The sequence below is a fragment of the Agrobacterium sp. S7/73 genome, from assembly GCF_019355535.1.
GTDB lineage: Bacteria > Pseudomonadota > Alphaproteobacteria > Rhizobiales > Rhizobiaceae > Agrobacterium > Agrobacterium tumefaciens.
Map to the genome: position 1 here is coordinate 2,052,501 of NZ_CP072137.1, position 43,548 is coordinate 2,096,048.

The 43,548-nt window shown below is 55.3% G+C and carries 42 protein-coding genes, 1 tRNA gene, 2 rRNA genes and 4 pseudogenes (1 of these 49 cut by a window edge); 28 read left to right on the forward strand and 21 right to left on the reverse strand.

The window, feature by feature from the left end; all coding sequences use genetic code 11:
• From J5276_RS24255 to J5276_RS30470, 4 genes and pseudogenes are all read left to right on the forward strand, one after another.
• Positions 1-2,736: ribosomal RNA gene (locus tag J5276_RS24255) — 23S ribosomal RNA — on the forward strand; it begins 71 nt to the left of the window's first position.
• 221 nt (positions 2,737-2,957) lie between these two features.
• Positions 2,958-3,072, forward strand: a 5S ribosomal RNA gene (gene rrf, locus J5276_RS24260).
• A gap of 288 nt (positions 3,073-3,360) precedes the next feature.
• A tRNA-Met gene (locus J5276_RS24265) sits at positions 3,361-3,437 on the forward strand.
• Positions 3,438-3,814: 377 nt separating this feature from the next.
• Positions 3,815-3,937 (forward strand): annotated as a pseudogene (locus J5276_RS30470) (type II toxin-antitoxin system Phd/YefM family antitoxin); the annotation flags it as partial.
• Between the two features lie 161 nt (positions 3,938-4,098).
• On the opposite strand, the gene J5276_RS24270 reads toward J5276_RS30470, so the two are convergent.
• The gene (locus J5276_RS24270) at positions 4,099-5,163 is read right to left on the reverse strand and encodes a class I SAM-dependent methyltransferase (protein WP_174012481.1); all 1,065 of its coding nucleotides are present in this window, start codon (positions 5,161-5,163) and stop codon (positions 4,099-4,101) included.
• A gap of 238 nt (positions 5,164-5,401) precedes the next feature.
• On the opposite strand from J5276_RS24270, the gene J5276_RS24275 reads away from it, so the two are divergent.
• Together J5276_RS24275 and J5276_RS24280 are read left to right on the forward strand one after the other, a co-directional pair.
• A complete protein-coding gene (locus J5276_RS24275) occupies positions 5,402-6,214 on the forward strand; it encodes a nickel-binding protein (protein ID WP_076846200.1) in 813 nt (270 codons plus the stop codon).
• Positions 6,215-6,680: 466 nt separating this feature from the next.
• A complete protein-coding gene (locus tag J5276_RS24280) occupies positions 6,681-7,229 on the forward strand; it encodes a GNAT family N-acetyltransferase (RefSeq protein ID WP_013762451.1) in 549 nt (182 codons plus the stop codon).
• A 396-nt stretch (positions 7,230-7,625) separates the two neighbouring features.
• Here the strand turns inward: J5276_RS24280 and J5276_RS24285 are convergent, their stop codons facing one another.
• Both J5276_RS24285 and J5276_RS24290 read right to left on the reverse strand, forming a co-directional pair.
• Complete coding sequence (locus J5276_RS24285) at positions 7,626-8,792, reverse strand: serine hydrolase (RefSeq protein WP_174012483.1); 1,167 nt, start codon at positions 8,790-8,792, stop codon at positions 7,626-7,628.
• 16 nt (positions 8,793-8,808) lie between these two features.
• Complete coding sequence (locus J5276_RS24290; RefSeq protein WP_013762453.1) at positions 8,809-10,017, reverse strand: MFS transporter; 1,209 nt, start codon at positions 10,015-10,017, stop codon at positions 8,809-8,811.
• Positions 10,018-10,107: 90 nt separating this feature from the next.
• Between J5276_RS24290 and J5276_RS24295 the strand changes: the two genes are divergently transcribed.
• On the forward strand, positions 10,108-11,004 hold the full coding sequence (locus J5276_RS24295; protein ID WP_111810204.1) for a LysR family transcriptional regulator: 897 nt from the start codon (positions 10,108-10,110) through the stop codon (positions 11,002-11,004).
• A gap of 98 nt (positions 11,005-11,102) precedes the next feature.
• Positions 11,103-11,585, forward strand: a complete 483-nt coding sequence (locus tag J5276_RS24300) for an SDR family NAD(P)-dependent oxidoreductase (protein ID WP_174012485.1) — start codon at positions 11,103-11,105, stop codon at positions 11,583-11,585.
• 925 nt (positions 11,586-12,510) lie between these two features.
• Here J5276_RS24300 and J5276_RS30825 read toward each other — a convergent pair.
• Positions 12,511-12,660 carry a nucleotidyltransferase domain-containing protein gene (locus tag J5276_RS30825; protein WP_323131579.1) on the reverse strand — a complete coding sequence of 50 codons (150 nt, stop codon included), beginning with the start codon at positions 12,658-12,660 and terminating at the stop codon, positions 12,511-12,513.
• 866 nt (positions 12,661-13,526) lie between these two features.
• Between J5276_RS30825 and J5276_RS24310 the strand changes: the two genes are divergently transcribed.
• Genes J5276_RS24310 through J5276_RS24350 form a run of 9 tightly spaced genes read left to right on the forward strand, consistent with a single transcriptional unit; the run spans position 13,527 to position 23,196 of the window.
• Entirely contained in the window at positions 13,527-14,918 is a 1,392-nt protein-coding gene (locus J5276_RS24310; RefSeq protein WP_233284977.1) for an ABC transporter substrate-binding protein, read from the forward strand.
• 22 nt (positions 14,919-14,940) lie between these two features.
• Positions 14,941-15,885, forward strand: coding sequence for an ABC transporter permease (locus J5276_RS24315; protein WP_038495636.1), 945 nt, complete (start codon positions 14,941-14,943; stop codon positions 15,883-15,885).
• Complete coding sequence (locus tag J5276_RS24320; protein ID WP_038495639.1) at positions 15,882-16,697, forward strand: ABC transporter permease; 816 nt, start codon at positions 15,882-15,884, stop codon at positions 16,695-16,697. The genes J5276_RS24315 and J5276_RS24320 overlap by 4 nt, the downstream gene beginning before the upstream one ends.
• Before the next feature lie 3 nt (positions 16,698-16,700).
• A complete protein-coding gene (locus J5276_RS24325) occupies positions 16,701-18,365 on the forward strand; it encodes an ABC transporter ATP-binding protein (RefSeq protein WP_174012488.1) in 1,665 nt (554 codons plus the stop codon).
• The gene (locus J5276_RS24330) at positions 18,362-19,918 is read left to right on the forward strand and encodes a serine hydrolase (RefSeq protein WP_065659431.1); all 1,557 of its coding nucleotides are present in this window, start codon (positions 18,362-18,364) and stop codon (positions 19,916-19,918) included. The genes J5276_RS24325 and J5276_RS24330 overlap by 4 nt, the downstream gene beginning before the upstream one ends.
• A complete protein-coding gene (locus J5276_RS24335; protein ID WP_065659432.1) occupies positions 19,911-20,768 on the forward strand; it encodes a creatininase family protein in 858 nt (285 codons plus the stop codon). Before J5276_RS24330 ends, J5276_RS24335 begins: the two co-directional genes overlap by 8 nt.
• Positions 20,761-21,459: an RraA family protein gene (locus tag J5276_RS24340; RefSeq protein WP_065659433.1), complete on the forward strand. Its 699-nt coding sequence runs from the start codon at positions 20,761-20,763 to the stop codon at positions 21,457-21,459. The genes J5276_RS24335 and J5276_RS24340 overlap by 8 nt, the downstream gene beginning before the upstream one ends.
• Positions 21,456-22,349, forward strand: a complete 894-nt coding sequence (locus J5276_RS24345) for an N-formylglutamate amidohydrolase (RefSeq protein ID WP_065659434.1) — start codon at positions 21,456-21,458, stop codon at positions 22,347-22,349. Before J5276_RS24340 ends, J5276_RS24345 begins: the two co-directional genes overlap by 4 nt.
• A 13-nt stretch (positions 22,350-22,362) precedes the next feature.
• Complete coding sequence (locus J5276_RS24350; RefSeq protein WP_003518948.1) at positions 22,363-23,196, forward strand: hydrolase; 834 nt, start codon at positions 22,363-22,365, stop codon at positions 23,194-23,196.
• 35 nt (positions 23,197-23,231) lie between these two features.
• Here the strand turns inward: J5276_RS24350 and J5276_RS24355 are convergent, their stop codons facing one another.
• The 3 genes from J5276_RS24355 to J5276_RS24365 all read right to left on the reverse strand — a co-directional run bounded on the left by J5276_RS24355 (position 23,232) and on the right by J5276_RS24365 (position 25,699).
• A complete protein-coding gene (locus tag J5276_RS24355; protein ID WP_212509469.1) occupies positions 23,232-24,110 on the reverse strand; it encodes a sucrase ferredoxin in 879 nt (292 codons plus the stop codon).
• A gap of 6 nt (positions 24,111-24,116) precedes the next feature.
• Positions 24,117-25,055, reverse strand: a complete 939-nt coding sequence (locus tag J5276_RS24360) for a GntR family transcriptional regulator (protein ID WP_065659436.1) — start codon at positions 25,053-25,055, stop codon at positions 24,117-24,119.
• 428 nt (positions 25,056-25,483) lie between these two features.
• Positions 25,484-25,699: a hypothetical protein gene (locus J5276_RS24365; RefSeq protein ID WP_065659437.1), complete on the reverse strand. Its 216-nt coding sequence runs from the start codon at positions 25,697-25,699 to the stop codon at positions 25,484-25,486.
• 340 nt (positions 25,700-26,039) lie between these two features.
• Here J5276_RS24365 and J5276_RS30480 point away from each other — a divergent pair, with 340 nt between their 5' ends.
• A complete protein-coding gene (locus J5276_RS30480; protein ID WP_255610344.1) occupies positions 26,040-26,162 on the forward strand; it encodes a hypothetical protein in 123 nt (40 codons plus the stop codon).
• Positions 26,163-26,368: 206 nt separating this feature from the next.
• On the opposite strand, the gene J5276_RS24370 is transcribed toward J5276_RS30480, so the two are convergent.
• The 6 genes from J5276_RS24370 to J5276_RS24390 form a co-directional block, all read right to left on the reverse strand.
• Complete coding sequence (locus J5276_RS24370) at positions 26,369-27,028, reverse strand: outer membrane protein (RefSeq protein WP_112154998.1); 660 nt, start codon at positions 27,026-27,028, stop codon at positions 26,369-26,371.
• A gap of 207 nt (positions 27,029-27,235) precedes the next feature.
• On the reverse strand, positions 27,236-27,619 hold the full coding sequence (locus J5276_RS24375; protein WP_112401889.1) for an ester cyclase: 384 nt from the start codon (positions 27,617-27,619) through the stop codon (positions 27,236-27,238).
• A gap of 70 nt (positions 27,620-27,689) precedes the next feature.
• The gene (locus tag J5276_RS24380; protein ID WP_112401890.1) at positions 27,690-28,310 is read right to left on the reverse strand and encodes a histidine phosphatase family protein; all 621 of its coding nucleotides are present in this window, start codon (positions 28,308-28,310) and stop codon (positions 27,690-27,692) included.
• Positions 28,288-28,857, reverse strand: a complete 570-nt coding sequence (locus J5276_RS24385) for an AAA family ATPase (RefSeq protein ID WP_174012490.1) — start codon at positions 28,855-28,857, stop codon at positions 28,288-28,290. The genes J5276_RS24380 and J5276_RS24385 overlap by 23 nt, the downstream gene beginning before the upstream one ends.
• A gap of 112 nt (positions 28,858-28,969) precedes the next feature.
• Positions 28,970-29,098 carry a hypothetical protein gene (locus J5276_RS30485; protein WP_003518932.1) on the reverse strand — a complete coding sequence of 43 codons (129 nt, stop codon included), beginning with the start codon at positions 29,096-29,098 and terminating at the stop codon, positions 28,970-28,972.
• 123 nt (positions 29,099-29,221) lie between these two features.
• The gene (locus tag J5276_RS24390) at positions 29,222-29,542 is read right to left on the reverse strand and encodes a hypothetical protein (RefSeq protein ID WP_112154995.1); all 321 of its coding nucleotides are present in this window, start codon (positions 29,540-29,542) and stop codon (positions 29,222-29,224) included.
• A 421-nt stretch (positions 29,543-29,963) separates the two neighbouring features.
• On the opposite strand from J5276_RS24390, the gene J5276_RS24395 reads away from it, so the two are divergent.
• From J5276_RS24395 to J5276_RS30495, 5 genes and pseudogenes are all read left to right on the forward strand, one after another.
• Positions 29,964-30,236: a helix-turn-helix domain-containing protein gene (locus J5276_RS24395; protein WP_013762465.1), complete on the forward strand. Its 273-nt coding sequence runs from the start codon at positions 29,964-29,966 to the stop codon at positions 30,234-30,236.
• A pseudogene (locus J5276_RS30490) lies at positions 30,233-30,511 on the forward strand (HipA N-terminal domain-containing protein); the annotation flags it as partial. The gene J5276_RS24395 and the pseudogene J5276_RS30490, both read left to right, overlap by 4 nt.
• Before the next feature lie 187 nt (positions 30,512-30,698).
• A pseudogene (locus J5276_RS24405) lies at positions 30,699-31,559 on the forward strand (IS66 family transposase); the annotation flags it as partial.
• On the forward strand, positions 31,559-31,864 hold the full coding sequence (locus J5276_RS30830) for a hypothetical protein (protein ID WP_035209878.1): 306 nt from the start codon (positions 31,559-31,561) through the stop codon (positions 31,862-31,864). The pseudogene J5276_RS24405 and the gene J5276_RS30830, both read left to right, overlap by 1 nt.
• A gap of 100 nt (positions 31,865-31,964) precedes the next feature.
• Positions 31,965-32,617, forward strand: a pseudogene (locus tag J5276_RS30495) (transposase); the annotation flags it as partial.
• A 200-nt stretch (positions 32,618-32,817) separates the two neighbouring features.
• On the opposite strand, the gene J5276_RS24425 reads toward J5276_RS30495, so the two are convergent.
• From J5276_RS24425 to J5276_RS24445, 5 genes are all read right to left on the reverse strand, one after another.
• On the reverse strand, positions 32,818-34,053 hold the full coding sequence (locus J5276_RS24425) for an MFS transporter (RefSeq protein WP_162647878.1): 1,236 nt from the start codon (positions 34,051-34,053) through the stop codon (positions 32,818-32,820).
• An 87-nt stretch (positions 34,054-34,140) separates the two neighbouring features.
• On the reverse strand, positions 34,141-35,130 hold the full coding sequence (locus tag J5276_RS24430; protein WP_112651467.1) for a hypothetical protein: 990 nt from the start codon (positions 35,128-35,130) through the stop codon (positions 34,141-34,143).
• A 434-nt stretch (positions 35,131-35,564) separates the two neighbouring features.
• Positions 35,565-35,735, reverse strand: a complete 171-nt coding sequence (locus tag J5276_RS24435; RefSeq protein ID WP_174048405.1) for a hypothetical protein — start codon at positions 35,733-35,735, stop codon at positions 35,565-35,567.
• 15 nt (positions 35,736-35,750) lie between these two features.
• The gene (locus tag J5276_RS24440; protein ID WP_174012492.1) at positions 35,751-36,479 is read right to left on the reverse strand and encodes a hypothetical protein; all 729 of its coding nucleotides are present in this window, start codon (positions 36,477-36,479) and stop codon (positions 35,751-35,753) included.
• A 19-nt stretch (positions 36,480-36,498) separates the two neighbouring features.
• Positions 36,499-36,810 (reverse strand): hypothetical protein, encoded by a 312-nt coding sequence (locus tag J5276_RS24445; protein WP_174012494.1) that lies wholly within the window; start codon positions 36,808-36,810, stop codon positions 36,499-36,501.
• A 768-nt stretch (positions 36,811-37,578) separates the two neighbouring features.
• Between J5276_RS24445 and J5276_RS24450 the strand changes: the two genes are divergently transcribed.
• Complete coding sequence (locus J5276_RS24450; RefSeq protein WP_112154988.1) at positions 37,579-38,673, forward strand: helix-turn-helix transcriptional regulator; 1,095 nt, start codon at positions 37,579-37,581, stop codon at positions 38,671-38,673.
• A gap of 73 nt (positions 38,674-38,746) precedes the next feature.
• Here the strand turns inward: J5276_RS24450 and J5276_RS24455 are convergent, their stop codons facing one another.
• Positions 38,747-39,040: a hypothetical protein gene (locus J5276_RS24455; RefSeq protein WP_162706845.1), complete on the reverse strand. Its 294-nt coding sequence runs from the start codon at positions 39,038-39,040 to the stop codon at positions 38,747-38,749.
• Between the two features lie 266 nt (positions 39,041-39,306).
• Between J5276_RS24455 and J5276_RS30500 the strand changes: the two genes are divergently transcribed.
• The 4 genes from J5276_RS30500 (at position 39,307) to J5276_RS24470 (ending at position 42,356) form a co-directional block, all read left to right on the forward strand.
• Positions 39,307-39,432: a hypothetical protein gene (locus tag J5276_RS30500; RefSeq protein WP_255610345.1), complete on the forward strand. Its 126-nt coding sequence runs from the start codon at positions 39,307-39,309 to the stop codon at positions 39,430-39,432.
• Between the two features lie 612 nt (positions 39,433-40,044).
• A complete protein-coding gene (locus J5276_RS24460; protein ID WP_174012496.1) occupies positions 40,045-40,317 on the forward strand; it encodes a type II toxin-antitoxin system Phd/YefM family antitoxin in 273 nt (90 codons plus the stop codon).
• A 504-nt stretch (positions 40,318-40,821) separates the two neighbouring features.
• Positions 40,822-41,094 (forward strand): helix-turn-helix domain-containing protein, encoded by a 273-nt coding sequence (locus J5276_RS24465; RefSeq protein WP_236735824.1) that lies wholly within the window; start codon positions 40,822-40,824, stop codon positions 41,092-41,094.
• Entirely contained in the window at positions 41,091-42,356 is a 1,266-nt protein-coding gene (locus tag J5276_RS24470) for a type II toxin-antitoxin system HipA family toxin (protein WP_013762472.1), read from the forward strand. The genes J5276_RS24465 and J5276_RS24470 overlap by 4 nt, the downstream gene beginning before the upstream one ends.
• 47 nt (positions 42,357-42,403) lie before the next feature.
• On the opposite strand, the gene J5276_RS24475 is transcribed toward J5276_RS24470, so the two are convergent.
• Both J5276_RS24475 and J5276_RS24480 read right to left on the reverse strand, forming a co-directional pair.
• Entirely contained in the window at positions 42,404-42,808 is a 405-nt protein-coding gene (locus J5276_RS24475; RefSeq protein ID WP_003518904.1) for a hypothetical protein, read from the reverse strand.
• 46 nt (positions 42,809-42,854) lie between these two features.
• The gene (locus J5276_RS24480) at positions 42,855-43,073 is read right to left on the reverse strand and encodes a hypothetical protein (protein WP_038493340.1); all 219 of its coding nucleotides are present in this window, start codon (positions 43,071-43,073) and stop codon (positions 42,855-42,857) included.
• Between the last annotated feature and the right edge of the window lie 475 nt (positions 43,074-43,548).

Here is a 43,548-nt window from a genome sequence, read left to right on the forward strand (position 1 = left end):
AAAAGCCGTGGGGAGCTGCGAATAAGCTTTGATCCATGGATCTCCGAATGGGGCAACCCACCTTAAATGCTTGGAAAATCCAGTCTGTTTTATGAACGGCCTGGGTTTCCAAGCATTGTGATAAGGTATCTTACTTTCGAATACATAGGGGTAAGAAGCGAACGCAGGGAACTGAAACATCTAAGTACCTGCAGGAAAGGACATCAACCGAGACTCCGTAAGTAGTGGCGAGCGAACGCGGACCAGGCCAGTGGCAATGATGAATAAAGCGGAACGATTTGGAAAAGTCGGCCATAGAGGGTGATAGCCCCTTACGCGTAGAACAGTCATTGTCCTTGAGTAGGGCGGGGCACGTGAAATCCTGTCTGAACATGGGGAGACCACTCTCCAAGCCTAAGTACTCGTGCATGACCGATAGCGAACAAGTACCGTGAGGGAAAGGTGAAAAGCACCCCGACGAGGGGAGTGAAATAGAACCTGAAACCGGATGCCTACAAACAGTCGGAGCCCGCAAGGGTGACGGCGTACCTTTTGTATAATGGGTCAACGACTTAGTGTAACTAGCAAGCTTAAGCCGGTAGGTGTAGGCGCAGCGAAAGCGAGTCTGAATAGGGCGATTGAGTTAGTTGCATTAGACCCGAAACCGAGTGATCTAGCCATGAGCAGGCTGAAGGTTGGGTAACACCAACTGGAGGGCCGAACCCGTATCTGTTGCAATAGATTGGGATGACTTGTGGCTAGGGGTGAAAGGCCAATCAAACTCGGAAATAGCTGGTTCTCCGCGAAATCTATTTAGGTAGAGCGTCGACCGAATACCCTCGGGGGTAGAGCACTGGATGGGCTATGGGGACTCACCGTCTTACTGATCCTAACCAAACTCCGAATACCGAGGAGTACTAGTCGGCAGACACACGGCGGGTGCTAACGTCCGTCGTGAAAAGGGCAACAACCCTGACCTCCAGCTAAGGTCCCCAAGTCATGGCTAAGTGGGAAAGGATGTGAGGATCCCAAAACAACCAGGATGTTGGCTTAGAAGCAGCCATCATTTAAAGAAAGCGTAACAGCTCACTGGTCTAAATAAGGGTCTTTGCGCCGAAAATGTAACGGGGCTAAAGCCATGCACCGAAGCTGAGGATGTGACAGTTGTAGTGACTGTTGCGTGGTAGCGGAGCGTTCCGTAAGTCTGTGAAGGCGGACCCGTGAGGGCTGCTGGAGATATCGGAAGTGCGAATGTTGACATGAGTAACGATAAAGGGAGTGAGAGACTCCCTCGCCGAAAGACCAAGGGTTCCTGCTTAAAGTTAATCTGAGCAGGGTTAGCCGGCCCCTAAGACGAGGCGGACACGCGTAGTCGATGGGAACCACGTTAATATTCGTGGGCCTGGTGGTAGTGACGGATCTCGTGTGTTGTACATTCTTACTGGATTGAATGTGCGGCGAAGAGGTTCCAGGAAATAGCTCCACCGTATAGACCGTACCCGAAACCGACACAGGTGGTCAGGTAGAGTATACCAAGGCGCTTGAGAGAACTATGTTGAAGGAACTCGGCAAATTGCACGCGTAACTTCGGAAGAAGCGTGACCCCATTTTACGCAAGTATGATGGGGTGGCACAGACCAGGGGGTAGCGACTGTTTATCAAAAACACAGGGCTCTGCGAAGTAGCAATACGACGTATAGGGTCTGACGCCTGCCCGGTGCTGGAAGGTTAAAGGGAGGGGTGCAAGCTCTGAACTGAAGCCCCAGTAAACGGCGGCCGTAACTATAACGGTCCTAAGGTAGCGAAATTCCTTGTCGGGTAAGTTCCGACCTGCACGAATGGCGTAACGACTTCCCCGCTGTCTCCAACATAGACTCAGTGAAATTGAATTCCCCGTGAAGATGCGGGGTTCCTGCGGTCAGACGGAAAGACCCCGTGCACCTTTACTATAGCTTTACACTGGCATTCGCCAAGGCATGTGTAGGATAGGTGGTAGGCTTTGAAGCAGGGACGCCAGTTCTTGTGGAGCCATCCTTGAAATACCACCCTTATCTTCGTGGATGTCTAACCGCGGTCCGTTATCCGGATCCGGGACAGTGTATGGTGGGTAGTTTGACTGGGGCGGTCGCCTCCGAAAGAGTAACGGAGGCGCGCGATGGTGGGCTCAGACCGGTCGGAAATCGGTCGTCGAGTGCAATGGCATAAGCCCGCCTGACTGCGAGACTGACAAGTCGAGCAGAGACGAAAGTCGGTCATAGTGATCCGGTGGTCCCGTGTGGAAGGGCCATCGCTCAACGGATAAAAGGTACGCCGGGGATAACAGGCTGATGACCCCCAAGAGTCCATATCGACGGGGTTGTTTGGCACCTCGATGTCGACTCATCGCATCCTGGGGCTGGAGCAGGTCCCAAGGGTATGGCTGTTCGCCATTTAAAGCGGTACGTGAGTTGGGTTCAGAACGTCGTGAGACAGTTCGGTCCCTATCTGCCGTGGGTGTAGGAATATTGACAGGATCTGTCCCTAGTACGAGAGGACCGGGATGGACGTATCTCTGGTGGATCTGTTGTCCTGCCAAGGGCATAGCAGAGTAGCTATATACGGAATGGATAACCGCTGAAGGCATCTAAGCGGGAAACCAACCTGAAAACGAGTGTTCCCTATCAGAGCCGTGGAAGACGACCACGTTGATAGGACGGGTGTGGAAGCATGGCAACATGTGAAGCTTACCGTTACTAATAGCTCGATCGACTTCTTCGTTCCCATTGTTCATGCTCATCAAAGATGAGCATCATCTGTTCTGTCCTGACGCGCATAGCGCTCCGGACGGGCCGCGCCACAGGGCGCGACGACCTCTGGTCTGTATGGCAAACATACGGGAAGGGTCGCAGAAAGACGTGTTAAATTAAATGAAGCGCAAGCTTCCCAGCTTCTCGAAACAACACTCATGTGAAAACATGAACTGTGTTGCGTTTTGCCGACCTGGTGGTTATCGCGGGGCGGCTGCACCCGTTCCCATTCCGAACACGGCCGTGAAACGCCCCAGCGCCAATGGTACTCCGTCTCAAGACGCGGGAGAGTAGGTCGCTGCCAGGTCTGCAAAACGCAACAAATATCTTCTCAAGCAAACTCTTCGGCCCAGCCGATACAAAGGGCCGCTCAAAGCGGCCTTTTTGCATTGCGGAACATGAAAACATAAGGAAAACGCAACGTGCGTCCCTTAAAGGAGACAAATCGCCTTCGGCAATTTGATCCGGAACTATACATCACAGCGTCCCTGTGATGCAGTCGCGATAAATCCAATACGGATTTACGCTGGTCGCGATAAATCCCATAGGGATTTACGCTGGTCGCGATAAATCCCATAGGGATTTACGCTGGTAACGCGGGGTGGAGCAGCCCGGTAGCTCGTCAGGCTCATAACCTGAAGGCCGCAGGTTCAAATCCTGCCCCCGCAACCAATATCCCTGCGATCCCAATAAAGCCCCATCACGAGGCTTTTTGCGTTTTTGCCCTTCGATCGTCCTGGCTCGGCTCAACAGTTTGTCAAGTATTGCCCTCTCGTTGAGGAACTCTGTTTTCCTCTTGCCAGAAGCAAACGTCAGGATCGCGGCCAGATTGCCGCGCAGTACGATCACCGGTTCCGCACCATCTGGCACGAGATCAATGCGGTTTACCAGCGTGAGAAGCTTGTCGGCCGCCTGTGCCCTCGTCTCCTCGTTGCCAAGCTGGTCGGGAAGAGCAGCGATCTCCTCATGATGAAATTTTGCCAGATTGGGATGCCGCAGGGGAGGTGGCTTCTCCGCTTTGCGGATCTCGGATTACATAGAGGTTTCCGATGACTATGACACGTTTTTCCTGCAGTGAAGTCGATCTTGACGTTAGCAAGGCAAAGAAAGCCGCCCAAGCGGGACCTGTGATCATCACCGATCGCGGCCGGCCATCTCGTGTGTTGATGACGTAACGCGAGTTCGAGCGCCTCACCGGAAAGCGCAGCAACCTCGGCGAGGACGAAAGAGCACGAACGGCTGATCCCCACCAAATCTCGTCGCCATGTTCCGCACCATTAACTGGCAAATACTCTGGTCTACAATGCTGGTGCGCAACGCGCCCGAAACAATCCTAAACCCGCGCTTCCAGAACCATGTTGAAAGGCCCGGTGAAGGCTCGCCTGACGCTGGAAAAGCCACCCGAACGAATGACCTCTGAGAGCTTAGCTTCGCCGGCCTGAGCTCCCAATCCTTCACCAACCTCCTGGTCAAGTGACGTTGGCACGCAGATCATGGTTGAAGCATTGTAGTAAAGGCGGCCGACAGGATTCATATTGTCCGCCGGGCGGTCGCCCGCGATAGGTTCGACGATCATCCAGGTGCCGTCCTTTTTAAGGATACGAGACATGTGCCCCGCACACCCACGCGGATCACCCATATCATGCAAACAGTCGAAACTGGTGATGAGATCGAAATCCGTATCCTTGATGTCTTTGGCCGTCGCCGCCACGAATTTCACCCGGTCGTCCACCCCATGGCTTCGGGCATGCTTGTTGGCCTCTTCTATGGATGGCTCGTGGAAGTCATAGCCTGTGAAGCTGGCGTTGGGGTATGCCTCGGCCATAAGAATTGTCGAGAAGCCGACGCCACAGCCGACATCGGCGACCCGGGCGCCTTTCTCCAGTTTGTCCTCAACGCCATGAAGGGCGGGCAGCCACGATTGGACAATATTGTTCACATATCCCGGCCGAAAGAACGCGCCCGTTGCGCAGAATAGGCAACCTGCAGTGTCACCCCATCGCACCCCGCCGCCGGTCCGGAAGCTGTGCTCAACCTTGGGCTCTCCCTCGATCATCGCCGCGACCAGATCGAAAGCTCCTTCGAGATAGACGGGGCTGTCATTGTTGACGAACACCATGGCCTGCTCGGGTGAGAGACTGAACATCCCGGAACCGCTGTCGTAGTCGATGTAGCCGTTTGCCGCCTGTGCCAGCGCCCACTCCCTGACGTAGCGTTCCAACAGGTTACCGGAGGCTGCCGCAAGGCCTGTGGATGTTAGCGGTCCGGCGCGGTGCAACGTATCGAACAGGCCCAATCTCAAGCCAATCCTGACAGTTGGAACACTGAAGGCTCCCCCTAGATCGCCCAGCATTTTGCCAATAAAAGAATTCAGTTTTGTTTCGTCGAGCTGTGTCATTTCATTCCCCCCAATTAATTGAGTTGGCGGGCAAAGGCTGACCGAAAATTTACGCGTCAGTGAATGCTCGTAGGCGACGTAAGATAGCCGAATACCCTGAATTTGTCACGCAAACCAATATCGCTCTATCGGTGGTCCGCTCCTGACTAGCGTTACAGGTAAGAGTGATGGACGATGGCGCGGGGAAGTCGTAAACTGGCTTGAAGACCAGGCAACGATATACTCCCGGGAGGAAGCAATGCCTATCTTCATGGACCGGCACGAGCTTGCCGGAGTTTCAGCGGCGGATATCGCCGCGGCACACCTTAAAGATCTCAACATTCAGGATCAGTACGGCGTCAGGTTCCTGACCTACTGGTTTGATGAAAGGCGTGGTACGGCCTTCTGCCTTATCGATGCTCCAGACGCTGAAACTGCGCAGTGCGTACATCGGGAAGCCCACGGATTTGTCGCCAGTGAAGTTGTGGAAGTCGCTCTGTCCGCTGTGGAAGCGTTTCTCGGGCGAATACAGGATCCCTTGTCGCTTGCTACCATCTCGAAAGATATGGATGCCGGCCACCGTGCGATCCTGTTCACTGATATTGTCGGTTCAACCGAGATGACGGCCCGCCTTGGCGATCGTATGGCGGCGGAACTAGTCCGCGCACACGATGCCCTGGTTCGCGGTTGTCTCGGGCGACGGTCGGGGCGGGAGGTCAAGCACACCGGCGACGGCATAATGGCTGTATTCTCGTCCGTACCGTTTGCCGTGGATTGCGCCATTGATATCCAGCGCGAGTTCCATCGCTACAACAGCGGCAACGGTGAGCCCATTCACATCCGCATTGGACTGGATTGTGGTGAGCCGATCGAGGACAGCAATGATTTCTTCGGTGCGACAGTGCAACTGGCAGCCAGGCTCTGTGCCGCGGCCGAGAGCGACCAGATCCTGATATCGGACAAGACCTTCCAGGAATATGGCAGCGCCGATGTCCTCGTCCATGGCAATCAATACAGACTGAAAGGATTTGCCGAGCCGGTCATCGCCTATCGTTGCGAGTGGCTGCACTAGCGACGTGATTTGAAATCTGATGTGGAAATGACCATCAAATGGTGATCTGCGCGGAGCCACCGTGCGGTTTGTTCGGTCGGGCAACACCGCCCTGATGTCTGGCGAGGTGTGGACACCTGCCCCACCGCCGGGCGGCCGCTCTGCGAAGCCGGAAAACTCTAGCCTCAGCTGGTCCAGAAACCTGGGGCGGTTCAAAATGGGCCGGACTCTAATTTATTCTGGAGGAATTTCTCAGTGGCAGGTCACGGTCACTTTGCAATTCAATGTCGCCTTGGTTGGGAGCATATTGATGAAAAGTGCGGCACTAGATAGAAAAACCACAGAATTCCATTTCAGGCACTGATTTCCATGGCTAATTTGGGAAATCTATAAACGTTGCATGGCATCGGCCGCAAATAATGTACGTTGCGCCGCCAAGTGGTACGCTGCAATGGCGCTGGCAAGAGCGCGATCAAGGATCGATGGAATGGACTTGGCGTATCGCCTCCCGGAGGAATTCTTCACAGAGCGGTTTCTAGTCAGGCGGGTTCAACCATCTGATGGCGACGCAATCTTTGCTGGTTGGGCAACTGATCGTGAAGTTACGAAATATCTCACTTGGCGTCCGCACACAGACCTTTCCCAGACGCAGGAAGCTGCGGAACGCTCCTATCTGGAGTGGGAAGGTGGCTCCACGTTTCCAGCGGTCATTTGCCGACGCGAAGTGCCGAGCGAACTTGTTGGAAGGATTGACGCACGACTGGCGGGACCGCGAGTTTCCTACGGTTGGCTTGTCCGGAAGGATCACTGGGGACAGGGCGTTGCGACTGAAGTGGTAAAATGGGCAATCGAGCATGCCCTTACCCATCCGATGATCTATCGCACCGAGGCAGCTTGTGATGTCATGAACGTGGCCTCAGCACGTGTGATGGAAAAGGCTGGTATGACCCAGGAAGCGTTGCTTCGGCGGTATCTTTTCCATCCAAATTTGTCGAACGAACCAAGGGACGCTTTCCTGTATTCCAAAGTTCGCTGAGACCGTCCCGGGTTACCAATCCGGCTGTAGCTTCCCGCATAAACCAACTGGGTCTCTCACGAGCGACTCCTATGCGAAATCCAAGGTAAAACCTGGATCATGTTCAGGATGATACGCATACAGCTCTAATCTCCCCGCGGCCTTCAGTCGCCGGACGGTGTCAACATCAGGATGCGCCCGCCCTAATCGTGGCGATTCTTCACGAATGAATGGATCTCATGAAGCTGTTGGCTAATCGTGTGAACGAATGATATTTCGGTGAAGGGAGATTATCTGCGCGAGACGGATAAATCGTTGTTATAGCATGGTCGCAAAGAGGGGCGCCTGTTTGAACCCGCCTAAAGGCGTAGTCTTCGATTAGAATTGTTGGATAGCATCGCTAATTTCACTTCTCGCTCATGACGCCTCCGCCATCGCTGCATAGATGGCCCGACTGATATCGGTAGAAAACCGCCCGGCGCCGGACATGCCTTCAAATGCGGTATTGGTCAGGGCCACAACTGTCAGGCCGTTGCTTGGGTCAGTGAACCAGCTATGCCCGTAGGCCCCGCCCCAGCGCCAGGTGCCTGCCGGCTCGGCCACGCCTGCGGCCTGGCTGTCGCGCAGCACCGAAAAACCGAGACCATAGCCCCAGCCCGGCGATCCCTCGATGTCGATCCCGGCTATCTGGTCACGCGCCATCACGGAGGCATGATCGGCAGTCATCATCTCACCGCCGCCCTGCCGTAACGCTTCTATCAGCTGCAACACATCGAACGCTGTGCCGACCATACCGGCGCCGCCTGAAGGAAAAGCCTTGGTATCAAACACCCGTGATGGATCCATCATGACGCTTGCCATACCGGGGAGCAATGGCAAGCAGTCCGGTTCGTGCATCCGGCGGGGACGTGGCGTGGAGTCCGCGTATGCAGCCGTAACCCGGGATGGATCGGAAAGCGCAAAACCGGTATCCTTAAGACGGAGCGGCTCGGTGACGAGCTTGCGGATGGATTCCGGCAAGGCGAGCCCTGTTGCCGCCTCAATCACCGCACCCACAACATCTATCCCCAACGAATAGCGGAATGCCGACCCCGGAGCGAAGGAGAGGGGGACGCCGGCAAGGCGCCGGATGTTGTCGGCAAGCGTCAGGTCGGAGCGGTCCATACCGTCCGACACGCCTGCTTGGGCGAGAGGCCCGCCTTCCGGCTCAAAAAAGCCGTAGCTGAGCCCTGCGCTGTGACTGAGTAGATGACGCAAGGTGATAAGAGCCGGTCGTCCCTCGAAGGTGGGCGTGAACGCCGGTAGCCATTCCGTGATTGGTCGATCGAGATCCAGTATCCCGCGACTGACTAGCGCTAGGGCAGCCGCAGCGGAGAAGAGTTTCGAGACGGAGGCCAGTCGGAAGATAGCGTCAGTTCGCATCTCCGTGCCGGCATCCCGGTCGGCGAGCCCTGCTGCGCGGCAATATATTGTTTTGCCGTCGAGCGCGACAAGGACGACAGCACCGACGATGCGTTCGGCTGCAATCGCGCCGTCTATCACGGCGTCCAGGCGCGATACGATCGAAGAATTTGAGGATGTCATGAGAATTTCCTTTGGATCAGGGATTGGCAGCCGGTGGGAAGGCATGATGGTGTGCAAGAAGTGTTGTGATGAATGCCGGGACGAGGAGGATAAGAATGGCTGGGGCGAAGCCGCCAACGCCACTCTGCTGCAGGATCAACCCGCCGACGATACCGCCACCGGCGATTGCAAGGTTCCAGGCGGTTACCAGCATGGATTGAGCAACATCGGCAGCATCGCCTGCGGTGTTCGAAAGAGCGGTCTGAAACAGCGTGGCAGTTCCGCCAAAAGCGAGGCCCCAGACCGCGATTGCACCGTAGACAACCGCTGGGTTCTCACCCCATAGCCCAAGCGCCAGCGCTGCAAGCCCGAACAAAGCGATGCTGGCGAGCGACAGGCTTCGCAGTTGACGGTCAATCAGGACACCGACGATCCAGATGGCTGCCAGTGCTGTCGTGCCGAAGACCAGAAGCACAAGATCGGTCCGCGCTGCCATGCCGGCCTCGACCAAGAACGGGGCGATATAGGTGTACAGGATGTTGTGAGCGAGGACGAAGGCAATGGTGACGAACAGGACCGGGCGCACGCCGGGCAGAGTAAACACCGTGCCGAGCCCGCGGCGACGCTCCATAGGCTGGCCTCCGAAGTCTGGCACCTTCGCGATAACCCAAACAACCAGTACCAGAGTCAAGCCGCTGATGAGGCCAAAACACGCCCTCCACCCGAGGAGGGTGCCCAGAAAAGTACCGGCCGGAATGCCAAGCGACAGCGCGAGCGGCGTGCCCACCATGGCCACCGCGATAGCCCGTCCCTTTAGTGCCTCGGGCACCATGCGTGCCGCATAGCCTGCGAGCAACGCCCAGAGCAACCCGGCCGAAACGCCGGCGCAAAATCGTGCGACCATCGTCAGCAGATAGCTAGAGGAGACGGCTGTAACTGTATTGGCGATTGCGAAACCGGCGATGGCAGCGAGGAGTAACCGCCGCCGTCGTATGCCTTGCGTCGCCGCCGTCAGCGGGATCGCGGCGATGAGCGATCCAATCGCGTAGATCGTCACCATCTGGCCCACCAGTGCGTCCGACACGGCAAGGCCCGCGCCGATCTGCGGCAGCAAAGCTGCGGGCAACGCCTCGGTCAGAATGGTGATGAAGCCGGCCATGGCGAGTGCGAGCAGGCCCGAGAGCGGCAGACGACGGGGTTGGGGCGGGTCGACGGGGGACGCGGCGAATAAGTGCATGTTTGTCATGCCCTGACCATAAGCCGGTCGCCGCGATTGGAGAATTATGCTAGAGTTCTCATCATATCGGACATAGATGTCCGCAATAGGGACCGGTGGATGGAACATCTCGGCGCATTGAATGCCTTCGTTCAAACGGCAGATTGCGGTAGTTTTGCGGGTGCAGCCGCGAGGCTTGGCGTTTCTGGCTCGGCCATCGGCAAGGCGGTCGCGCGGCTGGAAGAGCGGCTTGCCGTTCGCCTCTTCCATCGCTCGACGCGCTCGTTGACGCTGACTGCGGAAGGAGCTCTGTTCCTCGATCGCTGCCGCCGCATATTCAGCGAGATCGAGGCCGCTGAACTGGAGTTGTCGCAAATCCGTCAGGCGCCGCGCGGACGTCTTCGTGTCAGCCTGCCACTAATCGGCATGCTGATGATGCCCGCAGTCATGGCCTTCATGCGTGCCTATCCCGAGATCGAGCTTGACCTCGACTTCACCGACCGGCTGGTGGATGTGATCGACGAAGGTTTCGATGCCGTGGTCCGCACCGGCGAAGCCCGGGACTCGCGATTGATGATGCGTCGGGCAGGGGCATTCTCGCACCGGATCGTCGGATCGCCCGATTATCTCGCGGCGCGTGGCGTGCCTTCGACGCCCGACGATCTGCTCGGTCACGCCTGCCATCATCACAAATATCCGTCCACCGGCAAGCTGGAGCGCTGGCCGATGGTGGCGGACGGCGCGGCCCTTGAACTTGTTCTTCCCGTGACATCGGTAGCAAGCACGCTCGAGCCGCAGATCTGCTTGGCCGAGGGAGGTTTCGGGCTTGCATGCCTGCCGCAATTCGCGATCCGGGAGCAGCTCCGGCGAGGTACGCTGGTCAGCGTGCTTGAGGACTATATGCAAGAGGTCGGTGCCTTCCATATCCTCTGGCCGGCAAACCGGCATCCCTCGCCGAAGGTGTCCGCCTTCGTCTCCTTTATGGCTGAAAACCTTCTGCGTGAGCAACATAGGTGATTTGTCATTCGCGCGTTCGCACCAAACCTCGTGGCCTTAGGCCTCACTGGCGGCAACTGACGTTCGCTTGAAAGGATCAGGAGATCGTCCGCGCCTACGTGGCCAGCGCAAAGGCCAAGGGGCGCGACGACATTTCCGCCCATTCCGAAAGCCGCTCGCCAGCACTCGTCCAGCCGCCTGAGGCATGGCGTTCAGCGGTCGATTCGAGGCGGGTTTCGATCTTTTCGATCACCGACGCGCTTGCATACGGCATGATCGAACGTCAATGGGGTCGCATCATCATCATCGGTTCATCGGGCATCGAGCGACCCATTGCCGGTTTCGCCCTGTCGAAAGCGGTTCGCGCCGCGGTCGCCGGGTGGTCGAAAACGCTGTCGACGCAGCGCGCGCCTCACTGGGTCACGGTCAACATGATCCTGCCTGGCCAAAGTGACACCGACCGCGTTCGCGTGCTGGATGACATCAGGGCTAGAAACATCGCCCTTGAGCTAGCTGCCGTGCAGGAAGCGTCGCGAACGGACATCCCCCGGGAGAGAACGAGTTCAATCATGGTCGGTCAAATATGCGTAGCTCGGGCTTGATCTCAAACTGGTAAGAACACCGATACCATGGTCAGCAACAAAAAATTCGAATCTTCCCGGTTCAAGACTAAGGGGGACATAACCGGTGTCGTTTCGTTGACTGCGGGTCGACCACTTTGGCCCAGAGTCCGTAAAGCGCTGCGACGAATTTACTACTGTGGTCGCTGGAAAAAAAACCGGCGCTGGTACTAGCCGCTTAAGTCGATTGACCATGTCTGTGCAAGCGTCGGGGTTTGAAACCAACATGGTGACGGGCATTAATCCGAACGGATGTAGTTCTTCGAAAAACCACGTACCTCCCCGATGAGTAATAAAGTGACCGAAATGCCGAGGGTCCAACCACCTCGACCCGTTGCGTCCCCGCAGGTGCGCGGGAAAGATATGAATCAGCTCAAGGAATGCGCCTAAGGACGGTACCCGATGGCAGGTCGGCCACGTCCACTGCGCCGTTCTGCAGGGCCAAGGAAACATCGTCGGTGAAATCGTTTGTGAGCGCTTCGATGAGTCACCTTTGGACTGATGCCGTATCTTGGTCATGGTAGCGACCGCGAATAAAGAGGACCTCTTCGTTAAGGTTGTGCTCCAGCAACTCGGCGCTAACACGAGCAATTCATCGGGAACGTGCCGTGATGCTTCGGAGACGATTTCCAGCCCACGGTTGACGGCAAGCTTGTTCAAAGTCCGCTAATGTCTTACCGGTCGTGTGGCTCTGAATGCCTTCAATTTCTTCCAGCATTTCCGCCAGAACAGGCTCTACTTTTCGCTTTACCATCATAAAGCTCGAACAGCCGATTGGTCGTTGTCGTGGCGAAGCATGGGATGGTGGCTATTGCGAGTGGTCACATCGACCTCTATGGCCAGCTTTTCTTCAAGAAACTGCTGAACCCCAAGTAGGTCCAGAAGCGAGAACTTTTTGGAAGGGTCTTTAATCAATGAAAACGTCTAAATCGCTGGAAGAGCCGGCTTCATCCCGCGCTGTTGATCCAAATAGATAAGGCCCGTCGCGCCCATGCCGTTTATGGCGCGATCGTGCTTCTTTAAGCGTCGGATGGCAATGGTTCGGTCCATGACCCAAATGTTATATCAACCTCCGAAAACCATCTACATGCTTTACCTATTACAGACCGGGCGACATGATCGGGCCAAAGAGAGCTGCTGCGCAGTCTGCCCGGTTTGATCCTGGAGTGAATTTAGTCCATCCCGTCTTTCTCAGCCCGGGTCACGATATGGGTAAAGCGGCGGTGGATACCGATTTCCATGGCCAGCATTCGGCCGACGATGCGTTGATAACTGTCGATGTCAGTGGTTTCCACCGTCAGGAAATAATAGACGCCACCGCCACTGACTAGCAGGACACAATTTCCGCTTTGGCGCTGACAGCGCTCTAGAAGCGTTTGAAATCCACCGGCGATGGCTGGCCAGTGTTACGTCCATCAGCACCCAAACGGGCAGTTGTTCAGCCCTTGATAAGCGGGCGTGAAAACCAGTGACCAAACCTTGTGCCTCAATCCGTTTCAATCGCGCCCAAGCCGGGGTGGTCGACAAACCAACGGCTACGCCGGCGTCTGTTTGGTCAGGCGTCCGTGGAGCTTCATTGCCTCGATAATGCGCAGGCCTATTACATCCAGTTTCAGTTTTTCCTCCATGGGCCGCCGCAGACAGTTGCAGCATGATGTAAGTGGGGTGGCTCGAACATGTTTCCATGATGCATATCGAAACATGCTTGACTATGATTTTTACATATGAAATGTTTTTTGCATCAACATAAAACAAGAGGGCGAACTTATGTCACTGTCGAAACCGGCCTTGCGTGCATTATTTGCATCTGTGGCCCTGACTCTTCCCGGATTGGCTGTAGCCAATACGCTGAACGTGCAAATTACCGCTGATATCAGAAGCTCCCAACCGGGCATAAACCGCGATGCTGGCACGGATTCCGTCATGCTCAACGTGGTTGAAGGGCTGGTTGCTGCAGGTGAAAAGGGTGAAGTTCGCCCGATGCTGGCTAAGGAATGGACGGTATCCGACGATGGAAAAACCTATACATTTACGCTGCGTGACGGCGTGAAATTCCACAATGGCGAGACGATGACCGCTTACGATGTGCAGTGGAGCCTCGAGAAGCTAATTCGTGACCCGGAATTCAGCTGCAAGACATTTTTTGATGGGAGTCGCGACGCACGGGTCCAGACAATCGTGGCGAAGGAAAACACGGTTATTGTTACGCTTGATCGTCCAGATGCGATGTTCCTGAACTACATGGCGCAGGCGCAGTGTGGATCCACCGGTATCGTGCACCGTGCCTCGTTCGGAGATGACGGCAAGTGGAAGGCGCCAGTCGCCACCGGTCCGTTTGAGTTCGGCGAATGGAAACGCGGGCAAGGACTGACACTGAAGAAATTCGCTGACTATTCTATCTCAGGAGAGCAGCCCGATGGTTACGGCGGACGCAAGGAAGTTCTTGTTGATGAGGTGAAATATGTTGTTGTGCCGGACACCGCAACGGCGGTGGCCGGTCTCAAAAGTGGCGCTCTTGATGTGCTGCCCTACCTGCCGCCGGGTGAGGCCGCAAAGTTGAAGGACGAAAAGGACTTCAACATTGTTGCGGCTCCTCACGGTGGCCTCGTGACCATGCTGTTCCAGACCGCCGATCCGTTGATGTCGAAGGTTGCAATGCGTCAGGCTGTCATTGCCGCGCTGGATACACCGCAGATCGTTGATTCCGTAACCTACGGGCTGGGTGTTCCCAACAATTCGCTCGTTGCGTCCGGCTCGCTTTATCATACGGCGGCACATGACAAGGGTTACAGTTATGACCCTGATGCCGTGAAGGCACTGCTGGCCAAGGCCGGTTACAAAGGCGAGAAGATCAACATTCTCACCAACCGTCGCTCGGCCATCAACTATGATACCGCAATCATCGCGCAGGCCATGTTGCAGTCTGCCGGTATCAATGCGGAAATCGAAGTACTTGAATGGGCAAGCCAACTCGACCGCTTCAATAGCGGTAAATACCAGATCATGGCATTCAATTATTCCAACCGTACCGAGCCGGCGCTCGCCTATCAGACGGTTGTCGGTTCGAAAGCCAAGAAGGCCAATGCTGTCTGGGATGATGCTGATGTTAGCAAACTCGTCAATCAGGTGCTGCAGGAAACCGATCAGGCAAAACGTCAGGCGATCTTTGATGACCTGCATACCCGTTTTCTGGAGCAGGCACCTTTGGTCATGCTCGCCAACGGTCTCGATGTCGGCGTGTCCGGCCCGAAGGTAAAGGGATATCGCACCTGGCAGGGCTTCGCCCGCTTCTGGGGTGTTGAGAAAACCCAGTGAGAATGACTGGCGGATACTGACCATGCTGAAATTTGCCCTGAGCCGATTATTGTCGGCAGTCCCCACCCTGTTCATCGTCTCGGTGGCGGTGTTTGGCCTCATCCGCCTGATACCCGGCGACCCGGCCAGTCTGATGCTCGGCGATCTCGCCGATGCGGATGCGCTGGCCGCCGCCCGCAGGTCGATGGGACTGGATAAACCCGTGCCACTGCAATTTGTCATCTGGCTTGGCAATGCCGTGCAAGGTGACCTCGGCCACTCTGTGCTGAATGGCCAGCCGGTGCTTGATCTTGTGTTGCAGCGTTTTTCGACCAGTGCGTGGATGGTGCTGATTGCAGTTGGTCTTTCCGTTCTTATTGCCGTGCCACTCGGCATGGCGGCGGCATGGAAACAGAATGGGGGACTTGATCTTGCTATTGTTGCTATGTCCACGTTGCTGCTTTCAATCCCGACCTTCTGGTTGGGATTGATGATCCTGCTCGGCTTCGGGCTCAAACTCGGCTGGTTACCGGTACTGGGTTATGTTTCGGTCACTGACGACCCGATTGCCGGATTGATCTACCTGATCATGCCAGTGGCAACTCTGGTGCTACATGAAGTAGGCATTATCGTTCGTATGGCCCGTGCCTCGACGCTTGATGTGCTGCGGCTGGATTACATTACCCATGCCCGCGCCAAAGGGTTGGATGAGGCGGCGGTGCTTCTGCGCCATGCGGCACGTAATGCTTTTGGCCCAACCTGGACGCTTATTGGCTTGGTTCTTGGCAACCTTCTTGGCGGTGTTGCCGTGGTGGAAACCGTGTTCACCATTCCAGGCCTCGGTAGACTGATAGTCGATTCCATTTACGCTCGTGATTACGCTGTCGTGCAGGGTTGCTTGCTGTTTGTGGCCGTCACTTACCTGCTCGTCAATCTGCTGGTTGACCTGCTCTATCCCCTGTTCGATCCGAGAGTGACTGCAGAATGAAACGCCATCAACGAAACCGTATCCTCGGCGGCGCCCTTCTCGCCTGTTTTCTCGGGGCGGCGCTTGCCGGACGCATCTGGACACCTTTCGATCCGATGCGCATCGATCTGCGCTCCAAGCTGCAGGCACCAAACGCTACTCATTGGCTTGGCACCGATGAATTCGGTCGCGACGTGTTGTCTCGGCTAATGACAGCAGCAGGAACCAGTGTCTCTATTAGCCTCGTGACGGTGTGCATTGCAGTTCTCGCCGGCGTGTCGTTTGGTGTTCTGGCGGGTTACGCCCGTGGCTGGACGGACCGCGTCATCATGGCATTGAACGATGCGCTACTGGCTTTTCCCAGCATGTTGCTGGCTCTGGCATTGCTGTCGATTACCGGTGCCAATATGTACGGCATCATTCTGGCGCTCGGCATTGCCTATACGCCCTCCATGGTGCGGGTGGTGCGCGGTTCGGTGCTGTCACTGCGTGAACGGGAGTTTATAGAAGCGTCCCGCATCATGGGCAATTCGGCTGTCTATACCATGTTCCGCCACATAGTGCCGAACTGCCTTGGTCCGGTAATCGTGCTGGCAACCTCCATGTTCGGATCGGTCCTGCTGACTGAGAGTGCACTCAGCTTCCTTGGTCTTGGTGTGCCTCCGCCAGCGCCGACTTGGGGCAACATGCTGGCCAGTGGCCGTCCCCACATCGCCGAAGCTGTCTGGCTCGGCATCTTCCCGGGTCTCTGCATCTCCCTGTCACTACTTGGCATAAATCTGTTCGGAGATGCGATCCGCGATCGTTTCGACCCCCGCATGCGAGGATTGTAAGCAATGAAACAGCCTCTTATTCAGGTCGAAAATCTTAGCCTTTCCGTAAACGGTATTGATGACCACCGTATCGTAAGCGATGTTTCGTTCAGCGTTGGTGCGGGTGAAATCGTCGGTATTGTCGGCGAAAGCGGTTCGGGAAAAACCATGGTGGCACGTAGTCTCATGGGTCTCCAGCCACCCGCTATCGCCATCTCGGGCGGCGATATCCGTTTTGAAGGCCGCTCTGTACCATCAATGAAAGGTAAGGAAATCCGCGCATTGCGTGGCTCCCGGCTGGGCATGGTGTTTCAGGAACCAATGACCTCGCTCAATCCGTCGATGACCATTGGCAAGCAGCTTGAAGAGCCACTGAAACTTCACACACGGCTGGACGCCGCTGCACGGCGCGCCAAAATTCTTGAGATTTTGCGGCGGGTCGGCATTCACGATCCCGAAGGTGCGTTGCTGGCATTCCCGCATCATTTTTCAGGCGGCATGCGCCAACGCATGATGCTGGCATCTGCCATGCTGCTGCGACCATCCCTGCTGATTGCGGACGAGCCGACGACAGCGCTTGACGCGCTGGTACAGCGCGAGGTGCTGGAACTGATGCTCGAGATGGTGCGGAGTGAAAACACGGCACTGTTGATGATCAGCCACGACCTGCCCATGGTGGCGCGCTACTGCGACCGCGTCATCGTCATGCGGCAGGGGGAAATTGTCGAGCAGGGTCCGGTTGCGGACATCATTTCCAATCCACGCCATTACTACACACGCGAATTGCTGCAATCCATGCCGATGCGTGGGCCGTTGAGAGACATTGATCCGCAATCAAAGCCCGTCATGGAAGTGCGCGGCATTGAGGTCACATACAGTGCCCGCGCAGGTTTTATGGCGCCGCGAAAGACCAAAAAGGCTTTGCATGGTGTCGACCTTGTCGTGCGGCCGGGTGAAATCGTGGCGCTGGTCGGTGCCTCCGGTTCCGGCAAGACAACGCTTGGCCGTTGTATTGCCGGGCTGGTGCCTGCCTCTGCCGGCCGCATTTTCTTTGCCGACGAAGAGGTGAAGCCGGATTCGCCCGTGTGGCGCAACTACCGTCTCAATTGCCAGATGATCTTCCAGGACCCGTTCGGCTCGCTCGATCCGCGCATGAAAACACGCGATATCGTGGCGGAAGCCTTGCGTCACGACACCACATCGACGCGGGAAGAAAAGCTGTACCGCACCCGCACCATTCTGGAAGAAGTGGGGCTCGACGGGCGTTATTCTGACCGGTTCCCGCACGAGCTTTCCGGCGGCCAGCGTCAGCGCGTGGCAATTGCGCGTGCCATTGTCGGACGGCCGCAGTTCGTGATCGCTGATGAGGCGGTGTCGGCGCTCGACGTTACTGTGCGTGCCAGAGTGCTGGAACTGCTGGCTGATCTTCAAAAACGATATGGTTTTTCGTGCCTGTTTATCAGCCATGACCTCGGTGTGGTCGAACAGCTCGCCGACCGGGTAGTGGTGATGCGTGATGGCGCTATCGTTGAGCAAGGCAATCGTGACGACATTTTTGATGCTCCGCAGTCGGAATATACGCGGGCCTTGCTGTCGGCCATTCCAACACTAACCCGCACCGAAACCGGCGTTTCGCTGAACTGGCGTTTCGCAGAAACGGGAAAACAGCAGGCGGACGCATTGCAATGAAATTGACAGCAGTAACTACGGATCTGCCAAGGGCAACACCCGCCTCGCGGGGCACAGACCCAGCGATAATCCTCGCCATGCTAGACGAGATCGAACGTCACGATCTCGAACTGCATAGCCTTCTCGTCTGGCAGGATGGTGCACTGATCACCAGCGCTTACTGGGCACCTTATTCACTTGCCCGCCCGCATATGATGCATTCCGTGACCAAAAGTTTTACCTCCATGGCTGCTGGTTTGGCCGTGTCGGATGGTCTGCTGTCGGTCGATGATGCGGTGCTGCAATTTTTCCCTGACTATGCAGGACCGGTCGACGATAACCTGCGGGCCATGAAGGTACGGCATCTGCTGACCATGACCAGCGGTCATGGGCGCGGCATTTCTGGAGGCTCCTGGCGGCGGGTGCTTTCAAGCTGGGTGGATGATTTCCTGCGCCAGCCCACACCCCACAATCCTGGAGAAGTTTTTGTCTACGACAGTGCTGCAAGCTACATGCTGTCAGCCATCGTGCAGCAGGTCACGGGACGGATGATCGCGGAATATCTCTCTGAGCGGATATTCCAGCCGATGGGCATGTCTACGAATATGACATGGGACACAGGCACTGACGGCGTCAACACCGGCGGCAATGGCCTCAGTTGCACCAGTGAGGACATGCTGAAGCTAGGCATACTGCACTTGCAGGGCGGTGAATGGCAGGGCCGACAGCTTCTGCCCCGGCAATGGGTGCAGGCCGCAACCGGCATGCAGATCCGGGACGTGGTACTCGGTGTTTTCACAGGAGACCACTATCTCGGCCCGGACGAAGTCGGAGATGGTCAAAAGGTTAGCCGGCGTGAAGGCTACGGATATCAATGGTGGCGTGGCCCCCATAACAGTTTTTCCGCCAATGGCCTGTTTGGCCAATATTGTATCGTCCTGCCGGAAGAAAATGCCGTCTTAGCATTTACCGGCGGGTTGGAAGACAGTGATCGCCGTGTCCATCAGCTTATTTATGACGTGCTGCGTCCAGCACTCGGCAAAGGCGGTGGCACCCCTGAGAGCGCCGAGAAACTGGACGCACGTCTGGCTGGATTGCGGCTAAAAAATTTTGCAGACATGGCGTTTTCGGCGGAAAAAGTGCCGTGCGGCACATGGATGGTCGAACCCAACGATCAAGCTATCGAAAGCATCGCTCTTGCCGCCAACAATAACGAACTGAGTGTCACTCTTCGCGATGCGGATGGTGAACATCAAGTACGGGCAGGATGCGGTTTTTACATTGAAACTGTTACCACAATACCCGGCGCAAGGCTGCACCATTCCTACCAGCCAGTCGGCGGATTGAGGGTCTTGGCCTCGGCCCGGCTTCTTGAAAATGACGGTGCCGACACGGTTCTGGAAATGGATTGGATATTCGTTGAAACGGCGTTTCGCGATACTGTTCGCTTACGCTTTACAGACGGCTCGATGATCCTTTCGAGGCGGGTAAATGTCAATTCATCCGAGCTTGAATTTCCTGACATCAAGGGGCAACTGCTGGAGCAGCATGCAAGGGAGAAACAGCATGGTTGACAATGAACCGGTTGCGATTTCTCACATGACGCATGAGACATTTGCGCAGCGTATGAAACGCCCCGCAGTCATTCTCATTCCGCTTGCTTCGCAGGAAGAGCAGGGGCCGCACGCGCCGATGGGTGATTTCATGCTGACCGAACGGCTAGCGGAAATGAGCGCCCGGGCGGGGGACGGGCTGACAGCGCCTGTGCTGCCGTTTGGCCATGCTGAATTTTTCCGGGCGATAGCCGGTGGAATTCAATTGCGTGCTGCGACGTTCACCGCTGTGCTTGAGGATATCCTGACCTCCTTCCTTGATCACGGTTATGAACAGCTGCTGATTTTCAATGGTCACACAACGAATGCACCGCTGATCGATCAGGTTTGCCGCAAGTTGCGCCGTGAAAAAGGGGTGCTGATACCGGCACTGAACATTTGGCAGAGCTTGCCGGATGGCCTGTGGAAGACACTTTACGGTGATGACGCCGCGCGCGCGCGCGGTCACGGCGGTGAACCGATGACTTCGGTCTATATGCATCTTTTTCCCGAACTGGTTCGAACAGAGGCGATGCGCGATCCCGCGCCGCGTGGCAGCGTGTTCGGTCTGCCCGTTGGTGGTGTCTCTGCCACTCGTTTTGAGGGAATACCGGTCCAGATACCGCTTGACTGCACCGAGGTCGATCCGGCCGGTATGCTCGGTGGTCGGGCCTCATTGGCAAGTGCTGAATATGGTCAGGTGATTTGTGGCCATATAGTTCGCCATACTGCGCGGTTGATGCGCCATCTCGCCGGTTTCGATCCACGAAATGCCGTACAGCCTTTTGAGGCATCTGTCGCAGTGCCGTCGCAAGGAGAAAGCCATGACTGAATTACGTATCGGTGCAATGCCGGTTACGCCTCCCCAGGTGGTTATCGAGGCGTTGCAGCAGATTGAAACGGCCAGTGTCGGGCATCTGCGTCATACCGGTTTCATGACCGGTTCTATTCAAGCGGTCTTGCCGCAGCAACAGGCCCGTGCCGGTGTTGCCGTAACGCTCGCCATTCCCGCCATGTGCTCGACGCTGTTGCATTACGCGCTAAGCCAGGTGCGCCCCGGCGACATGCTGGTAATTGATCGGTTGGGTGACAGCCGCCATGCCTGCCTTGGCGGTGCGGTTGCACGGGCTGCGCGCATGGCAGGTGTTGCCGGTGTCATCATTGACGGGCCGTGTACCGATGTCGCGGAAATCATCGCCGAAGGGCTGCCCGTCTGGTGCCGCGGTGTTTCGTCTGTCACCACCCGCCAGCTTGATCTTGGTGGCACATTCAATCGACCGATCGCCTGTGGTGGTGTGCCGGTTTTGCCGGGCGATATCGTATTGGCGGATGCTTCCGGCGTGGTGGTGCTGCCCGCAGATGAGGCGGCAGACATAGCTGATATCTGCATAGCCCGTGAGACACGTGTTGCCCGCACCATGCAGCGGCTGCTCGATGGCGAAAAGCTCGGTGACATCACCCGCGCGGTGGACAAGTTGAACGCGCGCCTCAAGCCAGGCGCAACGGAAGGAACACAAAAGTGACCCCGCTCTATGGCCAGTTGCAAGATATAACGCTGGAGGGCGTACTTTCGGTGATTGCACCCCGCACGCCTCTGGCTCCGATGGTGTTTGACAGCCCCCATAGCGGTCTGGACATGCCTAGGGGATTCCACCCTGCTGTTTCCGCAGAGCGAGTGAGAATAGCCGCAGACACCCATATCGATGATCTGTTTTCGTCGGCATGTGATGTCGGTGCGCCGTTATTGAGCGCGCGTTTTCCCCGCAGTTTTCTCGATGTGAACCGGTCCTTGCTCGATATGGACACCCAGCTTGTGGACGGTGATTGGCCTCATCCAGTGCGTGAAAGCGCAACGGCGAAACGCGGCATGGGGTTGATGTGGCGTTACGCCTGGGGCGATGAGCCAATGTATGCGGCACCCATGAGTGTGGCGGAAGCTGAGACGCGGATCGTCACCTACTGGCAGCCCTACCATGAACATTTGGCTGGCCTGCTGAATGCCGTCTACAGCCGGTTTGGCCGTGTTTATCACATCAACTGCCATTCGATGACCGCCGTTGGCCATGCGATTTCGTCTGATCCGGCGGGAACGGTGCGGGCAGATATTTGCCTTGGCGATTTGCACGGCGGGTCAGCCTCCAGCGAATTTATAGCGCTGATCACCGAAACTCTTGAAGCGCAGGGGCTGGTCGTTGCGCTCAACAAGCCTTTTCGTGGGGCGGAACTGGTTGCAGCCTATTCGAATCCGGCCCTTCAACGCCACAGTGTGCAGTTTGAAATTAACCGCAAGCTCTACATGGACGAGGCAACTCGCGAGCGTAACGATGGTTACGAGGCATTAAAGGGCGTGCTTGCCCGTATGAACCGCGTGCTGGCTGATTACGCCAGCCAGCAACCACCGAAAAAACTTTAAAGGGAATTGTCTCATGTTCGTCCAGCAAAAGGCCGTGCCACTCAATTTTTATCGCCGTGGCCGCACACCGATCTTTGCTTCGCGCATGGATCAGCGCTTTTCGTGGTGCTGCTATATTCCCGAAGGATATGATCCGGCCGGTGAAACCGTGCATCCGCTTGCCGTCCTTGTTCATGGCAGCCTGCGCGACGCTGATATCCTGCGCGACGAATTCATCGACTTTGCCGAACAGCATCAATGCGTCCTGCTGGCACCGCTTTTCCCGGCGGGTATTGATGATGCTGATGATCTGCACAATTACAAACACATGATCTATCACGGTATTCGTTACGATCTTGTTCTGCTGGACATGATTGATGAGCTGGCGACGCGTTACCGTGTCGAGAAGGAAAAGGTGTTGATGCACGGCTTTTCCGGTGGTGCGCAATTTGCCCATCGTTTTTTCTATCTTCACCCGCGCCGACTTCGTGCCGTTTCGGTGGGTGCACCCGGTACCGTCACGCTTCCCGATGATCGCGCCAATTGGTGGGTCGGTTTGAACGGCATGGAAGAGATATTCGGCCAGCCCATTGATATCGACGCGATGCGTCAGGTGGCCGTGCAGCTGGTGATCGGTGACGCGGATGTCGAAACCTGGGATGTCACCGTCGGGCCAAAATCACCCTTCTGGATGGAGGGCATAAATGATAGCGGTGAAACCCGCGTTGAGCGTTTGCGCGCCTTGGAAAAGGGCCTGAAGGCGGTTGGTGTCGAACCGCGTTTCGATAGGGTTGCCGGCATCAGTCATAATGGCACCGGTATTCAGCCGCCCGTCAAGGCATTCTTCTCGGCAGTTCTCGAAGGCTGAGGAACTATCGGCTTGGCCGGAGACTACGACGTCGATCAGTCTTCGGGCCGAACAGATGTGGCGACCCATCGCGCCACATTTTTTATGCCCTCGGGTTGACCAATCGTGACGCAGCGTGTGTTGACCGCAAACTCGGGTCTGTCAACGGTTACAGTAGCGTGTTGCGTGCCGATCGTTGCGCAGAAATGAACTTGGTCCGCGTTGGAAATGCCGCTCTCCGTCTTATGAAGTGTCACCGCCCCTGTTGTGCCGCGCTGTCCTGCCCATTCCAGCAGCGCGATTTCCGCCGTCTGTGCAGGCGCGTCGTAGGAGGGGTTGCCGCGATAGGCGGGCAGGTAGGGAGTGCCCTGTTCAAGGCAGGTGAGAAAATCGCCAACCTGCGATGGCTCTAGTCGGCTATAGCGGGCTCTGTGCGGCAAAACGACAAGTGAGGCGGCAAAACGGCATCCGCCGAGATGGGTGGATTGCAGGATACGGAAGCGACTTGGATTTGCTGCCTGTCGCAGGGCCTTCCATGTCGCAAAGCCGTAACGGGCGCAGCAAGGGTCCTGCTTGCCATCGGTGCAGCACACGATGGTCATGCGTGGGTCATGTGTACCGTCAAGCACGCCTCCACCGGCAATATGCAGCAGCAGCCGTTCGGCTTCCTCAGGTGTCACATGGTCTCTGACAATACCCTGATGCGTGAACCCAACGTCGTCGCCATCCACCAACGCAACGTGAATGCCCGCCGCATTGGCAGCCAAAATTGCCTGCCCGAGCCCTTCTGGCATATTGTGCGATTTGATGCGTGGCACACGCCATTCACCGCGCGGCCAGTGCAGCAGCACATAGCTTTTTGACGATGGGCCAAGTCCCGACGCCGGTTCGCCGCGCTCAGTACACAGGTCACGACAAAAGATACGTGCAGCCATCTGCGATCAATCCCCGAGGCGGGCAGGGCGCGCCTCGCCACTGACGGAAGAACGGCTGAGATGGCGGAAGAGGATGGCCGAAGCCAGCTTTCGGTCATCGCTTTTGATGGCTTCGAGGATTGCCAGGTGGTCTCGCGCCGCCTTGCGTACGCCCGCTTCACTCAGTTCAGCAAATTCCGCATATTCCGTCATGCGCCGCAGGCTGTTTTGGCGGTGGATCGCCTGTTCGAGAAAGCGGTTGTTTGCCCAGGAAACCACGGTTTCGTGGAAGCGGGCATTTGCCTCAAACCAGGCCGATCCTTCAATCGATGCCAATGGGGCGTTAAGCAAAGCCGTCTGTTCACTTTCCAGCGCCAGCAGCATCTCCATGTCCGCCCGGAATGTATCTTCCATTACGGCGCCGCATTCGATGATGGCGCGGAAGGCGTAACTTTCATTGACCGCCTGACGGTTGTCTAGGCATTCGGCAAAACGCCAGCCGTGCCCGTCACGCCTTTCTGCAAGTCCTTCAGCAGACAGGCGCATGAGCGTGCGGCGCACGACGCCGCGTGACGTGCCGAAGTGCTCCAGCAATTCTGTTTCGGACGCTTCGCTGCCGATCAGACCGTTTGCTCTCGCATGCATAATCTGCCGGTACAGCACATCCATCCCAGATGGGGGCACAACTTCTTCAAAGCGATCATCGCCGGTTGGCACTCGCACCAACACAAAACCACGATTATCGGTTTGCGCTAGAAGACCCTTTTCAGAAAGGAATTGCAGTACCTGTCGAACTGGCGTACGCGAGATGCCGAATTCGCGGGCGAGAGCCGCATCCGAGATCTTCCCACCGATTGGCCACTTACCCGCACGGACAATCGGTATCAGTTTTCGAACAACTTCAATCTGTAAAGGACTAAGAGCGCCGTTCGCAACACTCTTTGAGCCTAGGATGCCACTTCTCATAGCCACTTATTACACGCCCAATCTATAGAATGATTTATGCGTCATCATAATACAAATCGACTGTCAATCTGAAGCGAATAATCGGTTGTAAGCCACTTTTCGTCGCCTTTACATTTCGCGAAAGCAGATAGTCGCTTGGAGGGTTAATTCTAATGCCGGACTGGACGCCATATCGACTTATACATAGATCAGGCAACTGAATGAAATGAGCGCGGTTATGGGGAGGTTTTATCACTCTCGTTAGCCGTCAACTACACCCAACTCGAAGTATGGCGTCAACGATGAACGGTAGCCGCAGGAATCGTGTGTTGCGAGCCCCCGCAACCAATATTCCAAAAACCCCTGGCATCAGCCGCGAAGGTTTCGCGGTATGGGCATGAGCACAATGCTCACACAAACGGGTCCTTAATTCGCCACAACGACGGGCCTCAGTCAGCAGCCAGATATTCAACCGAGCGAAATTCTTGACTGCGCAAGTGCGCCAGGTCTTCATCCAGTTGGCTAAGTCGCATCATATGTGCGGTGATCTGTAATGAGATGATGTGCCGGTCGTCTATAGAGAAACGTTCCCACCTCTTGAGATTGTCGATGACCTCAATGAGGTCGAGACGTTCTTGTTCAAGTTTCTCCAAATTCCAGATCATCGCAGCCGGCCTCCCGATTTGACTTGCGTGAAACGTAGCATGGCCGGATCGGTTCAAACCGATAAGATTTAGCGTAAATTTTATCTAAATTGTAAGTTGCTCCGAGCTGCGGTTGGCGTGCTTAAGCAAATCCAGGGGATCCGTCAGCTAGCCACCGCGCTTGGTCGCGAATAGTGTCGTCGTCGAACACATGGAACAGGCTTGTGCCGATCCAATGCCTCCAGCGAACACCCGCATCATCCGCGAAACCTTGCCGCGCGGCAACGGGAGCTCGAGGTGCGGCTGAAAGTGCTGCTTGGCACATGGATTCTCAACCAACTGTAAAAAGCCGGCGGATGGAATGGATGTGCAGATGCTGCTCCACTTACTGCGGTGTAAGCTGACGCAGATGGCGCTGCGTGATGCCGATCGTGCACTGCTTGGGGATTTGCTCAAAGGGGAAATCGTGGGTGAGGCTGGCTGATCTTTAGCTGGAGGGAGAAGGAGCGTGTCCGGTCGCGTCCGGGTCCTGGTCCTGGTCGGCATGTTCAGTCATTGTGGTGGCATTGCAACTGGCCAACAGGTGGCCCGTACTTGCCCACCCCTGTTTGTCGCTTCCCGCCTTCGGAAAAGGGACAAGAAAAAAGCCCGGCACAATGGCCGGGCTTTTGCTGTTGCTGTCCGGGTGAATCAGAATTTTACGCCGAGGCCGACGCGTATTGCATGCTGGTCGACATCTGCATTGATTGCAGCGCCGCCGAAATCGAAATCCTTGTCGCCGAAATCGGTGTAACGATACTCAACTCGTCCGAACACCATGTCGGTAAACGCGTAGTCGAGACCAACGCCGACGGTGTAGCCGTTGAACGTTTCCTTCACGTCGGCAATGCCCGGAACTTCCGCGTAGCCGCGAGCATAGGCCCAGCCTGCGGTACCATAGACCAGGGCACGGTCAAATGCGTAGCCGACGCGGCCACGAACCGAACCCTGCCAGTCAAACCCGTAGTCAAAGCCGGTGCCAAGGATAGTGGCGGAATCATCGCCCCAGTTCTTTTCGAAGTCTGCTTCGAGGCCAACGACCCAGCTGTTGCCAAGGTCGTAGTTGAAGCCGACGAAACCACCGGCAAGAGCGCCGTCGAAGTCTGCGGACGTTTCGCCGGGAAGGCCGACGATCGAAGCGTCATTGTTGTTCCAGCCGTAGCCGGCCTGTACACCGGCGGTAAATCCGGTCCAGCTGAACAGCGGCGCAACGTCTGCTGCCGGGGCTGCAGGAACTTCTGATACGGCATCGGCCGCCATTGCAGTCGATGCCGCAAGCACGAATGCGATAGTCGATACGATTTTCTTCATAGGCTCTGAACTCCCTTACATGAGAGATCATTCATATGCTTTTTTCCTGAAATATGATGTAACCTTTGTGCAACGCCCGCGACCTCAGCAGCTGTCTCCATAAATTTGAGGCTGCCCGGCTTCAGCGAGCGTCTCGTGCAATCACACTCTTTCGGGTGATTTTTCTGGGGCTGGCGGGCCACAGATACCTTCGCCCGGTGACGGCCGTCAGCCGAGCTGGCGCTCAATTGCGGCCTTGTCGATGACCGACCAGACCCTGCGGATTCTTGTCTGTTCGAAGTCGTAGAAAACATGCTCGCAGAACTGAACGCGCCGGCCATTGACTGGAAGACCCATGAAGGTGGATTTGGGAGTGCAATCGAATGAAAGCCGGGCGCCGATCCGGGTCACGTCGCTGACAAGGATCTCTGCCTGAAACCGAAGGTCTGGAATATCAGCAAAGTCCCTGACCAGCATGTCGCGATAGCCCGACAGGCCTAACGCCCGGCCGTTGTGTTCAACAGTATCGTCGACGAAAGTGCCGAGCTCATCGAAGGCCTGACGGTTGAGGCAGTCGAGATAAGCTAGGTAAATGACGTTAAGTGTATGCATGTGTTTGTCCCCTGTCGACGTGGCGAATGACGTCCTTGGCCCTTGGCTTTCTGGATCATGACGGTGCGGGTCAAGCTGTGATGAGATCGCACCTGCCATCATCCAGTCGGTACAACACATCCTGCGGAACGGGCAGTTCGAGCATCTCCAGCTTCGAAAGTCCGAGAAAAACACCCCGAAGAATCCGCCCGAACAGGCCATGGGAAATGGCGATCGTCGGATGCCGGAGATCCGAGATCCATGACGTCGCGCGCTTGCAGGCGTCATCAAAACTTTCGCCATCCGGTGCCCTGAAATACCAGTCGAATGCGTTGGATCCTTCAAGGCGCCCAGGAAATTCGGCATCAATCTCAAATCGCGTCATCCCGTCCCAGGATCCGGTGGTGACCTCAACGAGCCTGTCATCTTCGAAATACTGGAGCGTAACCTCGGCCAGGACCCGTTCTGCTGTCTGTCGCACGCGCCCTAGCGGACTGATTTGCATCCGGAAAGACTGCTCATCGTCGCAGAGAGCGTCACGGAGCAGGCGTGCGACTTGATCTGCCTGTTCGATACCGCGCGCGGTCAGCGGCGAATCCTGTTGCCCCTGAAACCGGCCAAGACAGTTCCAGACTGTTTCGCCGTGGCGCAGGAGATAGATTGTCGGGACAGCCACGCTTGCTTCACCTTTATGTTCGTAATCGATTGCCATCGCTCGTGGCATCAATACGGAAACGTGCCGATTGCAGCCCATTGATGACCGCCTGCAAGGCCTGCTCCCTGTCCTTGCCCGACAACGATAGTACATTGTGCTCGAAAGCCCCGAGATTGGCGAACTGGGCATGAAGATCGGCCACGACCAGCGGATCGCGGAGGCTGTCGCCGCCGCGAGCCTGACAGCGTTCGATTGCTTCTGTTACTGTCGTGCGCAGCACGATGTAGTGCAGCGGGCATGCAAGCGCCAGGAAGGCCGGGAGCCAGTCCGGTCGCACGACGCCATCGAGAATGACGAAATAACCCGCCTCGGCATAGCGACCTGCGACATCGGCGGCGATCTGCATGATCATGCGGTTTTGTTGAACGGATTCGGGAAGCCAGGGATCGATGCGGCCATGCTTGATGTATCCCCACAGATCATCGCTATGAAAATGAACCTTTGGCACGCCGCACAAGTGCGCAAGGGCTTCGGCGATTGTGGACTTGCCGGAGCCTGGGTGGCCGGAGAGAAGCAGGATATGGCCGCGAAGATCGTCTGTCATGGTCGTTCACTCACCCGGGGCAGGCATTCGGCGGCTGATAGTACGGTCACCGGCCAAAGTTGCCAGGCTGGCGTTTCTTGTCCTCGCCGGTAGACGGGTGAAAGAACCCGCCCTATCTGGCAAAGGTTGTCACCAGGTATGCGGACGCCAGAAGCAGGCTGACGATTGTGAAGAATATCAGGGCCGCCGCCAGTTCATCAAACATGCCTTCGCGTTCATTGCGATTCCAGTCGTAAGCCAAAGCCAACCTCCATCGTTGTTGTGAGAGGAGGGTGGTCGCGTATGGTTAACGAAAACCTAAAATCATTAAGCTGAATTTCGCCGGTACGAAGTGCCATTGACGGCGGGAAGATGGCACATGGCGTCAACCGGCGGGTTCGGAAAAGCTGACTCCGGTGTTGCTGTCGAGGACGATATGCAGGTCCCGGATCATGCCGGCTGCCTGCAGCAGGGCGTTTCGCACGTCGTCGTCGCTGCGCCATCCGTGTTCGATGGACAGGGCGACGGTGTGGATGTCGACGACACTGTCGCGACCGGGACCGGAGGGGATTCCGATCGTTTCGCGCATGTCGCGGATTGTCGTTACCGCCCGTTCAAGCATGCGGCGCTTCTGATAGTCGTCGAGGTTCTCGAGCCTGTTGGCGTCGCGGACGAGTTCGGCAATGAAACTGTTGGTCAGGGTCATGGTATAAGGTTGCCGGGTCGACCAGGCGGCGTCAACTGAGAACCGGCAGCGTGGGCTTCGGGCTGCGGTTTTAAGGTGTTGGCGTGATGCCAGTGCATCAGGGCCCAACGCGCGGCGAAATGGATTATACCGTTTATCATTGTGATGCTTATGATTATATATCATATAATTAAGTTGTTTTTCGGATGTAAAACATTAATACGATGGTAATGGCCGGTGTATCAATTTATCGGGCAATGATGATTAAACAATAGGCCCGTGAGACGAGGCAAATACCCTGGCTCCTGCCAGGTGCGATCCCACAGAGATTCCCGATCAGGATGATCTGGCGCGATCAAGTGTAAGACTTACCGATCGGGAAGCGTTTCCATGATTCTTCGGAAAACTTCCTGTACGGTAAGTCAAGCTATGGAGGTTGACGATGTTCAGGTCCGCGCGTGATTTCGGCGCTGCTATCAAGGAGAGACGCAAAGCACTTGGCTGGACGCAAACCGGTCTTGCTGCCCGTTCCGGAACGGGGGAACGCTTCATCGTCGAGCTTGAATCGGGCAAGCCGAGTTGCCAGCTCGAAAAAGCCCTGATCGTCGCACGCGCAGTTGGAATCGATCTTGGCGATCTCAAGACGGTCCAGACTGTGCAAGTCGCATCGGACGATGACCTCGGCTTTTTGCCGATGTTTGGTGCTGATCAATGACAAACATCTACTACGAGACCTTGCCTGTCGCCCATCTGACTTTTGAAGGCGAATGGCGGTTGGACTATGATCCGGGCTGGGAAGCACGCCGCCCGGCCTTTCCGGTGTCGCTTACCATGCCGCTGCGTTCCGGATCCGTAGGTGCAGCGAAGCTGCTTCCCTGGCTTGCCAATCTGCTTCCGGAAACCCATCTTGCCGAGATCGGTCAGCGCCTCAAGGTTTCCCCGCAAGATATTGTCGGTCTACTTGCTCATATAGGACGTGACACGGCGGGGGCACTGTCGATCGGGGAGCCGCGGAAAGCTGGCGTCAACCTCCTGCCGGTGCCGGACGAGCAGGCGCCGGAGCGTATTCTCAATGAACTTCCTGCCAAACCCTTTCTGGTCGGAGAGCGCGGTGTTTCTATGTCCCTGGCGGGCGTTCAAGAGAAGCTGCCGGATTTCAGTTCCGGTCGACGGGCTGATTTTGCTGATCAGAGCGCATATCGCGGCCGTCGATCGGATCCATACCGACGACACTCCGGTCGATGTTCTCGACCCTGGACGAGGAAAGACCAAGACCGGGAGGGTCTGGGCCTACGTCTTCGATGGGAGTGGCTATCAAGATCCCCGGCCCGGAGCGATCGCTTATTATTACAGCCCTGACCGCAAGGGGGTGCACCCGGCTGAACATCTTTCCAACTTCAGTGGCGTGATGCACGCGGACGGGTATGCTGGTTACAACAAGCTCTACGGCAATCAGATCATAGAGGCTGCCTGCATGGCGCATGTACGCCGCAAATTCCATGACGTGATCAAACTCAAGCCATCACCGATCGCGCAGGAAGCGCTGTCGCGCATTGGTGCTCTCTACGATATCGAGGATCGTATCTGTGGTATGTTGCCTGACGAGAGGCGGGATTTGCGCCAGCAGCATGCCAAACCCATCCTGGACGAGCTGAAAGAGTGGATCGAGGATGTCCAGACAACACTGCCACAGAAACAGAAGCTGGCGGAAGCGATGCGGTATGCGCTGTCACGATGGGCAGCATTGAGCGTCTATCTTGATGACGGCCGGGTTGAAATCGACAACAACATAGCTGAGCGTGCCATGCGACCACTGGGAATTGGCCGAAAGAACTGGTTATTTGCGGGCTCCGACAAGGGTGGTGAGCGCATCGCAAATATCCTGAGCATCATCGAAACCGCAAAGCTTCATGGCCACAATCCGGAAGCCTATCTGACCGATGTCCTGGCCCGGATCCAGGATCATCCCAAAGAGCGACTTGAAAATCCGCTGCCTTGGAACTGGACGCCGGCAAACGCTCGGTGCGAGGCTGCCTGATAGCACGCTCGAGGTTCATTTACACACTCAACCAAGTCGCCGGCATGATCGGCGAGAACCTCGAACTGATCGAAGAAGTGACGGCCAACTCGGACAACATCTCCGAAGGCGAACTGGTTTACGTCAGCGATGGCACTGAAGATGGCACGAAGGGTCTGACCGAAAACGGCATCAAAGAACTTCAAAGCCTACTTGCCGACATCAGGACGTGGGACGGCGGTATCCGCGAGTTCCTCATCGACACACAGTGCGATCCTGAAATAATCGACCGCATCATGGCCGATGAGATGAAGCGCGGCCTTTAGATTCCATCTCTCGAAACCCGAAAAATGCTTTCGCCGGACGCTCACAGTTTGAAGGGGTCAGATCACTTATGATCCCTGGTGGGAAGAAGAGGAGAATTCGATGAAGGCCTCGAAGTTTTCGGAAGCGCAGATCGCATTCGTGTGGAAGCAGGCAGAGGATGGCATGCCGATCGGCGAGGTCTGCCGCAAGGCAGGAATTTCGGACGCGACTTTTTACAATTGGCGCAAAAAATACGCGGGTTTGATGCCCTCGGAGATGAAGCGGCTGCGACAGCTTGAGGAAGAGAATGCCAAGCTGAAGCGGATTGTTGCCGACCTGCCGCTGGACAAGGCCATGCTGCAGGATGTGTTTTCAAAAAAGCTTTAAGGCCTGCCCGCAACCGCAAGCTTGTCGACACGATCAAGGCGGACTGGAAGGTTTCGATCCGGCGTGCATGCTCGGTGTTGAAAGTCGAACGGTCGCTCTATGTCTACAAGTCCACGCGTAGCGAGCAGGCCGAGTTGAAGCTGAAGATCAAGGACATCTGCCAGACGCGGCTACGCTACGGCTACAGGCGTGTGCATATCCTTATCAAGCGCGAAGGCTGGCCCGTGAACCCGAAGCGAATCTATCGTCTTTACAAGGAGATGGACCTCCAGCTCCGCAACAAGGTTCCCAAGCGCCGGGTCAAGGCGAAGCTGCGGGCTGACCGCACGGAGCCGACCCATTCCAACCATGTTTGGGCAATGGATTTCGTTCATGACCAACTGGCCTGTTGATTTGCACTGAGAGCTGACCCGGGATTGCGCGTCATCCTTGACCAGCGAACTCGCGAGGCGGCTCAATTCGGTATGTTGGTCGTAACGCGCCATGGCGACTGCGGGCGAAGGAGCGGCTATCATTTGACCACTAACGCTTACGGGATTGACATTTCATACCAAGACGAGCGTTTCGTTTGGGGCGGGACCTCTTTTTAGTCTGTGCGTTCACGAGAGTCCAAGTAAGCGCCGAGACACAATAGGGCGATGGCGATCACTGATATGAATATTCCCCAAGCGATATAGTAGTAAATAGCGTCTTCAATACCTATCAAGGTCGGCGATATATAAATCGCCATACCCAGCAGGCTGATTATCATCGATGTGGCAGCACGGACCCGACCTATTTCTTCATTTTTCGCCAAAATCAATATGCGACCATCGCAAATCGCTCTGCCCAGTGCGAACATGCCGCCGAGAAGCGCATACAGAGTCACAAGAAGCGGGACGCTTCTGGAAGTTGCAAATGCGACCATTACGATCCCAACCAAAGCCAGAATGACAAGCTCCCAACGGTGAGCAGTGAAAAGCTTTGTTTGAGCAGCCGCAGTCACAAGAATGGCTCCGCCTCCGATTGCCCACGCTGCCTCGAGAAGCCCATATATGTCGCTGCCTCGCCCGAGAGTGTCTTTGACGAACCCCGGTACGAGCACATTTGCCATCTGAGATGCGGAGAAAAACAGGCCAACGTTCAAGATGGTGAATGTTAGAGCCCGTTGACTCCGCATCGCCCGAAGTCCTCTTTTCCACCCTGCGATAACATCATGTGGGTTACGTGAGGGTTCATTTTGATAATCGGGGAAGAAGCGGTTGATGATGATGAATTGAATCGCCATCAGGATGACCATTATTAGGACCGACCATATGGTTGGAAAATAATGGAGCAAAACTCCGCCGAGTCCTGTGCCACTTAAAATACCTAACTGACGGCAGATTGAAACTCGGATCGAGAGTTTCATACGCCGCGACGCGTCTACAGCCAATTGCGTGATGCCGTCCAAAGCACCTGCGTTAAGAACCGTCCCCAGTGAAAATAGGGTGGCGTAAGCAAAGAGCCACGGGGCAGGGGTACTTACCAGCACCCCAACCGTCAAAGCGGCCACGCCCAAAAACCTTAAAGCTTGTCCTCGGCGAATGACGGACAGGCGGTTTTTGCTGTCAACGATCACCCCTGCGTAGATGGAGAAAATGAAAGAAGTCGCGCTGCTAACGAAGAACAACTGTCCGACCAGTGATATCGACCCTTCTACCGCCGCGACCCACGAGGTTACGACAAGGCTGAGTCCGATGGTCGCGAAAGACGCGAATGAGAAAGCCATAATTGCGGCTTCGATTTTCGCAAAATAACGCAGATGCTGAACAAGTCGGGTGGAACGCGTTTGCTTAGCCAAAGTCGCGCCTGTTTTAGAATTCAACAATTGATATTGTTTGCCGACCCACTGGTATCGGCAAACAACGATAGCGAAAAAATCGCCATTTTACTGTATCACATAACCGGTTTTCGCCGCGTCCGTCGATACACTACGAAGGTAGTTTCGAGTTTCTTCATGCCCCAAAATAGGATCCTGAAAAATGTCGCGTGCATGAAAGCCACTTGAATTGTTCAACACGATCATCCGTCGAGATTTTTGTTCGGCCGCATATCTAAAGGGGTTGCGAGCAATAGCAGCTTGGAAAGCCTTCAGGCGCGCGGTGTAATCGTCATCGGCGTTCTCTTTCCCTGCAAACTTCCCATTCATGAAGGTTATGATGCTTCCATCTTCATCCTCGCTGAATATGGCGGTTTTCACCTTGCGCTCGACGACAGAGCCAATTTTGGAGCCACTTTCGCCGTATATCGCAGGAGTGAGATCGAAGGTGAAATCATCATCGAAACCAATTCCTTCAACGTGCTCTTGAAGGTTGTCTATAGATGAGGCCGGAACCCAGTAAAAATTCCCGCAGTTCCGGTAATTGATGAATGTATTGTATATCGAAATGTATCGTGGAACACCTAACGTTTTGCCGTGGATGCGCCCATCTGAATGAAAGTCGAGAATATCGGTGGGAGAGATATGCAAGAGGCCTGCATCGTTAAGGGCCTTGTTGCTCTCATAGGATGCACTGAACATCGTAAAGGGAGTGTGGTTTTCGACGTCCTTAGAAGGCTCCATGAGTACCGTTGTAAGGGCGACGGATACCAACGCGCCCGCTATCGCGTCGTCAGTAAGATCGTCATAAATTGGCGGAACGTCGACAGCGGCAATTCCGCACATCTTGTCAGAGATACGCGCGTTAATTTCCGGAATTAGATCTGAAAAAGAAGCTGCAAACTCATCGGAAAAATGCTGCAGGGTCTGAGTGTCCTTTGTGTCGCCAAGAGATCTCAATTCGCCGTCAATCTCTAGAACTTCACGGCAAAAATGCCGCAATTGCTCACGGTCCAGAACAAAGGAAGGTGCTTCAGCATAAGCGGAATTATGTGACATCAGGAGCTGTCCTTATTCTACGCAACTATGTTGAAAGGAAAGACAGAGAGGGGCCGAAAACGGCCCCTCTCCTCACAATTAAACGGTATCGGTGCATTCCGGGCGCGTCAGGCTGGGCTTTACATCCTTCGCCAAACGCTTCATCGAGACTGTCAAAACGGGTTTGTCGTTCTTGCGATCATCGTTGGTTTGCATCGTATACTCCCTTGTGAGCAAAATCTCTTGCTCGGTTCGGTTTCTAAACAGCCAACCACTGGCTGCGGATTTATCCAACCCGAAGTTTAATTTTTAATCGAGTGCAGGATGTCGGGGGTGCCTTTTCGCCGTGTCGCGAGTTCTTGCGGCCATTTTGTGGCCATGAAAATAGCGTTAAGGGCGCCTTCTGCGTCGTGAGCATACAAGGTGATCAATCACGTGTGCGGCCTAACCAATGGTTATTTTGCTCCGGCGCAAACGCGAGCGCTTTCGCTTTTCCAGCACTGCCCGTCGCGCTTCATTTCGCCCAGTCGCGTGTGGGCGTGCGTTGATCCCGGCGTTTCATTCCACCAGCCGTCGGCGACGTCGCTGTCAATCTCGATGATGGCAAAGTAACCGTTTGCCTCCATCACGAAGCTGCCAGACTAGTTGCTATAGGGCCCCCAGTAGCAGGCACCATCTATTGCTTTGGTCCCGTCGACTTCTAGAACGCAGCCCTTCCGATTTGGAGGCGTTTGCTTCGTCGCAGGATAGTTGCTCGCCTTTTCCGTCTTTGAAGCAGGTTTGTTGAAACATGCCTGAAACTGGGAGAAAGGCGCTACGGCATTGGCAAGGCTAATGGTAACCGTCTTGCCATCAAGGTCGGCGATTTCTAGTTTTTTGCCTTTCTTGCCTTCATCGAGGATTTGCGGTGAGATTTCGTAGAAGCCGTGCCAGCCGAAATAGTCTTCTAGATCGCCATTGGACATTTGGGCCGTCTTGTCGTCGACCTGCCAAGACGCGCGAACAGTGCCGTCAAAGTTTCCATTCTCAACAAACGCAACGAAATCCTTGCCCGGTGCACCCATGAAGCCAACCTGTTTCGATTCCACAAAACACGTATCGCCCCAATCCTCCTCGCGTTGTTCAAAGGTCCAAGGTGATGTTGAGGCGGCGGTGGCAGCGACTGACTTCACTGGTGGGTTTTGAAGCATCACACTGCGGTTTGCAGGCATTTGTGCGGCTGTTCTGGCATCATCACCTGACGGTTGCGCGAATGGCGACGTGGACGAAGCCTGAGGGGCCTTGAACAGTGATTGGCCAAGCCCGGTTAAGGTGGATATGCAGGTATCGAAGCCAGTCCCGAGCGCTATCGCTTCCGTATAGGTCGTCACCGGCACGCGCCATGGTGGCTCATTTCCTTGGAAAGTGATTACCAATTGCGCTGGCTTGTTTGTCTGTTCCCAGAATGGTGGTGACCTTGAAACCACCTCCATCTTCCGCAACGCCCTCAGGAATTTCCCGGTAGAGTTCATCGCCGTTGACCACCTTCGAAATGAACTGAATGTTACCTGCCCATTCGGTGCCAATCCTGACATTCGTTGTCTGGCCAGCCGGAAGGTTCCAGTTCTGTTTGGTGAGGCGCAGCCGTGCGACGATTTTGTCGATGCCGATCAGCGTGTGTTTCGGCGTGGAATATTGACCCCTCGGAAGGCGGATCATCATGCTCGAGCGCTATATTGCGAACACATCGGGACCATGGAGAGGAGCAGTCTTCTTCCTAGCCATGTTCCGGGGGTGAACTCGAATTTTGTTTAAATATGTATTTTGTTATTCAAATACAGATAATTGAGATTGTTTATAAAAGTATTTTGTGAGGCTTATGGCATTTTCGCCGCTGCTGAAGTAGCGCACTCTTGCTACAGGAAACTTGTCGCGCGCGGAATGTCCGCGTCGAGATCCCGATCGATAACGTTATAGTCGTTCTCTGAAAATTCGGCGTTATTTTCTGTTTGCCTGCTGATCCACAGTATGCACTGTGAAATATCGTCGGTTTCGACAACAGGCTCTTGCCTGTCAGGCCCGACCCACATCAACACGTACCGCAATGATAATGCTCCAGCTTGATTACACGGCAAATTTAATATCGAGCTTACCCCAGGTTTGCGTACCCCAATTGGGGTATGTCTGGCTGATCAGGTTCGGGTTTGCTGCAGGACGCTTACTGATGTCGTTAGGTGACGATAAGACGGATCAGAAATGCAACGAGTATCTTGCCGGGGATTGAGCGCGCACATCGGTCCGGACCGTCGTAGAAGCCCCGTTGCGCCTAGAGCGTGCCACATGCTCCAGGTTGATGGCTTCGGGAGGTTGATGAGAAACGGGCGGCTTCCAGCTCGACAAGTGTGTCTTTTCAAGTACGCACGAAAACAACTTCTGGATCTGGTGCTGTATTCTGGCTATACAAATATACTTTGGTGGGTGAGGGGGAAAATGCCGGTTGATATCGCGGTTTTTCATAATCTGCTGAATCGGTTCCAGGATGCAGCGCTGGAGCCCTCGCGTTGGCCCTCGCTTCTGGAGCAGATTGCTGAGGCAACTGGCGCCGGCGGCATCAATGTCATGGCACCGGCAAGCTCCGGCTCGGTCGGAGGTGTTCTTTTCACCGAGAGTTTATCCTCGATCATGGAAGCCTATATCAACGACGGCTGGAACACGCGAGACCACCGGGCGAAATTCATACCGTTGATGAAGCGTAATGGAGTTGTCCTCGAGGAGGATTTCGTCCGTAAAGGTGATCTGGATAATCTCGAATACTATAAATTCATGGCGAAGCATGGATTCCAGCATACAGCAGTCGTCAATTTTTCCTCAGGTGAGGACGATCTGTTTTTCGTTCTGCAACGCAGGCTCGGCGATGGCGGGTTTGGGAACGATGACCGGGTTCACCTCGCTAATCTCAGAACCCACCTTCAGATGTCCGCACGGATCATGGCACTGTTTTCGGCTGGCGACATGAGAGGACGACTGGCCGCGTTTGAGCGTGCAGATGTTGCGTGCGTTTTCTTTGACCATCGTGGTCATGTGGTAGCGGCTAACCAGAAGGCGGATTCGCTTCTCACCGGGGATGTCAGAATAGCGCATGGAAAAATCAGGGCAGCGTCGTCACGGGAGACAGTGGTCTTTGAGACGATGCTGAACAAGGTCATTCGATCGAATGATCTGGCTCACGGCGAAGTCGTGACGTTGACCCGTGGTGAGAAGAGGCCGTTGCTTGCGCGGATCGAAAGGGCTGGGCCAAATTTGCGTGACGTTTTCGCCAGGTCGTACGCGATGGTGCTGTTCGAAGATGTGAGTGATAAACGTTTCATTTCATATGACGTGCTTCATCATCTGTTTGGGCTGACGCCGTCTGAATGTAAAATTGCGGCACTTCTTGCCGACGGTGCCGACCTGAGAACCGTCGCCGGTCATTGTGGAATTCAATATGAAACGGTTCGTACCCACATTCGGTCAATCCTTCGTAAAACCGGGACCGACCGACAGGCGGAGCTATGTGTCCTGCTTGCTGGCATTCGGCTAGGCTGACACGCAAGGCTACCCCAATATACGGTGCTCGGCCGCATGATGCTGATGCCTGGTTTTTTGCATCGTGCAAAAGTCATTCCAGATCCTGCTTATAGGCCCGTAGCCCCGGATCGCTCAGGCATTGTTGCACGAGCCGCAGGCTTTCGGTGTAGAGAGCCACACCCGCTTTTGCTGTGCCGCAAATGCCGATTGCATTCCGGGCACGTGTTGCAAACGGATGGATCTTCTCACTCATATACGTGTCCGAGCAGATGTCCTTGCCAAGTACCGCGTGTTCGCTTGCGGCGAAAGCAATCAGGGTTACGGCGCTGGTTCGGATGAATTTTTTAAATTGCATGTTTGAAGTCCCCAAGCTGAATTTTCGCATCTGGGAAGCTTGCGTATTGTCCGCGTCCTGGATGTGAGCGGTTAGAGACAAACAAAAAGACGGAGCTGTCGCATTCTCCAATTAGGGTACGATTATGGTGCCCGTTTATGATGGTGTCTGGCGCATCGTCAGCGCATCGGGCGAGGGATATAGCCTTGCGCTGAGGAATGATTCATCCGTTCAGCGAGAGGTTAGAATGAACTGGCGTGTAACTTTTCTTATCCTTATGTCATCACTTTCCGTGTTTCCTTTTTCCGGACAGGCCCATGCACGGTGTGAACTGGCCCCGGCTAACGGTGGCCGATCTTACGGGTGCGGCGGTGGCTCTGCGCAACGACAATCATCTGGAGCTGATGCAGCCGCATTGCTGGGGCTCGGCATTGCTATACTGAACGCTCTACCGGAACCCGAGGACAGACCTGTACAGACATTTCGTCCACGCTCGTCGGATAATATCGATCGGATGAGCCGGGCATTTGGCAGAGCAGGCGCAATTGCCAACGCTGCAAGTACGCCCGATCCCAGACCGTCGGTTCAGAGGCCGATTAAGAATGGCCAGGCACCTTACGCGAATGATGATTGCGTAGCATTTAAACAGCGCAGTCGGGGCAGGATCGATTGGGACTACGTTGACGTCATCAACAAGTGCAATATCCCCGTACAAGTCGTCATGTGCTACTATATGCTCGGAGATGAGCGAAAATGTGCCGGAAAATCAGCTTGGGGTACGACATCAACAATCGGTTCTCGTGGGAAAACCGTAAGCGTCTCGGACACCCGTTCGCACCCATACAAAGTAAAGTACTTTGTATGTGACATGAGCGGTGTGCGCAACAACAGCAAACTGTGCTTGCGACCCACGGTGTGATGTATCATGGGCAGCGGTTTCTGTACGAGGAGCCGCTGACTGTATTTGATTATGTAATTCAAATTTTTGTATTGAGATATACTACTTAATACTCGGTACGGTTCTTTCTTTTGCACCGGCTCCCGGCGGCTGAGTTATTCTGCCACTTTTTCCAACACGGCTCGAAAAATTTGGAGCCTATCATCACGCTACAGTCCGCGAGCCCGTCATTATCACCAAGAACGGTCGGCGTCGCACCGTTGTGATTGCCTATGAGGACGATATGCGCCTCGCCAAGCGTGATCGCCGAGTCGAACTTTCGACGACGCTCGGCGACGATGACCTCGCCGCCACTGAAGCATCGCAGATGGAGCCGGGTCTGGAACATCTCAACGCCGAACTGTTGACGGACATGCATTCTGCCGACTGAACCAAAGGTCGGCGGGCTGTTCAGATATTCGCACCTTTGGCATTGGCACGTCGGACTTAGCGGGCAGCGTAGGCTCTCTATTTCCCGCGGGGAATGTTCGACGGATCGAGCAACTCCGCGTATGCTGGATGGACCGATCTTCTGAAGATGTTCAATCAACTCCCACCTTTTGGGGGTAAAGTCATTTTCCTTATAACGGCTTTATATGTGTCGGCTGCCGGATTGCCGCCAGCGGCGGTCTCCGGCGGCGATTGGCTCAGTCAGGTTGCCGTTGCTTATCTGGTGCGGGATGTTTGTTGCTGCAGTTGATGTGGTTTGAGCGTCCGTGCACTCAGTACGATCCTTTCTTTGGCGCTGGCTTCCGGCGGCTAAGTTATGCCGCTACCTTTTCCGGCATGGCTCAAATCACCGACTTGCGATTTATTTAAATGCTATTATATTGGCAGTAATGTCATTTATTTGTATTTGGGTGATAATATGTTAGCATTTAGGATGGCATCCCCGGTGGAAGTTATCAGAGGTTTGGCGGACAGAATGAAGCGCCGACGGATTGAGCATGGATTGACCCAGCGTGAACTGGCTTCGAGATCGAATGTGTCCTACGGATCGTTGAGGCTATTTGAAGAAACCGGGAAAATTTCGCTCGAGAGCCTTGTGAAAATTGCGTTTGCCCTTGAGGCGGAGGCGGAGTTCGAACGCTTGTTTCCAGGTCGGCCGCCGCAGAATATCGATGATGTCATTGATCGTCCTCTCAAGCAGCGTGTGCGCAGGAAATGAAGTTCAAGCCAATCCAGCAGATTAAGGTTTATCTGAATCTCGAAGGGAACGAGAGGAAACTCGGTACCCTCGCCTGGAGTGGCAAGGAACGGAGGGCTTACTTCGAGTACGCGGCGGAGTTTCTGACATCGCCCCTTTTGATTTCTCCATTCCATATGATGGCGGCCACGGGGTTGATTGCGGCGCCTCGCGATCCGTTCGACGGGCTCCATGGGCTATTCAACGACAGCCTGCCTGACGGGTGGGGTCGTCTGTTGCTGGACCGCCGTCTACAGCGAGCGGGCATTGATTACACCCGGCTCACGCCGGTTGACCGTCTCTCGGCGGTGGGCAGAACGGGAATGGGGGCACTCTCATACATTCCGGAATTGCCAGACGATCAGAAACAACAGGCCGTCACTGATCTCGATTGGTTCGCTGATCAGGTGGAGTTGGTACAGACGGAGATGGACATCGCCGACATCGATCGTTTGCAGGGCGCACAGGGCGGATCCGCGGGTGCACGTCCGAAGATTATGATCGGCTTCAACCAAGTGGAAAATACCTGTGTTCTGGACTACGGCCAGCCGTTGGGCGCGGGGTTTGAAAGGTGGATGGTCAAGGCACCTAGTTCCGATGATCCGCGGGAGATTGGCGCTGAAGAAAGAGCCTATGCGCTTATGGCGGTAGCTGCAGGACTGACGATGGCTGACACGCAGCTGTTGGAGACCCGGAAAGGAAGGCGGCTTTTCGCGACGAAACGTTTTGACAGGACACCTACCGGCAGGCTCCACATGCACACGGCAAGCGGCCTGTTGAATGCCAGCCATCGTGAGGCGAGTGTGAACTATGAGCAACTTCACAAGCTGACCCATATGATGACCCGCGACGCTGCGGAAGTCCTCAAGATGTTTCGAAATATGGTGTTCAATGTCTATGCCAGAAATCGCGACGACCATGCTAAAAACCATGCATTTCTTATGGACGGGAATGGTAGGTGGTCTCTGGCACCCGCATACGATCTTACGTTTTCGTCCGGGCCAGGCGGTGAGCACAGCGCTGCAATAGCCGGGGAAGGTAGAACCCCCGGCATGTCTCACCTTTTGGCGGTCTCCAAAGCGGCTTCGATCCCGGATCAATATGCCAGGGAGGTTATAGAGCAGGTTCGAGAGGCCGTAGATCGGTGGCCCCAGTTTGCGGAAGAAGTTCGGCTATCCAGATCCCGTACTGCTGAACTCGACAAATTCCTGAATGGTAATCGGCTGGCTGATCGGCAATTTTAGTGGCCCTTGGCGGCGCTCATCGGTTTAGGTGAACGTCAAGCCGACCCTTACACGCCTTTTATGATGTCGCAGATACCCTTGCGGATGACGTCCTTGTCGGCGATCTGTCCTGCCTGAATGTTGAAAACAGCATCGATCCGGACAGCGGCGCCTTTCTGGCGGGCGACAACGCGCAGCGTCTGAATCCTGCCACTTCCGCTGGTTTCCTGGTGGGCATCGATTGACGACAGTGCCTTGTTGATCTGGATACCTGAAAAACCTTCTGCTGCGACGGCCTGGGCGAGCTTTTGAAGGACAGCGGGTGCTTTGGCTTTCGGCAGTTCCTGAAAGGATTTGTAAGAGACAGCCGTGACCATGGGCACACCTGAGACGGTGAAGTTTTTCTCGCACGATGCTGCGAAGGCCGGGCTGGAGACGGTGATCAGACCGAGAATTGCGATGGCATGTTTCATATTGCGTAATCCGGTTGTTGGTGAAGGTTTTCAGCTGTTGGCCGCATCAGAATGTCGACCGTTTTCCTCTGTAGGTTGATGGCGGTGGTAATGCTTCATGAGCTTGCGCAAGCGTTTCCAGCCATGTTGCTAGGCCATCTGGAACTGTATCGTTACCGGCTTCCAGCGCCTCGATCCATGAGAGTTCACATTGCAAGGCAGAGGCAATATTGATCGGCGTCCAGCGGATCACCCGGAGGCATTCATTAAAGCGTTCTGGCGACATGATGATTTGTTATGTTCCCCGTATTTTCCCGCAGAGGTTCCCTCACGCAGCCGCGATAGTCAATCATCTTGTACAACTTTTGATAGGCTGAACGATCCGTATTTACCTGTCATTCGATTGCGATGAGGGTACACGCGCTGCATGGTGCTCAGGCAGAATATTATACCTACATAATCTCTATTAATACATATATTTGTATATTTATACTTGTCGATGGGAATGGATTTTCCTTTGGTGAGGGTGAGTGGGTGGTTTGGTTAGGATCAGATCAACGGCTGGAGGGTGTCGGTAAAACATATAATTTACTCAGCCAGACACGCAAAACATATAAATAAGCATAAACCAACCGCATTAAGTGGATTTGATTGGTAAAGCTCGTCTGTTTGTGCGCAGATAATTTTGGACCGCTATAACCATGTGATTTTATATAGGTTTTTACAGTGAGGTGGGTTTATTTATATGGGAAGCGGGAAGG

What these genes read in the sequence shown, in the direction of transcription:
- J5276_RS24365 (WP_065659437.1), bottom strand. Translation starts at nt 25,699, where the DNA reads ATGATCTGGAATTTGGAGAAACTTGAACAAGAACGTCTCGACCTCATT.
- J5276_RS24435 (WP_174048405.1), bottom strand. Translation starts at nt 35,735, where the DNA reads ATGGAGGCAAACGGTTACTTTGCCATCATCGAGATTGACAGCGACGTC.
- J5276_RS24315 (WP_038495636.1), top strand. Translation starts at nt 14,941, where the DNA reads ATGCTGAAATTTGCCCTGAGCCGATTATTGTCGGCAGTCCCCACCCTG.
- J5276_RS24270 (WP_174012481.1), bottom strand. Translation starts at nt 5,163, where the DNA reads ATGACACAGCTCGACGAAACAAAACTGAATTCTTTTATTGGCAAAATG.
- J5276_RS24325 (WP_174012488.1), top strand. Translation starts at nt 16,701, where the DNA reads ATGAAACAGCCTCTTATTCAGGTCGAAAATCTTAGCCTTTCCGTAAAC.
- J5276_RS30480 (WP_255610344.1), top strand. Translation starts at nt 26,040, where the DNA reads ATGGATGTGCAGATGCTGCTCCACTTACTGCGGTGTAAGCTGACGCAG.
- J5276_RS24355 (WP_212509469.1), bottom strand. Translation starts at nt 24,110, where the DNA reads ATGGCTGCACGTATCTTTTGTCGTGACCTGTGTACTGAGCGCGGCGAA.
- J5276_RS24385 (WP_174012490.1), bottom strand. Translation starts at nt 28,857, where the DNA reads ATGACAGACGATCTTCGCGGCCATATCCTGCTTCTCTCCGGCCACCCA.
- J5276_RS24375 (WP_112401889.1), bottom strand. Translation starts at nt 27,619, where the DNA reads ATGCATACACTTAACGTCATTTACCTAGCTTATCTCGACTGCCTCAAC.
- J5276_RS24285 (WP_174012483.1), bottom strand. Translation starts at nt 8,792, where the DNA reads ATGACATCCTCAAATTCTTCGATCGTATCGCGCCTGGACGCCGTGATA.
- J5276_RS24340 (WP_065659433.1), top strand. Translation starts at nt 20,761, where the DNA reads ATGACTGAATTACGTATCGGTGCAATGCCGGTTACGCCTCCCCAGGTG.
- J5276_RS24450 (WP_112154988.1), top strand. Translation starts at nt 37,579, where the DNA reads ATGCCGGTTGATATCGCGGTTTTTCATAATCTGCTGAATCGGTTCCAG.
- J5276_RS24320 (WP_038495639.1), top strand. Translation starts at nt 15,882, where the DNA reads ATGAAACGCCATCAACGAAACCGTATCCTCGGCGGCGCCCTTCTCGCC.
- J5276_RS24350 (WP_003518948.1), top strand. Translation starts at nt 22,363, where the DNA reads ATGTTCGTCCAGCAAAAGGCCGTGCCACTCAATTTTTATCGCCGTGGC.
- J5276_RS24475 (WP_003518904.1), bottom strand. Translation starts at nt 42,808, where the DNA reads ATGAAACATGCCATCGCAATTCTCGGTCTGATCACCGTCTCCAGCCCG.
- J5276_RS24290 (WP_013762453.1), bottom strand. Translation starts at nt 10,017, where the DNA reads ATGACAAACATGCACTTATTCGCCGCGTCCCCCGTCGACCCGCCCCAA.
- J5276_RS24280 (WP_013762451.1), top strand. Translation starts at nt 6,681, where the DNA reads ATGGACTTGGCGTATCGCCTCCCGGAGGAATTCTTCACAGAGCGGTTT.
- J5276_RS24370 (WP_112154998.1), bottom strand. Translation starts at nt 27,028, where the DNA reads ATGAAGAAAATCGTATCGACTATCGCATTCGTGCTTGCGGCATCGACT.
- J5276_RS24480 (WP_038493340.1), bottom strand. Translation starts at nt 43,073, where the DNA reads ATGTCGCCAGAACGCTTTAATGAATGCCTCCGGGTGATCCGCTGGACG.
- J5276_RS30500 (WP_255610345.1), top strand. Translation starts at nt 39,307, where the DNA reads ATGCACGGTGTGAACTGGCCCCGGCTAACGGTGGCCGATCTTACGGGT.
- J5276_RS24335 (WP_065659432.1), top strand. Translation starts at nt 19,911, where the DNA reads ATGGTTGACAATGAACCGGTTGCGATTTCTCACATGACGCATGAGACA.
- J5276_RS24445 (WP_174012494.1), bottom strand. Translation starts at nt 36,810, where the DNA reads ATGATGATCCGCCTTCCGAGGGGTCAATATTCCACGCCGAAACACACG.
- J5276_RS24470 (WP_013762472.1), top strand. Translation starts at nt 41,091, where the DNA reads ATGAAGTTCAAGCCAATCCAGCAGATTAAGGTTTATCTGAATCTCGAA.
- J5276_RS24295 (WP_111810204.1), top strand. Translation starts at nt 10,108, where the DNA reads ATGGAACATCTCGGCGCATTGAATGCCTTCGTTCAAACGGCAGATTGC.
- J5276_RS24380 (WP_112401890.1), bottom strand. Translation starts at nt 28,310, where the DNA reads ATGGCAATCGATTACGAACATAAAGGTGAAGCAAGCGTGGCTGTCCCG.
- J5276_RS24275 (WP_076846200.1), top strand. Translation starts at nt 5,402, where the DNA reads ATGCCTATCTTCATGGACCGGCACGAGCTTGCCGGAGTTTCAGCGGCG.
- J5276_RS24360 (WP_065659436.1), bottom strand. Translation starts at nt 25,055, where the DNA reads ATGAGAAGTGGCATCCTAGGCTCAAAGAGTGTTGCGAACGGCGCTCTT.
- J5276_RS24330 (WP_065659431.1), top strand. Translation starts at nt 18,362, where the DNA reads ATGAAATTGACAGCAGTAACTACGGATCTGCCAAGGGCAACACCCGCC.
- J5276_RS24430 (WP_112651467.1), bottom strand. Translation starts at nt 35,130, where the DNA reads ATGTCACATAATTCCGCTTATGCTGAAGCACCTTCCTTTGTTCTGGAC.
- J5276_RS24395 (WP_013762465.1), top strand. Translation starts at nt 29,964, where the DNA reads ATGTTCAGGTCCGCGCGTGATTTCGGCGCTGCTATCAAGGAGAGACGC.
- J5276_RS24455 (WP_162706845.1), bottom strand. Translation starts at nt 39,040, where the DNA reads ATGCGAAAATTCAGCTTGGGGACTTCAAACATGCAATTTAAAAAATTC.
- J5276_RS24310 (WP_233284977.1), top strand. Translation starts at nt 13,527, where the DNA reads ATGCTCAACGTGGTTGAAGGGCTGGTTGCTGCAGGTGAAAAGGGTGAA.
- J5276_RS24390 (WP_112154995.1), bottom strand. Translation starts at nt 29,542, where the DNA reads ATGACCCTGACCAACAGTTTCATTGCCGAACTCGTCCGCGACGCCAAC.